Annotated in this window: 31 protein-coding genes and 3 pseudogenes (2 of these 34 only partly in view); 17 read left to right on the top strand and 17 right to left on the bottom strand. The window is 72.6% G+C overall.

Annotated features, from left to right (window positions below; translation table 11 throughout):
• A protein-coding gene (locus tag F9278_RS17975) for an HAD family phosphatase (protein WP_152169278.1) crosses the window boundary here: on the top strand, positions 1 to 60 show its 3' end. 663 nt of this gene lie to the left of the window's left edge; only the last 60 of its 723 coding nucleotides appear in the window; its start codon lies beyond the left edge, outside the window; the stop codon is at positions 58 to 60.
• Between the two features lie 309 nt (positions 61 to 369).
• Positions 370 to 1,017, top strand: a complete 648-nt coding sequence (locus F9278_RS17970; protein WP_152169277.1) for a ScbR family autoregulator-binding transcription factor — start codon at positions 370 to 372, stop codon at positions 1,015 to 1,017.
• A gap of 330 nt (positions 1,018 to 1,347) precedes the next feature.
• On the opposite strand, the gene F9278_RS17965 is transcribed toward F9278_RS17970, so the two are convergent.
• The 3 genes from F9278_RS17965 to F9278_RS17955 all read right to left on the bottom strand — a co-directional run bounded on the left by F9278_RS17965 (position 1,348) and on the right by F9278_RS17955 (position 4,509).
• On the bottom strand, positions 1,348 to 2,340 hold the full coding sequence (locus F9278_RS17965; RefSeq protein ID WP_152169276.1) for a ScbA/BarX family gamma-butyrolactone biosynthesis protein: 993 nt from the start codon (positions 2,338 to 2,340) through the stop codon (positions 1,348 to 1,350).
• Between the two features lie 949 nt (positions 2,341 to 3,289).
• Complete coding sequence (locus tag F9278_RS17960; protein WP_152169275.1) at positions 3,290 to 4,069, bottom strand: thioesterase II family protein; 780 nt, start codon at positions 4,067 to 4,069, stop codon at positions 3,290 to 3,292.
• A complete protein-coding gene (locus F9278_RS17955) occupies positions 4,066 to 4,509 on the bottom strand; it encodes a type II 3-dehydroquinate dehydratase (protein WP_152169274.1) in 444 nt (147 codons plus the stop codon). The genes F9278_RS17960 and F9278_RS17955 overlap by 4 nt, the downstream gene beginning before the upstream one ends.
• 181 nt (positions 4,510 to 4,690) lie before the next feature.
• On the opposite strand from F9278_RS17955, the gene F9278_RS17950 reads away from it, so the two are divergent.
• From F9278_RS17950 to F9278_RS17940, 3 genes are all read left to right on the top strand, one after another.
• Entirely contained in the window at positions 4,691 to 5,857 is a 1,167-nt protein-coding gene (locus F9278_RS17950; RefSeq protein ID WP_152169273.1) for a DegT/DnrJ/EryC1/StrS family aminotransferase, read from the top strand.
• On the top strand, positions 5,854 to 6,951 hold the full coding sequence (locus F9278_RS17945) for a Gfo/Idh/MocA family protein (protein WP_226966792.1): 1,098 nt from the start codon (positions 5,854 to 5,856) through the stop codon (positions 6,949 to 6,951). The genes F9278_RS17950 and F9278_RS17945 overlap by 4 nt, the downstream gene beginning before the upstream one ends.
• Before the next feature lie 100 nt (positions 6,952 to 7,051).
• Positions 7,052 to 7,768 (top strand): HAD-IA family hydrolase, encoded by a 717-nt coding sequence (locus tag F9278_RS17940; protein WP_152169272.1) that lies wholly within the window; start codon positions 7,052 to 7,054, stop codon positions 7,766 to 7,768.
• Between the two features lie 143 nt (positions 7,769 to 7,911).
• Here F9278_RS17940 and F9278_RS17935 read toward each other — a convergent pair whose 3' ends face one another.
• From F9278_RS17935 to F9278_RS17925, 3 genes are all read right to left on the bottom strand, one after another.
• On the bottom strand, positions 7,912 to 8,685 hold the full coding sequence (locus F9278_RS17935; RefSeq protein ID WP_152169271.1) for an arylamine N-acetyltransferase family protein: 774 nt from the start codon (positions 8,683 to 8,685) through the stop codon (positions 7,912 to 7,914).
• Positions 8,686 to 8,769: 84 nt separating this feature from the next.
• Entirely contained in the window at positions 8,770 to 11,469 is a 2,700-nt protein-coding gene (locus F9278_RS17930) for a helix-turn-helix transcriptional regulator (RefSeq protein ID WP_152169270.1), read from the bottom strand.
• A 225-nt stretch (positions 11,470 to 11,694) separates the two neighbouring features.
• On the bottom strand, positions 11,695 to 13,179 hold the full coding sequence (locus tag F9278_RS17925) for an MFS transporter (protein ID WP_152169269.1): 1,485 nt from the start codon (positions 13,177 to 13,179) through the stop codon (positions 11,695 to 11,697).
• Positions 13,180 to 13,314: 135 nt separating this feature from the next.
• Between F9278_RS17925 and F9278_RS17920 the strand changes: the two genes are divergently transcribed.
• Positions 13,315 to 13,749 (top strand): winged helix-turn-helix transcriptional regulator, encoded by a 435-nt coding sequence (locus F9278_RS17920; protein ID WP_152169268.1) that lies wholly within the window; start codon positions 13,315 to 13,317, stop codon positions 13,747 to 13,749.
• A gap of 63 nt (positions 13,750 to 13,812) precedes the next feature.
• Here the strand turns inward: F9278_RS17920 and F9278_RS17915 are convergent, their stop codons facing one another.
• A complete protein-coding gene (locus F9278_RS17915) occupies positions 13,813 to 15,408 on the bottom strand; it encodes an FAD-dependent oxidoreductase (RefSeq protein WP_193241537.1) in 1,596 nt (531 codons plus the stop codon).
• Positions 15,409 to 15,517: 109 nt separating this feature from the next.
• Positions 15,518 to 15,631 (bottom strand): annotated as a pseudogene (locus F9278_RS48720) (BBE domain-containing protein); the annotation flags it as partial.
• Between F9278_RS48720 and F9278_RS47155 the strand changes: the two are divergent.
• Complete coding sequence (locus tag F9278_RS47155; RefSeq protein ID WP_226966791.1) at positions 15,579 to 15,875, top strand: hypothetical protein; 297 nt, start codon at positions 15,579 to 15,581, stop codon at positions 15,873 to 15,875. The pseudogene F9278_RS48720 and the gene F9278_RS47155 sit on opposite strands and share 53 nt — an antisense overlap.
• A gap of 548 nt (positions 15,876 to 16,423) precedes the next feature.
• Here the strand turns inward: F9278_RS47155 and F9278_RS17900 are convergent.
• Positions 16,424 to 17,359 (bottom strand): ROK family protein, encoded by a 936-nt coding sequence (locus tag F9278_RS17900; RefSeq protein ID WP_152169267.1) that lies wholly within the window; start codon positions 17,357 to 17,359, stop codon positions 16,424 to 16,426.
• Positions 17,360 to 17,553: 194 nt separating this feature from the next.
• On the opposite strand from F9278_RS17900, the gene F9278_RS17895 reads away from it, so the two are divergent.
• Together F9278_RS17895 and F9278_RS17890 are read left to right on the top strand one after the other, a co-directional pair.
• Entirely contained in the window at positions 17,554 to 18,387 is an 834-nt protein-coding gene (locus tag F9278_RS17895) for a lantibiotic dehydratase C-terminal domain-containing protein (RefSeq protein ID WP_152169266.1), read from the top strand.
• 14 nt (positions 18,388 to 18,401) lie between these two features.
• Complete coding sequence (locus tag F9278_RS17890; protein WP_152169265.1) at positions 18,402 to 19,442, top strand: 3-dehydroquinate synthase family protein; 1,041 nt, start codon at positions 18,402 to 18,404, stop codon at positions 19,440 to 19,442.
• A 207-nt stretch (positions 19,443 to 19,649) separates the two neighbouring features.
• Here the strand turns inward: F9278_RS17890 and mhpA are convergent, their stop codons facing one another.
• The 3 genes and pseudogenes from mhpA to F9278_RS47150 form a co-directional block, all read right to left on the bottom strand.
• The gene (mhpA, locus tag F9278_RS17885; RefSeq protein ID WP_152169264.1) at positions 19,650 to 21,257 is read right to left on the bottom strand and encodes a bifunctional 3-(3-hydroxy-phenyl)propionate/3-hydroxycinnamic acid hydroxylase MhpA; all 1,608 of its coding nucleotides are present in this window, start codon (positions 21,255 to 21,257) and stop codon (positions 19,650 to 19,652) included.
• A 22-nt stretch (positions 21,258 to 21,279) separates the two neighbouring features.
• Positions 21,280 to 29,640 (bottom strand): annotated as a pseudogene (locus tag F9278_RS49030) (SDR family NAD(P)-dependent oxidoreductase); the annotation flags it as partial.
• Between the two features lie 109 nt (positions 29,641 to 29,749).
• Positions 29,750 to 44,461 (bottom strand): type I polyketide synthase, encoded by a 14,712-nt coding sequence (locus tag F9278_RS47150; protein WP_226966789.1) that lies wholly within the window; start codon positions 44,459 to 44,461, stop codon positions 29,750 to 29,752.
• Positions 44,462 to 44,714: 253 nt separating this feature from the next.
• Here F9278_RS47150 and F9278_RS17840 point away from each other — a divergent pair, with 253 nt between their 5' ends.
• Together F9278_RS17840 and F9278_RS17835 are read left to right on the top strand one after the other, a co-directional pair.
• Positions 44,715 to 45,548: a shikimate dehydrogenase family protein gene (locus F9278_RS17840; RefSeq protein WP_152169261.1), complete on the top strand. Its 834-nt coding sequence runs from the start codon at positions 44,715 to 44,717 to the stop codon at positions 45,546 to 45,548.
• An 82-nt stretch (positions 45,549 to 45,630) separates the two neighbouring features.
• A complete protein-coding gene (locus F9278_RS17835; protein ID WP_152169260.1) occupies positions 45,631 to 47,025 on the top strand; it encodes a class II 3-deoxy-7-phosphoheptulonate synthase in 1,395 nt (464 codons plus the stop codon).
• A gap of 78 nt (positions 47,026 to 47,103) precedes the next feature.
• On the opposite strand, the gene F9278_RS17830 is transcribed toward F9278_RS17835, so the two are convergent.
• The 5 genes from F9278_RS17830 to F9278_RS17810 form a co-directional block, all read right to left on the bottom strand.
• Positions 47,104 to 47,805: a 4'-phosphopantetheinyl transferase family protein gene (locus F9278_RS17830; protein WP_152169259.1), complete on the bottom strand. Its 702-nt coding sequence runs from the start codon at positions 47,803 to 47,805 to the stop codon at positions 47,104 to 47,106.
• Positions 47,802 to 47,990 (bottom strand): hypothetical protein, encoded by a 189-nt coding sequence (locus tag F9278_RS17825; protein WP_152169258.1) that lies wholly within the window; start codon positions 47,988 to 47,990, stop codon positions 47,802 to 47,804. The genes F9278_RS17830 and F9278_RS17825 overlap by 4 nt, the downstream gene beginning before the upstream one ends.
• A 155-nt stretch (positions 47,991 to 48,145) precedes the next feature.
• Positions 48,146 to 48,925: an AfsR/SARP family transcriptional regulator gene (locus F9278_RS17820; protein ID WP_152169257.1), complete on the bottom strand. Its 780-nt coding sequence runs from the start codon at positions 48,923 to 48,925 to the stop codon at positions 48,146 to 48,148.
• A 181-nt stretch (positions 48,926 to 49,106) separates the two neighbouring features.
• Positions 49,107 to 49,742: a ScbR family autoregulator-binding transcription factor gene (locus tag F9278_RS17815; protein WP_152169256.1), complete on the bottom strand. Its 636-nt coding sequence runs from the start codon at positions 49,740 to 49,742 to the stop codon at positions 49,107 to 49,109.
• A gap of 40 nt (positions 49,743 to 49,782) precedes the next feature.
• Complete coding sequence (locus tag F9278_RS17810) at positions 49,783 to 50,421, bottom strand: hypothetical protein (protein WP_152169255.1); 639 nt, start codon at positions 50,419 to 50,421, stop codon at positions 49,783 to 49,785.
• Between the two features lie 170 nt (positions 50,422 to 50,591).
• On the opposite strand from F9278_RS17810, the gene F9278_RS17805 reads away from it, so the two are divergent.
• The 6 genes and pseudogenes from F9278_RS17805 to F9278_RS17780 all read left to right on the top strand — a co-directional run.
• The gene (locus tag F9278_RS17805) at positions 50,592 to 51,392 is read left to right on the top strand and encodes a TetR/AcrR family transcriptional regulator (protein ID WP_152169254.1); all 801 of its coding nucleotides are present in this window, start codon (positions 50,592 to 50,594) and stop codon (positions 51,390 to 51,392) included.
• Between the two features lie 168 nt (positions 51,393 to 51,560).
• Complete coding sequence (locus F9278_RS17800; protein WP_226966788.1) at positions 51,561 to 53,162, top strand: serine hydrolase domain-containing protein; 1,602 nt, start codon at positions 51,561 to 51,563, stop codon at positions 53,160 to 53,162.
• A 596-nt stretch (positions 53,163 to 53,758) separates the two neighbouring features.
• Positions 53,759 to 54,268: pseudogene (locus tag F9278_RS17795) on the top strand (MMPL family transporter); the annotation flags it as partial.
• A gap of 43 nt (positions 54,269 to 54,311) precedes the next feature.
• Positions 54,312 to 54,887 (top strand): acyl-CoA synthetase family protein, encoded by a 576-nt coding sequence (locus F9278_RS17790; RefSeq protein WP_264300171.1) that lies wholly within the window; start codon positions 54,312 to 54,314, stop codon positions 54,885 to 54,887.
• 244 nt (positions 54,888 to 55,131) lie between these two features.
• On the top strand, positions 55,132 to 56,514 hold the full coding sequence (locus F9278_RS17785) for a nitrate/nitrite transporter (RefSeq protein ID WP_152169252.1): 1,383 nt from the start codon (positions 55,132 to 55,134) through the stop codon (positions 56,512 to 56,514).
• 229 nt (positions 56,515 to 56,743) lie between these two features.
• A protein-coding gene (locus tag F9278_RS17780; protein WP_152169251.1) for a uroporphyrinogen-III synthase crosses the window boundary here: on the top strand, positions 56,744 to 57,671 show its 5' portion. It continues 227 nt past the right edge of the window; the window shows 928 of its 1,155 coding nt (coding positions 1-928); the start codon lies at positions 56,744 to 56,746; the stop codon falls past the right edge of the window.

Raw genomic sequence — 57,671 nt, 5'->3', positions numbered from 1 at the left:
GGCCGACCGCGGCTCGCGGACGCCGGGCGCGCCGACCGCAGTGTCTCTGCGATGGTGTGACACGGCGGGGAAGCGATCGCCGACCAGGTACGGAAACCAGCACTCCGGATGCTTTTGCACGCTTCTCGGTTTCCTCTGCCGCAGAGGGCGCGTGAGGCCCCGGAAGGTCCCGCCGCGGCCCACCTGACCAGCATGTTGCTGTTGTCGAGGGGAGGGCGTGGGCATCAGAGGCCGTGGAGCGGGACGGAGGGGGATTCGCCGGTAGCACTGGTGAAGGCATGGAGGAACGAGTACAGTACCTTCTGGACGGTTTTTTCTTCGTCGGTGCGTGTCACGCGGCGAAGTTCGCTTGAGGGAAGGGGAGATCCAGTGGCCCAGCAAGAGCGAGCGGTCAGGACCCGCCGTGCCGTGCTGGAGGCTGCCGCCACGGTTTTCGCGGATTACGGGTACACGGCGGCGACGGTCGCGGACATCCTCAAGACCGCGGGAGTGACCAAGGGCGCGCTCTACTTCCACTTCGACTCCAAGGAAGCGCTGGCCCGAGGGGTTCTGGAGGTCCAGGCCGACCAGCGACTGCCCGAACAGGAGATCAAGCTCCAGGAGATGGTGGACATCGCCATGTCGGTGGCCCACCGGCTGCGGCTCGATCCCGTTCTGCGGGCCGGGGCCCGGCTCTCGGCGGATCCCACCGGCCGCAAGCACTACGGGAGCGCCTGGCCGCTGTGGGTCGATGCGCTGACCGAGATCGTGACCCGAGCCCACGAACGCGGCGAGACCCTGTCGCACGTGGTGCCGCGCGAGGTCGCCGAACTGGTGGTCAGCGCGTTCAACGGGGTGCAGCTCTATGCCCAGTTGGAGACCGACCTGGAGGACGTCGAGTACCGCGTCTCGGTACTGCTGCAGCACCTGCTGCCCTCCATCGCCTCGCCCGCGGTGCTGATGCGTCTGGACGTCGCCGCAGACCGCGGGGAACGCCTCATCCGTGAGGCGGCGGCCCTCGTGCCCACCTCGGTCTGACGCGCCCGGCAGCGATCCGCCGCACCTCGGCTGCTGTCGGTCGCTGTGCTGAAACGCCAGGTCAGAACGGATGCCTGGGCCGTGTGGGGCCGTGGCGGCGACTGACGCGACTCGGGTTCGGACAGACATACGCGTCTCGCGATCTCGCATGACGACACGAAGCCGGTCCAGAGAGCGGCAAAGGCGTCCCCGCCCTCGTCCGGCCCCGTACCACGGGGCCGGACGAGGGCGGTCGGCCGCCGGACATCCGAGCGGTCGCGGGCCGCTGCTGCCGCGCCCCGGCGGACGGTGGTGCCGTGCGTCGCCCGAAGGCGGGGAACGGCCGACCGTTCAGGCCGAGGCCGGTGCCACGGTCACGGCGGAGGTGAAGACGATTCCGCCGTTCTGACGGCCGGTCACGAGCACGCGTTCCCCGCCGTCCGTGTGCCGCGGAAGGGAGCACACCTCGATCAGGCAGGGGGCGTCGAGCTCCGCATAGCGGATGAACTCGGTGGTGATGCCGACCGGCAGGCAGGCGCGTCCCAGGAACGCCGACGTGGCCTGGCGGACGGCTTCCAGCAGCGCCATGCCCGGCACGTGGTCGACGGGATGGTCGAAGAGCACCGGATGCCGGGTGTCCACTCTCAACTGCCAGCAGCCCGGCTCCGGCACCGGGGACAGGACGACATCCGTGGGCGACAGCCGGCCGACGGTCTGCGGTGCCGTCGGGCTCGTCAGCGCGAGAGGAGTGGGGCCACCGTCCTTGATCCTGGCGGCACGAAGGCGCCGGTAGACGGCCGGAGACGTGCAGGTGAAGGTGGCGGACCCGGTCGCCGCCACCTGCCCGTCACGGTGGATCACGGCCGTGAAGTGAAGCCCCGAGAGATTCGAGCCCCGGCGCTTGATGTCCGTGCAGGCGATCGCGATGTCGAGAGAGGCCGGCGTGGCCTCGACGAGCAGGTGCTCGGGTCTGACGTCGACTTCGAGGTCCCACATCAGGAAGTGGTGGTCGAGCGGGACGTCGAACTCCGCGTGCGCCAGCAGGATCCCGGTCTGACGGACCGTTTCCGCTATGAGAAGCGGGTCGTGGCAGCCGTCGATGGTGTCGAAGAAGCCGTGCCGACGGGGCCACTGTGCGGCCACGGTGAAATGAGTGTCGTCCTTGCGTTCCCAGTCGGTGAGCATCACCTCGGCGACGCTGGCACGGTGCACCAGTTCCTTGGGAACGGTGCTGGTCAGGGACGGAAAACGGGGCAGGACGACACGTCCCGTCGTTGCGTTGCCCTTCTCGGCGGGACGAGCGCCGGTGATGGGATGTTCGACGCGGAAGGTGCTCGCAGACATGTCTCTCCCCCTGAGTCAAGAAGCGTGTAGTTGATGTGCAGGTCCCTCAGGCCTGTGAAGATACATACCACCCGGTTTAATTTCTAGCGGTATCAGTCATTCCGGCTGGGCGGCCCGGCGACCGGCTGGTTCCCGTCGGCGGCACTCCGGCCCCTCTGGTCGCGGGTGGGCGGGCTGACCTCGGGGTCTTCCCTGGGATGTGGGTCGTCCCGGGGGGTGCCTGTGGTGCCGTGAAGCGTACGTTCTCGGCCGTGCGGCGGGTCGAGGGTGCGCGCGGGTGGGTCCCGCCTCCGGTGAGTCCACAGCCGTTCTTGAGTGCCCCCGGTCGACGTCTGGAGGGAGGCCCGCCGGATGGAGCGTGCGGAGGGCCTGCTCCGTGTGGAACGCGGTCGTGCGAGCGAAGGGGCCTGCCCACTCTTGTGGCGGGTGTTGTCGACGCCGCGGGGGAGTGCCCGACGGGAAGGGCGGCTGGCGCTGATGTGCCCGCCGGGTGAGCGCCCTCATCCTCTATAAACCGCACATGTGGTTTGTTGGGATCCCGGGGTGGGGCGGGCCCGCTTCGGCTTGTCCCCCGGGAGGGGCCATGTACGGCGACGACGGCTGCCCCGCGCCGACCGGGACGGAGCCCCGCCGGCCCGTGCATGCGGGACGGAACCACGGGCGGTCGCACGGCTCGTGCGGGCGCCGAGCGGCTTTTCGACCCTTTTCGACCCAGGTTCGTGCCCGCGAGGCGGAGCAGCCGCGTAGGCCCCTGCGTCCCCGGTCTCCGCCGGGTGTTCCTGGCGATGTTCCGTACCGGACGCGCCGGACTGTCCGTCCGCGCGCACGGCAACCTCTCGACGCGCGAACCGACGATCCACCGGACACCGCACACACCCGAAACGGCGGCCGTGGCCGCGGTGTCACGACCACTGCGAGCCACGGCATGACGCTCGGGCCCGACGGCACTTCACATCAGGATGCCTCGTAGCACCTCCCGCACCTCGGGCATGTGCTCGTTGAGGTAGAAGTGGCCGCCGGTGAAGGTGCGCAGGGTGAAGGTGCCCGTGGTGTGGCGGGCCCAGGCCCTCGCCTCGTCCGGGGTGACCTGGGGATCCATGTCGCCGGTGAGGACCGTGAGGGGGGTGCTCAGGGGTGGGCGGGGTGGGTGACGGTAGGTCTCTATCGCTTCGTAGTCGGTGCGGACCGACGGGAGGATCATCGCGCGGAGTTCGGGGTCGTCGAGGAAGGTGGGGTCCACGCCGCCCAGTCGTCTGAGTTCGGCCACGACCCCCTCGTCGGTGCGCAGGTGGACCGACTCCGCGCGGTGGCGGGAGGGGGCCCGGCGGCCCGAGGCGATCAGGGCCCGGGGCGGGGTGCCCGCCGATTCGAGGCGGGCCGTCACTTCGTAGCCGAGGAGGGCGCCCATGCTGTGCCCGAAGACGACCAGGGGGCGGTCCGCCCAGGGGGCCAGCGCGTCGGCCACCAGGTCGGCCAGGTGGTCGAGGCGGGTGATGCCCGGCTCGACGCGGCGGTCCTGGCGGCCGGGGTACTGGATCGCCAGCACGTCCGCCAGGGGGGACAGGGCGCGGGCGAAGGGGACGTAGAGCGCGGCCGAACCGCCCGCGTGCGGCAGGCAGACCAGCCGTACGGGGGCGTCGGGGGCCGCCTGGAAGCGCCGTATCCACGGATCGGTGGCCGCACGGCCGCCCGGTGTCGGGCGGCCGTGCACCGGTGTGGCCGTGCTCATCGGACCTCGGCCGGGATCAGGTCGAGCAGGGCCCGGGCCGCGAGCCTGTAGCCCGTGGAGCCGAGGCCTGCGATCAGGCCGTCGGCGATCGGGGCGATCACCGAGGCGTGCCGGAAGGACTCCCGCGCCCAGATATTGGAAATGTGCACCTCTATCCAGGGGCGCGGGTAACTGGCCAGTGCGTCCCGCAGGCTCCAGCCCGCAATCATAAGCGCCCCGGGATTGACGATGGCTCCCACCGTGTCATAGCCGTCCTGAATGGCGCGGATAAGTTCCGCCTCCGAGTCGTGCTGAATATTCTTCACCTTCCAGCCGCGGTCGGCGATCTCTTCCGCCACCGCTTCTGCTATGTCGTTCAAGGTTTCCGTGCCGTAGATCTCGGGCTCACGACGCCCGAGAATGCCGAGGTTCGGCCCGTTCAGGAGTAGCAGCTCGCTCATGTCGCCTCCAGGTGACTGCACTGCTGAAAAAGCTAGAGCAATGCCGTGCGGAGAGGAATTGTGATTCGGCAGCGCGACCCTTGGCAAGGGGGATATAGGGGTCCCCTAGGGGGATGACCCGCTCACTTCCGGCCCGGTAGATTCGGGGCACAGTTTTTGTCTGCGAAGGAGTGAAAGAGAAATGACTCAGAATTCTCGGCCGAAGCCTGAATTCCCGGCGTGGCCGCAGTTCGGGGACGAGGAGCGCACCGGTCTCATTCGCGCTCTCGACCAGGGCCAGTGGTGGCGGATGGGCGGCAGCGAGGTCGACACCTTCGAGGAGGAGTTCGGCGCCTACCACGGCACCCCGCACGCCCTGGCGGTCACCAACGGCACGCATGCCCTCGAACTCGCCTTGCAGGTCCTGGGCGTGGGCCCCGGCACCGAGGTGATCGTGCCGGCGTTCACCTTCATCTCCTCGTCGCAGGCGGCCCAGCGGCTCGGTGCTGTCGCCGTGCCGGTGGACATCGACCCGGACACCTACAACATCGACCCGGTGGCCGCCGCGAACGCGATCACCCCGCGCACCGCGGCGATCATGCCGGTCCACATGGCCGGCCAGATGTGCGACATGGACGCCCTGGGCAAACTGTCCGCGGACAGCGGGGTGCCGCTGATCCAGGACGCCGCGCACGCGCACGGCGCGGAGTGGGCGGGCCGGAAGGTCGGCGAGCTGGGCGCGGTCGCCGCGTTCAGCTTCCAGAACGGCAAGCTGATGACGGCCGGCGAGGGCGGTCTCGTCACCTTCGTGGACGCCGAGCAGCGCGAGCAGGCGTTCCTGCGGCACAGCTGTGGCCGTCCGAGCACCGACCGGTACTACTACCACAAGACCTCGGGCTCCAACTTCCGGTTGAACGAGTTCTCCGCGAGCGTGCTGCGCGCCCAACTGGCCCGGCTCAACAGGCAGATCGACACCCGGGAGCGTAACTGGCCGGTGCTGTCGGGTCTGTTGGCCCAGATCGACGGCGTACAGCCGCAGACCGTCGACGAGCGGGCCACCCGCAACCCGCACTACATGGCGATGTTCCGCATTCCCGGTATGACCGCCGAGCGCCGTAACCAGCTGGTCGACGCGCTGATCGAGCACGGGCTGCCGGCCTTCGCCGCGTTCCGCGCGATCTACCGCTCGGACGGCTTCTGGGAGGCCGGCGCACCCGAGGAGAGTGTCGAGGCGATCGCCGCCCGCTGCCCGAACACCGAGGCGGTGTACGCCGACGCCATCTGGCTGCACCACCGCACGCTGCTCGCCGGGGAGCGGGAGATGCACCAGATCGCCGACATCGTCTCCGACACTCTGGCGACGCTGTGACCGCGCGCCTGCGCGTGGCCGTCGTGGGGCTCGGCTGGGCGGGGCGGGAGATCTGGCTGTCGCGGCTGGTCGCGCACCCGGCGTACGAGGTGGTGGCGGTGGCCGACCCGTCACCGGCGGCCCGCGAGGCCGCCGCGGCGGCCTGGCCGGACATCCGCGTGCTGGCCGACGTCGCGGACGTGACCACCGATCTGGCGGACCTCGCCGTGGTCGCTGTACCGAATCATCTGCACACTCCGGTGGCCACCGGTCTGCTGCGGCGAGGAGTGCCGGTCTTCCTGGAGAAGCCCGTCTGTCTCTCCTCCGCCGAGGCGGTCCAGTTGGCCGCGGCCGAGCGCGAGGCCGGCGCTGTGCTGCTCGCGGGAAGCGCCGCCCGCTACCGCGCGGACGTCGCCGCACTGGGCGCCGCTGTGGCGTGCAAGGCCGGCGAGATCCGGCACATCGACGTGTCCTGGGTGCGGGCCAAGGGGGTGCCGGACGCGGGCGGCTGGTTCACCCGCGGCGACCTGTCCGGCGGCGGTGCCCTGGTCGACCTCGGCTGGCATCTGCTGGACACGGTCACCCCGCTGCTCGGCGCCGTCGACTACGACCAGGTCCTCGGCTCGGTCTCGGGTGACTTCCTCGACACCGCCGCGCACCGGACCTCCTGGCGGCACGGGGAGGGTCCGGCCCTGGCCGGCGGCGGGGACGTCGAGGACACCGCGCGAGGTTTCCTGGTCACCTCCACCGGAGTGTCGGTGGCCCTGCGGGCCAGCTGGGCCTCGCACGAGGTGCTGGACACCACCATGATCCGCGTCGAGGGCAGCGCGGCGGCGATCTCGCTGCGGTGCACGTTCGGGTTCAGCCCCAACCGTGCGGGCGGCTCCGAACTGCTGCTGGCGAGCGCCGGTGAGACCGTGCCGGTCCCGTTCGAGGAGGAGCCGGTCGGCGCGGAGTACGACCGTCAGCTCGGCGCCCTGCCCCGGCTGCTCACCGACCCCGGCTACCAGGGCCGGGCCGTCGCCGAGGCCCGCCGGACCATCGGCGTCATCGAACGGCTCTACGCCTCGGCGCGCCGGTACCGGCCCGTGCCGGCGGTGCCCGCCGCCGTGTGAACCCGACCGGCATCACGAGCTCCGTGCGGCGGGCCGTGGAGTGCCCCGCGGCGCTCCCAGCCCCGCCGTGCACCGATATACCGACGTCAGGGAGATCCCCATGCACTCTGGTATCGCCTTCGCCCCCGAAACGACCGGCGCCGTCGGCACGGCCGACGGTCCGTTCAGCCACCCCAAGAGCGTGGTCGTCTTCGATCTCGACGGTGTGATCGTGGACAGTTTTCCGGTCATGCGGGAGGCGTTCACGATCGCCTATGCCGAGGTCATCGGCGACGGAAAGGCTCCCTTCGAGGAGTACGAGCGCCATCTCGGCCGATATTTTCCCGACATCATGAAACTCATGGGGCTGCCGCTGGAGATGGAGGAGCCCTTTGTCCGGGAGAGCTACCGGCTCGCCGGCCGGGTTCCGCTGTTCGCCGGCGTCACCCCGGTGCTGGAGGAGCTGCGCGAGCGTGGCTTCCGTACCGCCATCGCCACCGGCAAGGCCGGTGTCCGGGCCCGGCACCTGCTGGAAACCCTCGGTGTCCTGCACCACTTCGACCATGTGCTCGGCTCCGACGAGGTGGCCCGGGCCAAGCCCGCGCCCGACATCGTGCTGCGTGCGCTGGAACTGCTCGGTGCCCGTCCCGAGGAGGCCATGATGGTCGGCGACGCCGTCACCGACATCTCGGCGGCCCGCGCGGCCGGTGTCGCCACGGTGGCCGCGCTGTGGGGCGAGTGCGACGCGGCCGAACTCCTCGCCGCCGCCCCGGACGTGGCCCTGCACCGGCCGGACGAGCTGCTGGCCCTGTGCCCGACGGTGGCCGAAGTCGCCTGATCCAGCAGCCTCTTCGCCATCCGCCCCTCCCGCGGCCCGGCCGGTGTCTCCCCTCCACCGGCCGGGCCGCCACGCGTCCGAGGGCGCCCTCCCCCCAGGAGTGCGCCCTCGGCGTCGTCGCTGTTCCGCTGCAGCCCGGCCCGTCAGATCTCTGTGACCAGGATGGACTCCACGGCGTTCTCGTAGTCCGCCGGCTTCACCAGGACACGGATCTGCTGGCGGCCCTGTGCCACCGTGATCAGGCGCTTGCCGATCAGGGTCAGCTGTCCGGTCTCGAAGGCGCGGCCGCGGATCAACGTCACTGCGGAGCTGAGCTCGCGCGCGTACTCCCGCAGGGTCGGGTCGCCGCGCCAGTCCGACAGCTCGCGTACGACGTCGGGGAGGCGGTAGACGACTTCCCACGCGCCGTCCAGCGGACGCCGGTTGAGGGTCCAGTGCCCGTCCTCGGCGTCCAGCCTGTACGTGCAGCCGTACTGCTCCTGCTCCTTCCCCGCGGCCAGGCGCAGCGGCTCCAGGAAGGAGGGGCCGGCGAAGCCGACGTCGACGAGCCACCGCTCCTCGCCGAACCGGACGACGTGGAGCATGTGCTCCATCTCGGGCCCGAACTCGCCGTTCGCCATCCGGACCCCGGCGGCCATGACGGCCACGTCGAAGCCCAGCCGGGTGAGCAGGTTGCGGAAGAGACCGCTGAGTTCGTGGCAGACGCCGCCACGGCCCCCGGTGATCACCGCGTCGAAGGTCTCGTCGACGTCGATGTCGACGTACTCCCAGATGTCCAGCCCCCGCCCGGCGTTGAGCGAGTTGTCGAACGGCACCTTCATCAGGTGCAGCTTGTGGAGCGTCCGCAGCAGCTCCGGGGTCGGCTCCGTAGGACCGGAGTACCCCAGCTTCTTCAGATAGGAATCTGTGTCGAACACCTGGAAAACCTCCATGCAGGGAACGGGAATCGAGGGAAAGGGAACTCAGGGATCGGGAATGGCTCGGGAAGGCGGAACGCGGCCTCAGCCAGCCTTGGAGGCGTTCGGCCACAGGAACGACGGCAGGTCCTGGCGGCGCTGTATCTTCAGCTTCCGGTAGACCCGGGTGAGGTGCTGTTCCACCGTGCTCGGCGTGACGTACAGGCGGGCCGCGATCTCGCGGTTGGTGTAGCCCATGACGGCGAGCGAGGCGACCCGCATCTCGGAGCCGGTGAGTTCGCGCACCGACCCCTCGTGCGAAGGCAGGACCGGCTGCCGCTCCGCGTTCGCGTCGGTGGAGCCCGCGAGCAGCTCCTGCGTCAGCGGCTGCGCCCCGCAGGCCTTGGCGACGTGCAGGCTCTGCCGGAACAGCATCCGGGCGCGGCGCTGCTCGCCGACCTCGCTGTACAGCCGGCTCATGTCGCCGAGGACCCGCGCCTGTTCGAAGCGGTCTCCGGCCGACTCCAGCAACTCCAGTGCCTCGTTGAGCAGTTGCAGCCCGCGGCCCGGTGCGCAGGTGGCCGCGTACAGCCGCAGCACGAGACCGCGGGCCCGGCCGCCGCTCACGCCGGACCGGGAGAGCTGTTCGTGCACGAGCTGCTTGGCCCGGTCCGTGTTGCCGAGCCGTATGCAGGCCTCGGCGGCACCGGCCCGCCAGGGCAGCGGTCCCAGGCCCCGCACGCCCCACTGGCGTTGCAGCTCCCCGCAGGACAGGAAGTCGCCGAGGGCCGCCCGGTGGTGATGGGTGGCCAGGTGGTGGATGCCGCGGGCCTGCAGGAAGGGCAGCCCGTACCAGCTCTCGTACATCGCCGTCGGCACGGCCTGGGACAGATGCCGCAGAGCGTCGTCGTACCGGCCCAGCCTGGTCGTGGCGACGACCAGGCTGGACAGCGGCAGCCCGATGGCCACCCCCCACGACTTGGCCGGCAGCAGGTCCAGCGCGGAGTGCCCCCGCTCGACGGCCGCGGCGAAGTCGCCCTGGCATACCGCGATCGTGGCGCGGACCGCCTGGAAGACGGCCTGCCAGGTGGGCGTGGCGCGTTCGGCGGCGTCCAGGGTGAGGCGTTCGCACCACTCGGCCGCGCTGTCGGTGCGGTCGCCGTGGACCAGGGCGAGCAGGGCGAGCAGGGCCGCTTCCTCGGACCAGTAGGCCGAGCGGCTCAGCCGCAGGTCCCACAGCACCTGCTCGGCGCGATCCACCTCGACCTGCCGGTCCCGGGCCAGGTCGCCGGCGAGCGCGGCGACCCGCTCCAGCCAGGGTTCGCTGCGCAGCGCCACGACGGTGGCGCCGCCCGGGCGGCGCGGTCCGGGGACCGGGGTGCGGGCCGGGCGGGCGAGCGGCGGATGTGCCCAGCTCAGCCACTGCTCCAGGTCGGTCTCCTCTCCCGGGGCCGTCGCTCGCGCCGGGGCATCGGTACGCAGCCGGGCGATCGCTTCGGCCGCGTCCGCTGTCCGACCGTGCCACAGCAAGTGCCGTATCAGCAGCGCCGATTCGGCGAACCGCAGCCGACCGGCCCGGTCCGCCGTGACGAGCTGCGGCAGGCTGCGGGCCGCGGTGGCCGGGTCGGACTGGAACTCGGTGTGGGCGAGGCGGGCGAGGATCTCGGCCCGTTCGGTCAGATCGCCACTGGAGCGCTGGGCGAGCTCCAGGCAGACCCCGGCCGCGTCGGGCCGGTCGGCGAGCAGTTCCTGGTCGGCGGCCTCCAGCAGCACCCGTACCGCCCAGGGTTCGTCGGCACGCCCGGCGGCCAGCAGATGCCTGGCGATCCGGCCGACCGGTGCCCCGCCGTCGTACAGCAGTCCGGCGGCCCGCCGGTGCAGGGCGGACAGTTCGCGCGGCGGGAGGTCCTCCAGGAACGCCTGCCGGACCTCTGGGTGGCGGAACGATCCGTCGGGCAGCAGGAGTCCGCTGGCGGTCATCGCTCGTACGGACGGTTCGAGGGGTACGTCGGCCAGGGCGGCCACCGTGTCGTCGTCGGCGTCGGGGCCGAGCACCGCCAGGGCGCGGGCCAGGGCGAGGGCGGCCTCGTCCCCGCGGTGCAGGCAGCTGAGCACGGCCAGGCAGTAGGCGGGGCCGATGCTCTCGTCGTCGCCGGCCTCCCAGTCGTCAACGAGGGCCGCGAGCAGCAGCGGGATGCCGCCGGTGGTCCGGTGGAAGTGCGGGGTGAGGCGGCGCGCGGTCTCGGGGCCGAGGCGCGGGGTGAGGAACGCGGTGACGGCGGCCTCGCCGAGCGGTCCGACCCTGAGCCGGGTGAGTCCGGGCCGGCGCAGCAGCTCCGCGCGCAGCTGGAGGCCGGCCGGGGCCACGTCGGTGTTGTCGGTGAACACCATGGCCGTCCGGGCTGAGCGCAGCCTGTGGGAGAGCTGCAGCAGCATGCGCAGCGAGGGCTCGTCGGCGTGCTGGACGTCATCGACGGCGATGAGCACCGGACCCTCGGCGGAACGTTCCAGCAGTGCCGCCCACAGCTCGTCGGCGGAGCGTGCCGTGGTGCTGTGGCCGGCCGGACCGGCGTAGCGCAGCAGCTGGTTCACCACCCCGTGGGCGCGGGTGCGCTCGGGCCGGGAGCAGACGGCGTGCAGCAGCCGGAAGCCGGCCTCCTCGGCGCGGTCGGCGAAGGCGTGCAGCAGTTCTGTCCTGCCGGTCGCGGACGGGCCCTCGACCAGCGCCAGCTGGCTCCTCCCGGCGAGCGCGGCCTCCTGGACGCGGCGCAGCCGATCCAGATGTTCCTCGCGTTCGACAAGCATGGCTGATCCCCCAGACGTGGTGGCCGTTCGCGGCCCGCAACCACTATCGGGAGGGCGGGGCCATCGGCGGGGAACCGGCGGGCCAACGGGCGGGGAACCGGTCGGCCAACCCGCGGGGAATCGGCCGACCACCGTGCGGGCCGGCGTCCGCGCACGCCATCGCCCGCCAGCGCACGGGCACTGGCGGGCGAGCCGGTCGGGGACTGGAGACGAGCGGATCCTCCGTCAGTTGACCGTCTGGGGCTGGGGCGTCTCGGCCGACGCCTCCGCCGCGGTGGAGGCGTCGGCCTCCTGGGCCGCCGCCTTCCGGGACTTGACGCGGAAGGCCAGGAACGCGCCGGCGATGGCCGCGACGCCACCGACCAGGGCCGACAGCTGGAGGCCGTTGACCACGTCGGAGACCGGGTTGTCCGCGCCCTCGCTGAGGTCGAGTCCGGAGTTCGCGACCGCGATCAGGGCCGCCATACCCATCGCGCCGCCGATCTGGGCGGAGGTCTGGGCGAGGGCGGAGGCGACGCCCTGCTCGTGGGGGGCGGCGTCCGAGCCGGCGGCCATGAACATCGCCGGGTAGATCATGCCGGCGAACAGGCCCCACAGCAGGACCGCCGGGAGCAGCGGCCAGAAGCTGTGACTGGTGGACATGGTGGCCGCGAGCACGACCATCGACGTACCGACACCGATCATGCCGGCGAAGAGCGCGGTGCGCAGACCCCAGCGCTTGACCACCAGCGGCAGGAGCTTGTTGGAGCCGAGCATGGCGACCGCGCTCATCGGCAGGAAGGCGAGACCGGCCTGGAGCGGGCTGTAGCCCATGACGTCCTGGAGCTGGATGAAGAACAGGTAGTGCAGGGTGTTGATGGCGCCCTGGAAGACGAAGATGATCAGGATCGCCGTCAGCAGGCCGCGGTAGCCGAACAGTCGGGACGGGGCGAGCGGGTCGGCCGTACGGGACTCCAGGGCGAAGAAGCCGACACCCAGCGCCAGGCCGACAGCCAGCACGATGATCGTGCTCGCCGAGCCCCAGCCCGCCTCGGGGCCGCTGATCAGGCCGAAGACCAGCAGGGTCGAGGCACCGGTGGCGAGCAGCGCGCCCGGCAGGTCGAAGCCGCGGGTGTCGCCCTGCACCGCGTCGGCGTCGAAGTTCGACAGCAGGCCGACGACGCCGAGGAGGCAGAGCGGGACGTTCACGAAGAACACCCACTCCCAGCCCAGGTAGTTGGTGAGCAGACCGCCGACCATCGAGCCGATGATCGCGCCGGAGGCACCGGCGGTGCCCCACCAGGCGTAGGCCTTGTTGCGCTCGGCGTCCTCCGTGAAGCTGGTGTTGATCAGCGACAGAGTGGCCGGGAAGAGCAGCGCGCCGCCCAGGCCTTGGACCACACGCGCGCCGATCAGCAGCCCCGGGGAGCCGGCCAGGCCGCCGGCGATCGAGGCGACGCCGTACAGGCCGAGCGCGAGCACCAGCATCCGGCGGGCGCCGAGGCGGTCCACCGCGCGGCCGCCGATGAGCAGCGCGCCGCCGAGACCGACCGAGTAGGCGCTGACCACCCACTGCAGGGACTGCGCCGAGAAGCCGACGTCACGGCCGATCTCCGGCAGCGCCACGTACACGATGTTGTAGTCGATGGAGAAGATGAGCATGCAGAACGCCAGCAGCGCCATCTTCGTACCCGACCGCCCGGCGGACCGGGCAGGCGATGAGGCAGACATATGCCTTTTTCCTTTCTGAGGGGATTGCGGGTTGATGTGGGTGTTCAGTCAGGTATCAGTTGGTGCGCTGACGTTACGCCTTGTTACTGACTCCATCATCTGTAACGATGGCCTGACAGGGAAGGAGGCACTTTCATGTCCCAACGGAACACCGGTGTTACCGACCAGGTCGCGGAGGTCGGGGATGGAGAAGACGCCTGTCCGGTGCGGGAGGTGCTGGACCGGATCAGCGGCAAGTGGAGCATCCAGATCGTCCTGGCGGCAGCCGAGAAACCGGTCCGCTTCACCGAGCTGGAGCGCACCATCCCCGGCATCAGCCGGCGCATGCTCACCCTGACCCTGCGCAGCCTGGAGCGGGACGGGCTGTTGGTGCGCACCGTCTACCCCACCGTCCCGGCGAAGGTCGTCTACAGCGTCACGGACAGCGCGCGCGAACTGCACGACGCCTTCGTCACGCTGATGGACTGGGCGGAGCGCAACCGCAGCTCCGTCACCGCGGCCCGGGCGGCCTACGACAGCGCCGCCCTCGCCGTCGCCCAGGAGGAGGAGCCTGTGCGTGTCCCGCGCTGAGACGCGGGTCTCCCACGAGCGGTTCATGGCCGTCAACTCCTCTCCTCCCGCACGTCGTTGCCCCTACGCCGTCACGCGCAGGGTCGTCGGGTCGGCGGGGTCGGCGGCCACGGTGAAACCGGCCCCGGCGATGGCCTCGACGTAGTCGTTCCGGTCGCCCCCGTCGAGGCGGGCGACCAGGATCGGCGCGCCGCCCTCGACCGCGAAGCCGGGGGCCCGGTCGGAGAACTCCGGCAGTCCCGCAGCGCGCAGCGCGGCCCGGATCCGCTCGGCGTCCCGGTCCTCGGCCGTCCACAGCGGACGCCCGTGGCCGCCGTACCCGAACTCCGGCTGTGCGCCCTCGGGTGCGTGCCGGGCGGCGCGGACGATCTCGGCGGTGAGCGAGGGCTCCCACAGGGCCATGGGCGGCGCCAGCAGGTGCTGCACCGAGAGGATCACCTTGCGGACCTCGCCGGAGACCTGCGCGGCCAGCTGCGCCTGGGTGGAGTAGCGGCCGAACAGCTCGGCGGCGTACGGGCGCCTGCCGACCGTCTCGGCGTAGTCGAAGTCACCGCCTATCGCGGCCTGCCACGGCACGAACAGCACCCCGGCGGCCTCCTGGTAGAAGGCGCGGGCAAGGTCGGCCGTGACGCCCTCGTGCTCGGCGAGGAGCCGGCCCAGGGCGAGCGCCTCCTGCGCGGCGCAGGTCATGCCCTGCCCGTAGAGCGGGTTGAAGCTGCAGATGGCGTCGCCGAGGGCCAGATAGCCGGCCGGCACCTCCGCCAGCTCCTCGAAGTGCCGCCGCCGGTTGGCGGGGTACTGGAAGGCGACCGGCTCGGTGAGCGGCTCCGCCTGGCGGACCAGCTTGGCGATGACCGGGTCCGGCAGGCTCTCCGCGTGCGCCAGGAAGCCCTCCTCGGTGGCGGCCGGGTAGTCGCGGTGCCAGCCGCCGACCGAGACCAGCCACTGGTCGTCCTCGATCAGCAGCGCGGCGCCGATGCGCTTCTCGGCGGGCGGGGTGGGCTGCACGAACGCGGCCTTCACCGCCAGGTCGCCGGGCGTGTGCCGGTAGAGGCGGCTGACGTAGCCGACGTTGACCTTGACCTCCTCCACCTCCGGGGCGGGGAAGCCGAGGGCGGCGAGCCAGCGGTCGGAGCGGCTGCCGCGGCCGGTGGTGTCCACGACCAGGTCGGCGGCGAGCCGCTCGCCGTCCAGGAGCACCTCGGTGACGCGGCCGTCCGTGCCGCCGAGCCCGGACACCGAAGTGCCGGGGCGGACCGTGACGTTGGGCAGTGCCTCGACCCGGCGGCGGATCGTGTACTCCAGCAGCGGTCGGCTCATGGAGACGAACGGCTGCCCGCTGTGCACCGGGTTCCAGGCCGCGCCGAGCCGGTAGAGGTGGAGGTCCGCGCCCGAGTCGAAGACCTGCGCGCCGGCGGCGACGAGCTCCTCGCCGAGGCCAGGGAAGAGCTCCTCCAGGGCGCGCTGCCCTGCCACGAGCAGGACGTGCGAGTGCTGCCCCTGTGGCACGCCGCGGCGCGGTCGGCCGCCGACCGGCAGCTCGTCGCGGTCGACGACCACGACGGTGTCGAACGCCTCGGACAGCGACTTGGCGGCGGTCAGACCCGCGATGCCGGCGCCGATGACCACGGCGGCACCACGGCCGGTCGGGTTGCTCATGATCAGTTCTCCTCGGTCTGGGTGTGTGGTGCCACTGCGTGGTGCTGCCGATGGAGCGGGGGTGCCGGAAGAAGTTCTGGGGGTCGACGCGGCGCTTGACGGACAGCAGCCGCTGGTAGTTGTCGCCGTAGTACTGGGTCGCCCAGTCGGGCAGATCGGAGCCGGGAAAGTTGACGTACGCGCCGTCTCCCAGCGGATTCAGCAGCGCTGCGCCGGTCTCCACGAACGCGGTCGCGGCCTGCTCGTCCTCGGGGTGCGTCGGCTGGTCGAGCTGGGTGGTGAAGCCGACGATGAAGTTGGCGGAGCGGTGTGGGAAGGCGGTGGCGGCCGGGGCGACGGTGTTGGCGGCGCCGCCGACGGACATGCGGTGCGGGAAGCGGCGCTGGCCGGGCCGGCGGTCGGCGTCCCACGCCGTGACGATCCGGTTCAGCTCGGTCGGCGAGAACGGCTTGTCGAAGAACCGGTAGGCCTCGCGGGTGCACGGCGTCGAACTCGGCGAGCTGGTTCTGCTTGGCGAGTTCGTAGTCGGCGTCGGCGGGCAGCACGAGGTCGCCCCGGAGCCGTGCGCCGAGACCCGTCCAGTCGGCGTCGGGCACGGCCGCACCGGGCGCGCCCAGAGCGACGGCACCGGCCCCCGCGGTCGACGCGGCCAGCGCCAGCCCGGCTCCTGCTCCGGCCCGGAGAACGTTTCGACGTGTGTACACAGCACTCCTCGAAGAGAGTCACGGATAGGAAGGGGGGCGTCGAGGCCGGGCCGGGGGGTGGGGGTTGCGTGGCCTGCGCGGCTTCACTGTGGGGGCGGTCGGACCATTGGCGGGGAATCGGGCGCCCACTGGTGCGGGTGGCCGGGGCGGATGTGAGGGGCGGCTTCGGTGGGGGAACGGGGGACGGCGGTGGAGGCGGCCGGTCGGGGGCGTCTTCGGTGGGGTCGGCCGGCGGGGGTCTCGCGGTTGTGCGGCCGAGGCGGCGTGGCCGGCGGCGTGGGCCAGGGAGCCGGGCCCATGCCCCCGGCGGGTCAGCCCCTCACCACCGCTTCCAGCGCTTCCGCGCTCGTACATGTCGCGTGCGCCAGCAGCAGCGCACCGTCCAGCGAGGAGAGGGGCCCCAGGCGGGCGTCCTGGTGGGGCGGGGCGGGGTGGCCCGGGCGGGAGAGCCGGGTCGCGTGGCGGGAGACGAGAGAGGTGAGGCCCGGGAGGCCGGAGGGGAAGCCGCCGCCCACGATGACCGCCTCGGGGTGGAGAAGTTCCGCGGCCGAGACGATCGCCGTGGCCAGCGCCGCGCACGCCTCGTCCACCGCCACCACCGCCCAGGAAAGCCGCCGCTGCCACGCCTCGCAGAGTTCCGCGTACGTCACCGGCGCGTCCCGCAGTTCGGCCGCGCGGCGCAGGATCGCCGGACCGGAGGCGCGGGACTGGACGCAGCCGCGCCGCCCGCAGTCGCAACGGGCGCCGGCGCGGTCGACGACGACATGGCCGAGTTCGAAGGAGCCGCGGGCGGGGCCGGGGCACAGCTCGCCCCCGAGGACGCTGCCGCCGCCGATGCCGGTGCCCACGCCGACGTAGAGCACGTCGGTCAGGCCCGCCGCCCGCGCCTCGGCGAGCGCGGCGAGGTCGCCGTCGTCGGCCACGGCCACGGCCGTGCCGGGCAGCATGCCGCGCAGTTCCGCCGCGAGTCCGAGGCCCGCCCAGGCGGGACGGTTGGGCCACGCCGTCACCCGGCCCTCCGGGTCCAGTGTGGCGGGCATGGCCACGCCCGCCGCACGCAACGGACCCGGCCAGTGCCGCCGTACCACCGCCAGGCAGTCGGCCAGCGCGGTGATGTCCGCACCCACGTCCGCGCCGGGCGTCCAGCGGAAGCCGGCCGAGTACGGCTCGGCCCCCGCCCCCTCCACCCGGACGGCGACCTTGGTGCCGCCGATGTCGATACCGAGGAGTCCCGAGATACCACTCATTCCCGAGAGTCTCGGCAGCCCCGCCCATCCGCCGGCAACCGCGCACCCACCGAACCCCGGCCCACCCCCCTATCTCCGCCCTGTTCTCGGGCCCCGAACGGCCGCTGCGCGCCCACCGGAGATTTCGGGCCCCGCGGACCCTAGCCTCACGGCATCCGTCCACTGCCCCGCCATCCCACGAGGAGATTTCCGCGATGAACCGTCAATGGCTCTTCGTCCGACTGCCCAACCCGATGCGGAGCAGGCCGGAGGCCCACGTCGTCCGGGTCGTGACCACGATGGTCGGTGACCTGGTGGGCCATCTGCACGCCCAGGACCCGGACGCGCTGTGGGAGTTCCGCCGGCCGGACGCCGCGGGCCAGGGGGATCTCGGGCTGTGGTTCCACTCCTTTGATCCAGTGCTGAAGGAACTGGAGCGGAGGCTGCTCGCCCACACCGCGGCCTACAACTGGCCGCTGATCAGCGGGACTTACGCCCCGGAGACGGCCAAGTACCAGACCCCGGGCACCCTGCGGATGGCGCACCGGCTGGCCACCCGCTCCAGCTCGTTCGCGCTGGAACTGCTCCTGGACGGCGGCCTGGACCCGGCGCAGCGCCAGTCGCTGGCCGTCGCGCACCTGTGGCTGGTCAGCAAGCTGGTGCCCGAGCGCGAACGGGGCGCCTTCCTCTTCCACTTCTGGCAGTTCGGCGCGGCCGGCCTGGACCCGGCGGACCGGGCGGAGGAGGCGGCCGAGGCGGACGCCCGCGCCGCCGCGCCGGCCGGGGACGCGAGCGTCCCCGGCGACCCGGCGCTGTGGGAGCGCTACCTGTCCGCGGTCCGCGACGCCGTCGCCACGGGCCGCGAGGACGGCGTACCTGTCAACTTCCTGCTGTACGACCACGTCCTGCTCACCCACGAACGGCTGGGCGTCCCCACCCGCACCGGCGCCCGGGCGGCCCGCACGATCCGCTCGGCCCTGGCCGCCAACACCCCTGTGCCGACGCCTTTCACGGGTTTCCCGGGCGTCACGCCCCTCCAGTCGGCCTGACGAAAGGACTCTCCTTGACTGCTACGACTGCTACGACCGGCGCCTCGCGCATCGACGTCGACCTGGGTGAGCGCTCGTACCCGGTCCACATAGGCGCGGGCGTACGACATCGGCTCACCGGCATCCTCGCCGGGCTCGGCGCCCGCAAGGCCGTGGTGGTCTCCGCCCGGCCGCGGTCGCTGCTTCCCGACACGGGGCTGCCCACACTGCACCTGTCGGCGCGGGACGGCGAGGAGGACAAGTCGCTCGCCACCGTGGAACGGATGTGCCGGGCCTTCGCCGAGTGGGGGCTCAGCCGCGCGGACGCCGTCGTCTCCGTCGGCGGCGGCACGACGACCGACTCGGTCGGGCTCGCCGCCTCGCTGTACCACCGCGGGCTCCCGGTGGTCCATCTGCCGACGACCCTGCTCGCGCAGGTGGACGCCAGCGTCGGCGGCAAGACCGCGGTGAACCTGCCGCAGGGCAAGAACCTGGTCGGCCAGTACTGGCAGCCGTCCGCGGTGCTGTGCGACACCGACTTCCTCGGCACGCTCCCCGAGCGCGAGTGGCGCAACGGGTACGGGGAGATCGCCCGCGCGCACTTCATCGGGACCGGCGACCTGCGGGGACGGCCGCTCGTCGAGCAGATCTCGGCGAGCGTGGCGTGCAAGGCGCGTATCGTCGCCGCGGACGAGCGGGACGCCTCGCTGCGGCACATCCTCAACTACGGCCACACACTGGGCCACGCCCTGGAGCGGGCCACCGGTTTCGCGCTGCGGCACGGCGAGGCCGTCGCGATCGGCACGGTCTTCGCCGGCCGGCTGGCGGAAGCGCTGGGCCGTGTCGACGAAGCACAAGCCACCGAACACGAGGAAGTGGTACGGGACTACGGGCTCCCGCACCGGCTGCCGGCCGGTGTGCGGGACGCCGAACTGGTCGCGCTGATGCGGCTGGACAAGAAGGCGGTGACGGACCTCTCTTTCGTACTGAGCGGCCCGCGGGGCCCCGAACTGGTTTCCTCCGTACCGGAGGAGGTGGTGATGGGCGTCCTCGCGCGGATGCCGCGCGAGGACTGAGTCCGGTACGGCGAAGGGCCCGCTCCCGGCGGCAGAGGGCGGGCCCTTCGCCGTACGCCCCCGGTCACGGCTCCGCGGCCGGCGCACATCCACCCGCCGTCGCCGGGCCGTCCCCGCCCCGACGACCGCACATTCACTGCCCGTTCGACGCGTGTACGACCAGAGGCCGCACCCCCGGATCACGGGGGTGCGGCCTCTGGGCTGCGGTCAGGCGGCCACCGTGGCCCGCAGTGCCGTCCGGGCCCCGTCGAGCAGGGACCGTACGGCCTCGGGTCCCGCGGCCGTTCCGTAGACGTAGAAGTCCGGCCGGATCAGGGCCGTGGTAGCGGCCGCGGCGGTCAGGAACGGGAGGTAGACGTCGTCGAGGTCGACCACCTCGCCGGGGACCGTCAGGGCCGGGTCCGTGCCGGAGGGAAGCACGCGTACGACGCGGGTGCCGAGACCCGCGAGGAAGGCGAAGTCCGGTTCGGTGAGCAGGAGTTCGGGGTCCTCCGTGGTGAGCAGGACGAAGCCGAGGCCGACGATGTCGTCGAACAGGCCGCCGCGGTTGCCCTGGGCGACCCGGGCCTGCGGGGCGAGGGTGCCGGCGGGTTCGGCGGGCCGGCCGTTCGGGGCGCGGTGCAGAAAGCCCTTGGTCAGCGGTTGGAGCGGGGAGCGCTGCGGGGGCGCGGTGCCCGCCGCCGCGGCCCGTTCCGCCGCCGCCTTCATCACCAGGTCGCGGTCGGCCGCCGCCTTGGGGTCGGTCTGGCAGATGATCCGGCCGAGGTTGACCGACATGGTGATGGCGTGTTTGACGTGGGTGCGGCGCTCCTGCCCGTAGTGGTCGAGGACCTCGGGCCCGGCCTGCCCGGCGAGCAGCGCGTCCAGCCGCCAGGCCAGCGCGCCCGCGTCCCGGAATCCAGAGGACATGCCCTGGCCGGCGAAGGGCGGCATGACGTGGGCGGCGTCGCCCGCGATCACCAGCCGGCCGCGGTGCCAGTGCTCGGCCGAACCGGCCCGGAAGCTGTAGACGTGGTGGCGGCGCAGGGTGGAGTCGGCCGGGGAGACGTCGAAGAGCTTCAGCAACTCCCAGCAGGCTTCCGGGGTGTTGAGTCCCTCCACCGTCTCCCCCGCCAACCGCATGAACTCGTAGCGGCGGTTGCCGGGACCCGCGGACACCGAGGTGCGCGGGCGGGCCGGGTCGCAGATCTGCAGGTTGTTGGGGTCGAAGGTGCGGCCGTCGTCATGGACGACGTCGCAGACCAGCCAGTCGTGGGAGAACCCGAGGTCGGCCACCTCGGTGCCGATCGCGCGACGTACGAAGCTGTTGGCGCCGTCGCAGCCGACGACCCAGGAAGCGGTCAGGACCAGTTCGTCGCCGTCGGGGGTGGTCGCGGTGACGCGGACCGTGCCGTCCGGCGCGCTGTCCTCGTCGATGCGGACGACCTCGTGGCCGCGGTGCACGGTGATGTTGCCGTGCCCGGCGCCGCGCGCCTCCATCTCGGCCTCCAGGGCCGGCTGGTACATCGAGGTGGACTCCGGCCAGCCGGCCAGTCTCCGCTCGGCGCCGTCGATGTGCAGCAGGACCTGGCCGTCGGCGTTCTGCCACAGGTACTCGCCGGAGGGCTCCCCGATCCGGCCGACGAGCCCGCCGATGCCCGCCGCGGACAGCGTCCGCGCGCCCTCGCCGTCGAAGGCCACGGCCCGCGGCATGGGGTACGCCTGCGGCCAGCGTTCGACAACGGTGACGGTGCGGCCTCGGTCGGCGAGGAGCAGCGCGAGCAGCTGGCCGACGGGGCCGTAGCCGACGATCAGTACGTCGGAGTGCGCGGGCATCTCAGGCACCTCCCTCGGCGGCGAGCTGCTCCTGGAGGAACTCGGCGACGTAGGCCGGGGTCGGGTAGTCGAAGAGCAGCATCGGGCTGAGGGTGAGGCCGGTGGCCTCGACCAGCCGATTGCGCAGTTCGACGGCGCTCAGGGAGTTGAAGCCGACCTCGAAGAAGGGGCTGTCGCCGTCCAGTTCGTCGTCGAAGACATCGTCGGGGTTCTGCTCGGTGCGGGCGGTCTCGGCCTGGGCCGCGACCAGGTCGACGAGGTGGGCGACCTGCTCCTCCGCGGACAGTCCGGCGAGCCGGGCCACGAGGGCCTGCCGGGTCGCTTCCAGCGCCTCGGCGCCGGGGTCGGTGGCGGTCTCCGTCTCGGGGGTGCTGATCGTCTCGGTGGTCACTGTGCCGGCCTCCAGCCAGTAGTCGCGGCGCTGGAAGGCGTACGTCGGGAGGGCCACCCGCCGTGCTCCCGTGAAGAGCGCCGTCCAGTCGATGGGTACGCCCCGGGTGTGCAGCCCGCCCAGCGCGGTGAGCGCGGTCTGCGCGTCGGGGGCGTCGACGCGCAGGGCGGGAAGGAAGACGGCGCCGTCGTCGCCGTCGTCCAGGCAGCCGGGGCCGAGCGCGGACAGCACCGCGGCGGGACCGGCCTCCAGGAAGGTGGCCACGCCCTGGGCACGCAGGGTGCGCACGGCGTCGGCGAAACGGACGACGCCGCGGGCGTGCCGCACCCAGTAGTCGGGAGAGGCGAGCTCCCGCGAAGTCGCGGGCGCCCCGGTCAGGGTGGAGATGACGGGGATGCGCGGTTCGTCGTAGGACAGCTCGGCGGCGACCTGCCGGAACTCCTCCAGCATCGGGTCCATCAGAGGCGAGTGGAAGGCATGACTGACCGTCAGCTCCTTTGTCCTGCGGCCGAGTCCGGTGAAGTGCGCGCCGATCGCCGCCGCCTCGGACGCGACGCCCGAGACCACCACGGACCGCGGCCCGTTGACGGCCGCGACGCCGACCCCGCCGGTCAGCAGCGGCAGCACCTCGTCCTCGGTCGCCTGCACGGCGATCATCGCGCCACCCGAGGGCAGCGCCTGCATCAGCCGGCCCCGCGCGGCCACCAGCCGCGCCGCGTCGGCCGGCGACCACACCCCGGCGACGTACGCGGCCGCCAGCTCGCCGATGGAGTGCCCGGCCAGGGCGCGCGGACGCACGCCCCAGGACTCGTAGAGGCGGTACAGCGCCACCTCGATCGCGAACAGCGCGGGCTGGGTGAACTCCGTACGGTCCAGATCGCCCACGCCCTCGAAGACGACGTCCTTGAGCGGGACGGGCAGACGCCGGTCGAGTTCCGCGGCGATGGCGTCGAAGGCCGCCGCGAAGGCGGGATACGTCTCGTACAACTCCCTTCCCATGCCGATGCGTTGGGCTCCCTGCCCGGTGAACAGCACCGCGAGGTGGCCTTTGGCGCGGCTGCCGCGGGCCACGCCCGGGAGCGAGCCCGCGCCGCCCTCGGCGAGGGCCCGGACCTTGGCGCGCAGGGTGCCGGTGTCCTCGCCGACGAGCACGGCCCGCTCGTCGAAGGCGGTACGGGTCAGCGCGAGGGCGTGCCCGAGGTCGTACGGGTCGCCGGGGGCGTCCGCCGTGTCCAGGAAGGCGTCGAGCCGCGCGGCCTGGGCGCGCAGGGCGTCGGCGGTCTTCGCGGACAGGGCCCAGGCGACGGGTCCGGCGGCCCGCGGGAAGGCGGCCTCGGCGACGGGTTCCGGTGCGGCCTCCTCCAGCAGCACGTGGGCGTTGGTGCCGCTGATACCGAACGAGGACACGCCCGCCCGGCGCGGGCGTCCTTCCTCCCGGGGCCAGGGACGGGCCTCGGTGAGCAGTTCGACGGCGCCCTCGGACCAGTCCACCTTCGGCGTCGGCTCATCCACGTGCAGCGTCTTCGGGAGCCGTTCGTTGCGCAGCGCCAGCACGGTCTTGATGACCCCGGCGACCCCGGCGGCGGCCTGCGCGTGCCCGATGTTCGACTTCAGGGAACCGAGCCACAACGGGCGCCCCTCCGGGCGGTTCCGGCCGTACGTCGCGAGCAGCGCCTGCGCCTCGATCGGGTCGCCCAGGACGGTGCCCGTGCCGTGCCCCTCCACCGTGTCCACATCGGCGGGCGTCAGGCCCGAGTTGGCGAGGGCGGCCCGGATGACCCGTTCCTGGGAGGGGCCGTTGGGGGCGGTCAGACCGTTGGAGGCGCCGTCCTGGTTGACGGCCGAGCCGCGGATCACGGCGAGCACAGGGTGCCCGTTGCGGCGCGCGTCCGACAGCCGCTCGACGAGCAGCACCCCGGCGCCCTCGGCCCAGTTGGTGCCGTCCGCGGAGGAGGAGAAGGCCTTGATCCGTCCGTCGGGCGCGAGCGCCCGCTGCGCCGCGAAGCCGACGTACGCGTCCGGCGTGGCCATCACGGCGAGCCCGCCGGCCAGCGCCAGGGAGCACTCTCCGCCGCGCAGCGCCTGGACGGCCATGTGGAGGGTGACCAGCGAGGAGGAGCAGGCGGTGTCGACGGTGACGGACGGGCCGGTCAGGTCGTACAGGTAGGAGACCCGGCCGGACAGCACGCTGCCGGACCGGCCGAGGCCGAGGAACGCGTCGACGCCGTCGGGGAGTCTGCGCACCCCGTTCGCGTAGTCGTGGTACATCAGGCCCGCGAAGACGCCGGTGTCGCTGCCGCGGACGGTGTGCGGGTCGATGCCGGCCCGCTCCAGCGTCTCCCAGACCAGCTCCAGCAGGATGCGCTGCTGCGGGTCGGTGCCGAGAGCCTCGCGTTCGGAGAGTCCGAAGAAGCCGGCGTCGAAGGCGCCCGCGCCGTGCAGGACCCCCGCCTCCTTCACGTACGTGGTGCCGGGGTGGCCGGGCTCCGGGTGGTAGAGGCCGTCCAGGTCCCAGCCCCGGTCGGTCGGGAAGCCGGTGACGGCGTCGTGGCCGCCGGAGACCAGGTCCCACAGCTGCTCGGGCGAGCTGATCCCGCCCGGTAGCCGACAGGCCATGCCCACGATGGCCACCGGCTCCCGGGCCGCGGCGGTGATCCGTTCGTTCTCCCGTCGCAGCCGCTCGTTCTCGGTGACGGACGCGCGCAGCGCCTCGACGAGTCGTTCGTCGGAAACAGTCATGATCTTCTCTCCCGGTCCGAGACCGAATCAGTTGGCCGTGCCGCTCAGGGCACGCGCCACGAGGCTCTCCACGTCCATGTCGGCGATCAGCTCGTCCGCCGTCCCGGCCGGCGAGCCGGACGCCGTCGTCCCCTCGCCGGTCTCCCGCGGTTCCCGCGGCACCAGCGCCTCGTCCAGCCGCCGGGCGAGCGCGGTCGGCGTGGGGTGGTCGAAGACGAGGGTGGCGGGCAGTCGTACGCCCGTGCGGGCGGCGAGCTGGTTGCGCAGCTCGACCGCGGTCAGCGAGTCGAAGCCCAGGTCCTTGAACGCCTGGTCCTCGGCCACCTGGTCGGCCCCCGCCAGGCCCAGCACCGCGGCGGCCTGCTCGGCGACCAGGTCGAGCACGGCCTGGTGCCGCTCCTGGGGCGGCAGACCGCCCAGCCGCTCGGCGAGGGACTCCACGGCCATCGCCCCGGCCGCCGCCCGCGCGGACCTGCGGACCGGCGGGACCAGCGCCCGCAGCAGGGCGGGTACGGCGTCCGGTCCGGTACGGTCGCGCAGGGCCGCGAAGTCGAAGCGGGCCGCGACCAGCGCCGCGTCGGGGACGTGCAGCGCGGCGTCGAAGAGGGCCAGCCCCTCGTCACCGGCCAGCGCCCGCATACCGCTGCGGCTCATCCGCTCGCGGTCGCTGTGCGCGAGGGAGTCCTGCATACCGCCGTTCTGCTCCCACATGCCCCAGGCCAGCGAGGTGGCGGGCAGCCCCAGCGAGCGACGGTGCTCGGCGAGGGCGTCCAAGTAGGCGTTGGCAGCAGCGTAGTTGGCCTGGCCCGCGCTGCCGACGGTGCCGGCGACGGACGAGTAGAGCACGAAGGCCGCGAGGTCCAGGTCCTTGGTCAGCTCGTGCAGATGCCAGGCGGCGTCCGCCTTCGGCCGGAACACCTTCGCCAGCCGCTCCGGACTCTGGGCCGCGATCACGCCGTCGTCCAGCACACCGGCCGTGTGCACGACCGCGGTCAACGGCCGCTCCACCGAGGCGATCAGCGCCCGCAAGGACTCGCGGTCCGAGACGTCGCACGCCTCGACCCGCACCACGGCACCCAAGTCACCCAGCTCATGCACGAGTTCGGCCGAACCCTCGGCGGCGATACCCCGCCGCCCCACCAACAGCAGGTGTTTCACCCCGTACGAGGTGACCAGGTGCCGGGCGAGGAGGGCGCCCAGGGTGCCCGTGCCGCCGACGATCAGGACGGCGCCCTCGGGGTCGAGGGTCCGGCCGGCCGGCGTACCGGTGCCGGCCGCGCGGGCGAGGCGGAGGGCGGCGACCGTCGCGTCACGGATCACCAGTTGGGGCTCGCCCACGACGGCCGCGGCGGCGATCCGCCCCGGTGCGACACCGTCGTCGGCGTCGACGAGGACGTACTGTCCGGGGTTCTCCGTCTGGGCGGAACGGACCAGTCCCCATACTGCGGCGGCCGCGGGGTCGGCGGCGTCGGCGCCCTTGGTACGCAGCACGAGGGTCGACCCGGGGCCGGCGGACCAGGCCTGCACCAACTTCAGTGCCCGGCCGGCGAGTTCGAGGGCCCGGGAGGGCCCGTCCGCCGCCTCTGCCTCGGTGAGGTCGGCGATGACGACGGCGGGCAGGTCGGCCCCGAGCCCGCTCAGGTCCGCGCCGGTCACGACGAACGGCACGTCCTCGGCACCGACGGCCACGGGCGTCCGCTCGACCCGGAACAGGGCGTCGGGCGCACGGGAGGCACCGAAGGTCTCGGGCGACAGCGGGCGGGTGACGAGGGTGCCGATCGACGCGACGGGGGCGCCGGTGTCGTCGGCGATCTCCAGCGCGACGCCGTCGGCACCGGCCGGGGTCACACGGACGCGCAACGCGGTGGCGCCGGAAGCGTGCAGGGCCACGTCGTACCAGGCGAACGGGAGCCGGGGCTCCCCGGTGCCCGTGCCACGGAAGACACCGGCCTGGAGGGCCGCGTCGAGCAGGGCGGGGTGGATGCCGAAGGCCCCGGGTTCCTGTCCGTCCGGCAGGGCGACCTCGGCGTACACCTCCTCGCCTTCGGTCCATACGGCGGTCAGGCCCTGGAAGGCGGGTCCGTACTCCAGACCGGCCGCACGGCGGTCCTCGTAGAACCCGGCGAGGTCCAGCTTCTCGGCACCCGCCGGGGGCCAGGCGGAGAAGTCGAACTCCCTTGTGTCATTGGCCTGTTCGACGAGCGAGCCGGTCACATGCCTCGTCCAGGGCGACTGCGGCCCGGCGTCGTGAGCGGCCGAGTACAGGCTGACCCCACGCCGCCCGTCCTCCAGTCCGCCCACGACCACCTGGACCCGTACTCCGCCCGCGGCGGGAAGCGCCAGCGGGGCCTCGATCACCAGTTCCTCGACGGTGCTCGTGCCCGCCTCGTCGCCGGCCCGCACGACCAACTCCACCAGTGCGGCGCCCGGGACGACGACCGTCCCGGCCACCGCGTGGTCCGCCAGCCATGGATGGCTGCGCAGCGACAGCAGACCCGTCGCCAACACCCCACCCGACTCCGGCAGTTGCGTGACCGCACCGAGAGCAGGGTGGCCGGCGGAGGCGAGACCCAGCGAGACGGCGTCGGAACGGGTCTCAAGGGGGCGCAGCCAGTACCGCTCGCGCTGGAAGGCGTACGTCGGCAGATCGACCCGGCGCCCGCCCGGCGCGAGCGCGGCCAGGTCGGTGGTGACTCCGTACTCGAAGAGCCGTCCGACGGCAGTCACCGCGGCCCGCGCCTCGGGGATGTCCGCGCGCTGGAAGGAAACGAACAGCGCGTCTTCTGGGCCGCATTCCTGCCCGAGCGCGGTGAGCACACCGGTGGGCCCGAGTTCGAGGAACGCGGTGACGCCCTGCTCGTGCAGCGAGGTGATGCCGTCGGCGAAGCGGACGGCTTCGCGGACATGGCGGGCCCAGTAGTCGGGGGAGGTCAGCTCGTCCGAGGTCGCGGGCCTTCCGGTGACGTTGGAGACGACACCGATCCGAGGCTCGTGGTAGGTGAGGGTGGCGGCGATCTGCCGGAACTCCTCCAGCATCGGGTCCATCAGCACCGAGTGGAAGGCATGACTGACCGTCAGCCGCTTGGTCCTACGACCCAGTGCGGCGAAGTGCGCACCGATCGCCTCTGCCTCCACCTCGACGCCCGAAACAACCACGGAGGTGGGTCCGTTGACGGCTGCGATGCCCACCCCGTCGGTCAGCAGCGGCAGCACCTCGTCCTCGCTCGCCTGCACGGCGATCATCGCGCCACCCGCAGGCAGCGCCTGCATCAGCCGGCCCCGGGCGGCCACCAGCCGCGCCGCGTCCGCGAGCGACCACACCCCGGCCACATGCGCCGCCGCCAGCTCGCCGATCGAATGCCCGGCCACGAAGTCCGGCCTGACACCCCACGACTCCACCAGCCGGAACAGAGCCACCTCGACCGCGAACAGCGCGGGCTGCGTGAACTCCGTACGGTCCACATCGCCCGCACCCTCGAAGACAATGTCCTTGAGCGGGACGGGCAGGTGCCGGTCCAGTTCCGCCACGACCTCGTCGAAGGCAGCGGCGAACACCGGATACGTCGCGTACAACTCCCGGCCCATCCCCACCCGTTGAGCACCCTGCCCGGTGAACAGCACCGCCAGACGACCACCCGCGACCGCAGGCACCTCGCCGGACAGCGACCGCAGTCCGGCCACGGCCTGCGCACGGTCCGCGGCGACGACCACGGCCCGGTGCTCCAGGGCGGCGCGGCTGGTCGCGAGCGAGTACGCGACGTCCGCCGGGGCGGACTCCCCGCTCTCCAGGTGGTCGGCGACTCGCTCGGCCTGCGCCTTCAGGGCGGCAGCGGACCGGGCCGAGACCACGAACGGCAGCGGACCAGTGAACCCCCGTTCCTCCAGGGCGGGTTCCTCGGCCGGCGCCTCCTCGATCACCACATGCGCGTTGGTGCCGCTCACCCCGAAGGACGAGACGCCCGCCCGCCGCACACGCCCCTCCTCCCGAGGCCACGCACGCGCCTCGGTGAGCAGTTCCACCGCACCCGCCGACCAGTCCACCTTCGGCGTCGGCTCATCCACATGCAACGTCTTCGGCAGCACCTCGTGCTCCAACGCCAACACCATCTTGATGACCCCGGCGACCCCGGCGGCCGACTGCGCGTGCCCGATGTTCGACTTGAGGGAGCCGAGCCACAGGGGGCGGTTCTCCGGCCGGTTCTGGCCGTACGCGGCGATGACCGCCTGGGCCTCGATCGGGTCGCCGAGGGCGGTGCCGGTGCCGTGCGCCTCGACCGCGTCCACGTCGGCCGGGGTCAGCCGGCCGTCGGCCAGGGCGGCCCGGATGACGCGCTGCTGGGAGGGTCCGTTGGGGGCGGTCAGGCCGTTGGACGCGCCGTCCTGGTTGACCGCCGTACCGCGAATGACGGCGAGCACGGGGTGGCCGTCGCGGCGCGCGTCGGAGAGGCGTTGCAGGAGCAGCAGGCCGGCTCCCTCGGACCAGTTGGTGCCGTCGGCAGCGGCCGAGAACGCCTTCGCGCGGCCGTCCCTGGCCAGTCCGCGCTGGCGGGAGAACTCGATGAAGCCGTCGGGCGTGGCCATCACCGCGACGCCGCCCGCGAGGGCCATCGAGCACTCGCCGCCGCGCAGGGACTGCGCGGCCAGGTGGATGGCGACCAGGGAGGAGGAGCAGGCGGTCTCGACGGTGACCGCGGGTCCCTCCAGACCGAGGGTGTAGGAGACACGGCCCGAGGTGGCGCTGCCGGAGTTGCCGATGCCGAGCATGCCCTCGACGGCCGGCGGGATGCGCTGCCCGGTGGGGGCGTAGTCGTGGTGCATGACGCCGGTGAAGATGCCGATGTTCTGCCCGGCGAGGCCGGACGGGTCGATGCCGGCGCGTTCGAAGGTCTCCCAGGAGGTCTCCAGGAGCAGCCGTTGCTGCGGGTTCATGGCGAGGGCCTCGCGCGGGGAGATCCCGAAGAAGCCCGCGTCGAACTCGCCCGCATCGTGCAGGAATCCGCCGTGCCGGGCGTAGGAGGTGCCGGCGTGGTCGGGGTCGTCGTCGAACAGGGTGTCCAGGTCCCAGCCGCGGTTGGCGGGGAACGCGGTGATGGCGTCGGCGCCGTCGGCGACCAGCCGCCACAGGTCCGCCGGGCCGGTGACCCCGCCCGGGAGCCGGCATGCCATGCCGACGATCGCGATCGGCTCATGTCTGGCGTCCTCGGCCTCGCGCAGCCGACCGTTGGCCCTGCGCAGGTCGGTGAGCGCCTTCTTGAGGTACTCGCGGAGCTTGTCCTCACTGCTTTGGGCGTCGTGTGCGGTGTCTGTGCTCATGTCTGTCCCTGTGTCCCTTCGCTCTCCGTGTGGTCCGCTTGCCGTCCGTTCAGGACAGACCGAGCTCGTTGTCGACGAGGGCGAACATCTCGTCGTCGGAGACCGTCTCCAGGTCCACGTCCTCAAGGCGGTCGGGGTGGAGGTTCTGCCACTTGGCGGTGAGCGCCTTGAGCCGCTCGGTGACCAGCCGTGCCCGTTCGGCGGGGTCGGTGCCGTCGTCGCCGGGGCCGGCCGTCATCGCCCGCTCCAGGCGGTCCAGTTCGTTCAGGACCGACAGCGACTCGGCGCTCTCGGGCTCCGTGGGCCGCAGTTGCTCCTGGAGGAGTTCGACCAGGGCGGCCGGCGTCGGGTGGTCGAAGACCAGCGTCGCGGGCAGCCGCACGCCGGTGGCCTCGGTGAGCCTGTTGCGGAACTCGACGGCCGTGAGCGAGTCGAAGCCCGCGTCCTTGAACGCCCGGGAGGCGTCGACGGTGGCCGGGTTGGCCACCCCCAGCACCGCGGCGACGTGCACCCGCACCACCTCGAGCAGCAGCTGCGCGCGCTCCTGCGGGGTCCTGCCGGCGAGGTGCTGGAGGAGGGTCTCTCCCGCCGGTGCGACGGCGGCCTTGGCGGTACGGCGGGCGGACGGCCGTACGAGACTCTGGAGCATCGGCGGGACCGCGGTGCCGTCCGAGGAGCGGGAGCGCAGGTCGGCCAGGTCGAGCCGGGCCGGTACGAGAAGCGCCTCGGTCGAGCCGAGCGCGGCGTCGAGCAGCGCCAGACCCTCGGCGGTGGGCAGGCCCAGCATGCCGCCGCGCCTGCCGCGGTCGTGGTCGGTGCCGTCGAGGTGAGCGGTCATGCCGGTCGCCTCGGCCCACATGCCCCAGGCGAGGGCGGTGGCGGGCAGGCCCTGCGAGCGGCGCTGTTCGGCGAGGGCGTCCAGGTAGGCGTTGGCAGCCGCGTAGTTGGCCTGGCCGGGGTTGCCGAGGACGCCTGCGGCAGAGGAGTACAGGACGAAGGCGCCGAGATCCGTCCCCCGGGTCAGCTCGTGCAGATGGCGGGCGGCGTCCGCCTTCGGGCGGAACACCTTCTCCAGCCGCTCGGGGCTCTGGGCCGCGATGACACCGTCGTCGAGTACGCCCGCCGTGTGCACGATCGCCGTCAACGGCCGTTCCACGGAGGCCAGGAGGGCCTGGAGCGCGGTACGGTCGGAGGCGTCGCACGCCTCGATCCGCACCTGGGTTGCGCCCAACTCGCCTAGTTCCGCCGCTAGTTCGGACGCCCCCTCGCTTTCCGGGCCGCGTCGGCCCACCAGCAGCAGATGCCGGGCGCCGTGCTTCGCCACCACGTGCCGGGCCACCAGCCGGCCCAGCGTCCCGAGACCGCCCGTGATCAGGACGGTCCCCTCCGGGTCGAGGCCGCCGAAGGTGTCCTCGGTGGCCCTGGGTTCGCGGGTGAGCCGGGGTGCGGTGGCCTCGCCGTCACGCAGGGCGAGTTGGGGTTCGCCTGAAGCGAGGGCGGCCGGCAGACGGTCGGCGGATGCTTCGTCCAGGTCGACCAGGGCGATCCGGCCGGGGTTCTCGGACTGCGCGGTGCGCACGAGCCCCCAGACCGCGCCGCCCGCCGGGTCGGTCACGTCGCGGACCGCGCCGCAGGTGACGACGGCAAGCCGGGAGCCGTCGAACCGCGGTTCGGCCAGCCAGGCCTGGAGTACGTCGAGCGTCCGGGCCGTCGCCTCGAAGGCGCCCTCCCCGTCCGGTAGTTCCAGCAGCAGCCACTCGGGCGCGGACGCGGCGAGTGCGCGGACGGCGGGTCCGTCGGCGACGGCGACCGGGGCCGGCCGGCCCGCCGCGGCGGGCTCGGGCAGCGCGACCGGGTTCCAGGACACGCGGTACAGGTGCTCATGGGCCGGGACACCGGCCGCTCCGAGTTGCCCGGCGGACACCTCGCGCATGGTGAGGGTGCCGATGCCGGCGACGGGGGCGCCGGTGTGGTCGGCGATGTCCAGGGTGAGTCCGTCGGCGCCACTGCGGGCCGCGCGGACGCGCAGCGCGGTGGCGCCGGACGCGTAGAGGGACACCTCGTTCCAGGCGAACGGCAGCCGGGTCGTCCCCGGGGCCGGGTCGCCGGTCGCCGGGAGCAGTCCGGTCGTCTGGAGGGCGGCGTCGAGGAGCGCGGGGTGGATGCCGAAGCCTTCGGCGGACTGTCCCTCGGGCAGCACGACCTCCGCGTACACCTCCTCGCCCTTGGTCCACACGGCCCGGACGCCCTGGAAAGCGGGCCCGTAGGCGTAACCGGTGTCGAGCTGGCGGTCGTAGAACCCGTCGACGGCGACCTGCTCCGCCTGGGCGGGCGGCCACTGGCCCAGGTCGAAACCGGCGTCCGGGGCCTGCTCGGTGAGGAACCCGGTGACGTGCCGCGTCCACGGTGTCTCCGGTCCGGCGTCCTGCGGGGCCGAGTGGACGGTGACCGGGCGCCGGCCGAGTTCGTCGAGGGCCGCCACCGACACCTGAAGGCGTACGCCACCGGTCTCGGGCAGCACCAGCGGCGCCTCGACGACCAGCTCGTCGACCGTGCTCGTGCCCGCCTCGTCGCCGGCCCGCACGACCAACTCCACCAGTGCGGCGCCCGGGACGACGACCGTCCCGGCCACCGCGTGGTCCGCCAGCCACGGGTGGCTGCGCAGCGACAGCAGACCCGTCGCCAACACTCCGCCGAAGTCCGGTAGCTGGGCGAACGCCCCGAGGAGCGGATGGTCCGCGCCGCTCAGCCCCAGCGACGAGGCGTCACCGGCCCCGCCCCGGTCCCGCGGCCAGTACCACTCGCGCTGGAAGGCGTACGTCGGCAGCTCCACCCGGCGCGCCCCGCTGCCCGCGAAGAGCGCGGTCCAGTCGACCGCGCGCCCCGCGGAGTGCAGCGCACCGAGCGCGGCCAGCACGGACTCGGCCTCACCGCGCCCCCGCCGCAGCAGGGTCGCGAGCCGGGCGTCGGCGCCGTCGAGGATCTCCTGCGCGAGGGCGGTGAGGATCCCGTCGGGCCCGGCCTCCAGGAAGACGGTGACGCCCTGCTCGTGGAGCGCGGCCACACCGTCGGCGAAGCGGACGGCCTCGCGGACGTGCCGGGCCCAGTAGTCGGGGGAGGTCAGTTCGTCCGAGGTCGCGGGCTTTCCGGTGACGTTGGAGACGACACCGATTCGCGGCTCGTGGTAGGTGAGGGTGGCGGCGATCTGCCGGAACTCCTCCAGCATCGGGTCCATCAGCACCGAGTGGAACGCGTGACTGACCGTCAGCCGCTTGGTCTTGCGCCCCATTCCGGCGATGACCCGGGCGACGGACTCCGCGGGTCCCTCCTCACCCGAAATCACCAGGGAGGTGGGTCCGTTGACGGCTGCGATGCCCACCCCGTCGGTCAGCAGCGGCAGCACCTCGTCCTCGGTCGCCTGCACGGCGATCATCGCGCCGCCCGCAGGCAGCGCCTGCATCAGCCGGCCCCGGGCGGCCACCAGCCGCGCCGCGTCCGCGAGCGACCACACCCCGGCCACATGCGCCGCCGCCAGCTCGCCGATGGAGTGCCCGGCCACGAAGTCCGGCCTGACACCCCACGACTCCACCAGCCGGAACAGAGCCACCTCGACCGCGAACAGCGCGGGCTGCGTGAACTCCGTACGGTCCACATCGCCCGCACCCTCGAAGACGATGTCCTTGAGCGGGACGGGCAGGTGCCGGTCCAGTTCCGCCACGACCTCGTCGAAGGCGGCGGCGAACACCGGATACGTCGCGTACAACTCCCGGCCCATCCCCACCCGTTGAGCACCCTGCCCGGTGAACAGCACCGCCAGACGACCGCCCGCGACCGCAGGCACCTCGCCGGACAGCGACCGCAGTCCGGCCACGGCCTCCGCACGATCCGCGGCCACGACCACGGCACGGTGCTCCAGAGCCGCACGAGAGACCACCAGCGCACGGGCCACGTCCGCCGGGGCGGACTCCCCGCTCTCCAGGTGGTCGGCGACTCGCTCGGCCTGCGCCTTCAGGGCGGCAGCGGACCGGGCCGAGACCACGAACGGCAGCGGACCAGTGAACCCCCGTTCCTCCAGGGCGGGTTTCTCGGCCGGCGCCTCCTCGATCACCACATGCGCGTTGGTGCCGCTCACCCCGAAGGACGAGACGCCCGCCCGCCGCACACGCCCCTCCTCCCGAGGCCACGCACGCGCCTCGGTGAGCAGTTCCACCGCACCCGCCGACCAGTCCACCTTCGGCGTCGGCTCATCCACATGCAGCGTCTTCGGCAGCACCTCGTGCTCCAACGCCATCACCATCTTGATCAGGCTCGCCACGCCGGCGGCGCCCTGCGAGTGACCGATGTTCGACTTCACGGAGCCGAGCCACAGGGGATCGCGGTCGCCGCGGTCCCGTCCGTAGGTGGCGAGGAGCGCCTGGGCCTCGATCGGGTCGCCGAGGGCGGTGCCGGTGCCGTGTGCCTCGACCGCGTCCACGTCGGCCGGGGTCAGCCGGCCGTTGGCCAGGGCCGCCTGGATGACGCGCTGCTGGGAGGGGCCGTTGGGGGCGGTCAGGCCGTTGGACGCGCCGTCCTGGTTGACGGCCGTACCGCGCACCAGGGCGAGCACGGGGTGGCCGTTGCGGCGCGCGTCGGACAGCTTCTCCACCAGCAGGACGCCGACGCCCTCGGACCAGGCCGTGCCGTCGGCCCCGGCCGCGAACGCCTTGACGTGGCCGTCCCTGGCCAGTCCGCGCTGACGGGAGAACTCGATGAAGGTGTCCGGCGTCGCCATGACCATCGCGCCGCCCGCGAGGGCCATCGAGCACTCGCCGCCGCGCAGGGACTGTACGGCCATGTGCAGGGCGACCAGCGAGGACGAGCACGCGGTGTCGACGCTGATGGCAGGGCCCTCCAGGCCCAGCGCGTAGGAGACGCGGCCGGAGGCGACGCTGCCCGCGGTGCCGGTCAGCCTGAGGCCCTGGAGTTCCGCGGGCGCGTGCTGGAGGCGGACGGTGTAGTCGTGGCTGATGAGGCCGGTGAAGACGCCGGTGTCCGAGCCGCGCAGGGTCGTCGGGTCGATGCCCGCCCGTTCCAGGGTCTCCCAGCTGACTTCGAGGAGCAGCCGCTGCTGCGGGTCCATGGCGAGGGCCTCGCGCGGGGAGATCCCGAAGAAGCCCGCGTCGAACTCGCCGACGTCGTGCAGGAACGCGCCACGGTCGACGTACGACCGGTCGATGGCGTCCGGGTCCGGGTCGAAGAGGGCGTCCAGGTCCCAGCCGCGGTTGTCGGGGAAGCCGCCCATGACGTCGAGCCCGTCGGCGACCAGCCGCCACAGCTCCTCGGGGCCGGTGGCTCCGCCGGGGAAGCGGCAGCCCATGGCGACGATCGCGATCGGCTCGTCGGGGGCCTCGGGCGTCGCGGTGGCGGGCCGCGCGGGTGTCGTGCCGGCGGCGGCCCGGGCCCCCTCGTCGAGGCCGAGTTCGTCGTGCAGGTGGCCGGCCAGGGCGGTCGGCGTCGGGTAGTCGAAGACCACGGTCGCCGAGAGCTTGACCCCGCTCGCGGCCGTGAGCCGGTTGCGGAGTTCGACGGAGGTCAGCGAGTCGAAGCCGGCGTCCTTGAAGGCGCGTTCGCCGTCGATGGTGTGGGCGGCCGAGTGGCCGAGGACGGTCGCCGCCTGGGCGCGGACCAGGTCGAGCAGACGCAGCTCCCGCTCGTCCCGGGACAGCGGCGCCAGCTCCTGCCGCAGCGAACCCTCCGCCGCGGCACCCGCCTTCGCGGTCTGCCGGCCCTGCCGTACGAGACCGCGCAGCAGCTGCGGTACGGCCTGACTCGCGGCCCTGGACCGCAGGCCCTCAAGGTCCAGCCGGGCCGGGACGAGCGCGGCCTCGGGCGAACGCAGACCGGCGTCGAAGAGGGCGTTGCCGGTCTCGGCGGTGAGGCCGCGCATGCCGTCGCGCTTGTTCCGTTGCAGGGCCGCCGTGTCGAGCGACCCGGCCATGCCCTCGGACCACATGCCCCAGGCGAGCGAAGTGGCAGGCAGCCCCAGCGAGCGACGGTGCCCGGCGAGGCCGTCCAGGTACCCGTTGGCGGCCGCGTAGTTGGCCTGGCCCGGGTTGCCGAGGACACCGGCTGCCGAGGAGTACACGACGTAGGCCGCGAGGTCCAGGCCCTTCGTCAGCTCGTGCAGTTGCCATGCCGCTTCCGCCTTCGGCTGGAAAACCCGTTCCAGCCGCTCGCGCGACTGGGCCGCGATCACACCGTCGTCCAGCACACCGGCCGTATGCACGACCGCGGTCAACGGCCGCTCCACCGAGGCGATGAGCGCCCGAAGGGCCTCCGGGTCCGAGACGTCACATGCCTCGACCCGCACCTCGGCACCCGACTCGCCGAGTTCCGCGACGAGTTCGGCCGCGCCTTCGGTGGCGATGCCCCGCCGCCCCACGAGCAGCAGATGCCGTATCCCGTACGAGGTGACCAGGTGCCGGGCGACCAGTCGGCCCAGCGTCCCCAGACCGCCCGTGACCAGCACCGTCCCCTCGGGGTCGAGGGCGCGCGGCACGGTGAGGACGACCTTCCCGATGTGGCGGGCCCGGCTGACGTACCGGAATGCCTCGGGGGCCTTGCGGACGTCCCAGGCCCGGACCGGCAGCGGGGTCAGCTCGCCCCGTTCGAAGAGGGTGACGAGTTCGGTGAGGATCTCCTGGACCCGGTCCGGTCCGGCCTCCACGAGGTCGAAGGCCTGGTAGGCGACGCCGGGGTGGGCGGCGGCCACCTCGTCGGCGTCACGGATGTCCGTCTTGCCCATCTCCAGGAAGCGTCCGCCGCGCGGCAGCAGGTCGAGGGAGGCGTCCACGAACTCGTGGGCCAGCGCGTCGAGTACGACGTCCACGCCCCGCCCGTCGGTGGCCGCGAGGAAGCGCTCCCGGAAGTCGAGGGTGCGGGAGTTGCCGATGTGCGGCTCGTCCAGGCCGTTCGCGCGCAGAGCGTCCCACTTGCCGGGGCTCGCGGTGCCGAACACCTCGGCGCCGGCCTGCCGGCACAGCTGGACGGCGGCCATGCCGACCCCGCCCGCGGCGGCGTGCACCAGCACGGACTCGCCGGCCCGCAGCCCGGCCCGGTCGAACAGGCCGTAGTACGCCGTGCTGAAGACGATCGGCACACTGGCCGCCTGCTCGTACGTCCACCCGGCGGGCATCCGTACGAGGTGGCGGTGGTCGGCGAGGGCCTCGGGCCCGAAGCCGTCACGCAGCAGGCCCATCACCCGGTCGCCGGGGGCGAGCGAGGTGACGCCGGGGCCGGTCTCCAGGACGACACCGGCGCCCTCGCCGCCGAAGTGGGCCTTGCCCGGGTACATGCCGAGGGCGATCAGCACGTCACGGAAGTTCAGGCCGGCCGCCCGTACGGCGATCCGGACCTGCCCCTCGGCGAGCGGCTCGCGGACCTCGGGGCTGGGCAGCAGCGCCAGGTTCTCCAGGGTGCCGGTCGCGGTGACGTCGAGGTGCCAGGCGTCGGTGCCGGCCGGGACCGCCAGGGCCTCGGAGGCGGCGGCCCGGGCCAGCCGGGGGGTGCTCGCTCGGCCCGCGCGGACGGCCAGCTGCGGCTCGCCGGTGGCGAGGGCGGCGGGCAGCGCGTCGCGGGAGGCGGGGTCGTCGTCGATCGCGGCCAGGACGATCCGGTCGGGGTTCTCGGACTGGGCGGACCGCACCAGACCCCAGACCGCCGAGGCGGCCGGATCGGCGAGCGGGTCACGGGTCAGCACGACCAGGCGGCCGTCCGAGCCACCGAGGTGGGCCTGCACGACGGCGAGCACCCGGCCGGCCAGTTCGAGGGCGCCGGCGGAGCCGTCGGCGACGGGAGCGGTGACGTCGACGACGGCGTCGTCGACGTCCGCCGTCACGGTCTCGTCGGCGGGCGCGGTCAGCGGCACCCAGTCGACCAGGAACAGCGAGTCGTGCACCGGTGTGCGCGCGGCGCCCAGCTGTTCGCCGGAGACGGGCCGCAGCACCATCGCCCCGATGTCGGCCACGGGCGCGCCGCTCCGATCGGCGAGGCTCAGCGAGACGCCGTCGGCGCCGGACGCGACCGCCCGAACGCGCAGCGCGGTGGCGCCGGAGGCGTGCAGGGACACCTGGTTCCAGGCGAACGGCAGCAGGGTCCGCCCGGTGTCGGTCTCCTGCCCGGCCAGGAACATCCCGCTGTGCAGGGCCGCGTCGAGCAGCGCGGGGTGAATGCCGAAGCCGTCGCCGGTCCGCCCCTCGGCGAGCTCGACGTCGGCGAAAACCTCGGCACCGCGCCGCCAGACCTGCTTCAGGCCCTGGAAGGCGGGTCCGTACTCCAGACCGGCCGCACGGCGGTCCTCGTAGAACCCGGCGAGGTCCAGCTTCTCGGCACCCGCCGGGGGCCAGGCGGAGAAGTCGAACTCCCTTGTGTCATTGGCCTGTTCGACGAGCGAGCCGGTCACATGCCTCGTCCAGGGCGACTGCGGCCCGGCGTCGTGAGCGGCCGAGTACAGGCTGACCCCACGCCGCCCGTCCTCCAGTCCGCCCACGACCACCTGGACCCGTACTCCGCCCGCGGCGGGAAGCGCCAGCGGGGCCTCGATCACCAGTTCCTCGACGGTGCTCGTGCCCGCCTCGTCGCCGGCCCGCACGACCAACTCCACCAGTGCGGCGCCCGGGACGACGACCGTCCCGGCCACCGCGTGGTCCGCCAGCCATGGATGGCTGCGCAGCGACAGCAGACCCGTCGCCAACACCCCACCCGACTCCGGCAGTTGCGTGACCGCACCGAGAAGGGGGTGTTCCGCCCCGGCGAGCCCGGCGCCGGAGACGTCCGCGCTCCGGCCCACGTCCTCCAGCCAGTACCGCTCGCGCTGGAAGGCGTACGTCGGCAGATCGACCCGGCGCGCACCGGCGCCGGCGAAGACCGCCTCGGGGTCCAGCGCGACGCCGTACTCGAAGAGCCGCCCCAACGCGGTGACGACGGAACGCGGTTCGGCGGCACCGCCCCGCAGCAGGGTGACGAACCCGGTGCCTGCCGAGTCCGTGACGACGCCCTGCGCGAGGGCGGTGAGGATCCCGTCGGGCCCGGCCTCCAGGAAGACGGTGACGCCCTGCTCGTGCAGCGAGGTGATGCCGTCGGCGAAGCGGACGGCTTCGCGGACATGGCGGGCCCAGTAGTCGGGGGAGGTCAGTTCGTCCGAGGTCGCGGGCTTTCCGGTGACGTTGGAGACGACACCGATTCGCGGCTCGTGGTAGGTGAGGGTGGCGGCGATCTGCCGGAACTCCTCCAGCATCGGGTCCATCAGCACCGAGTGGAACGCGTGACTGACCGTCAGCCGCTTGGTCTTGCGCCCCATTCCGGCGATGACCCGGGCGACGGACTCCGCGGGTCCCTCCTCACCCGAAATCACCAGGGAGGTGGGTCCGTTGACGGCTGCGATGCCCACCCCGTCGGTCAGCAGCGGCAGCACCTCGTCCTCGGTCGCCTGCACGGCGATCATCGCGCCGCCCGCAGGCAGCGCCTGCATCAGCCGGCCCCGGGCGGCCACCAGCCGCGCCGCGTCCGCGAGCGACCACACCCCGGCCACATGCGCCGCCGCCAGCTCGCCGATGGAGTGCCCGGCCACGAAGTCCGGCCTGACACCCCACGACTCCACCAGCCGGAACAGAGCCACCTCGACCGCGAACAGCGCGGGCTGCGTGAACTCCGTACGGTCCACATCGCCCGCACCCTCGAAGACGATGTCCTTGAGCGGGACGGGCAGGTGCCGGTCCAGTTCCGCCACGACCTCGTCGAAGGCGGCGGCGAACACCGGATACGTCGCGTACAACTCCCGGCCCATCCCCACCCGTTGAGCACCCTGCCCGGTGAACAGCACCGCCAGACGACCACCCGCGACCATCCCGCCGTCGTCCGCGGCGAGCGACCGCAGGGCGGCCACCGCCTCGGGCAGGTCGTCCGCGACGACGGAGGCGCGGTGGTCGAGCGCCGCGCGGGAGGTGAGCAGGGAGTACGCGACGTCCGCCGGGGCGGACTCCTCGTTCTCCAGGTGGTCGGCGACTCGCTCGGCCTGCGCCTTCAGGGCGGCAGCGGACCGGGCCGAGACCACGAACGGCAGCGGACCAGTGAACCCCCGTTCCTCCAGGGCGGGTTCCTCGGCCGGCGCCTCCTCGATCACCACATGCGCGTTGGTGCCGCTCACCCCGAAGGACGAGACGCCCGCCCGCCGCACACGCCCCTCCTCGCGGGGCCAAGGGCGTGCCTCCGTGAGGAGTTCGACCGAACCCTCGGACCAGTCGACGTGCGGGGTGGGCTCGTCGATATGGAGGGTCTTGGGCATCTCCTCGTTGCGCAGGGCCATGACCATCTTGATGACCCCGGCGACCCCGGCGGCCGACTGCGCGTGCCCGATGTTCGACTTGAGGGAGCCGAGCCACAGGGGGCGGTTCTCCGGCCGGTTCTGGCCGTACGCGGCGATGACCGCCTGGGCCTCGATCGGGTCGCCGAGCGTGGTGCCGGTGCCGTGCGCCTCGACGACGTCGACGTCCGTGGACGCCAGTCGGCCGTTGGCGAGGGCCTGGCGGATGACGCGCTGCTGGGAGGGGCCGTTGGGTGCGGTCAGGCCGTTGGACGCGCCGTCCTGGTTGACGGCCGAGCCGCGGACCACGGCGAGCACGGGGTGGCCGTTGCGGCGCGCGTCGGACAGCTTCTCCAGGAGGACCACGGCGACGCCCTCGGACCAGGCGGTGCCGTCGGCGGCGGCCGAGAAGGCCTTCGCGCGGCCGTCGGCGGCGAGGCCGCGCTGACGGGAGAACTCGATGAAGACGCCGGGGGTCGGCATCAGAGCGGCGCCGCCCGCGAGGGCCATGGAGCACTCGCCGCTCTGCAGGGAGCGGACGGCGAGATGCAGGGCGACCAGGGAGGAGGAGCAGGCGGTGTCGACGGTGACCGCGGGGCCCTCCAGGCCGAGGGTGTAGGAGACACGGCCCGAGGCGACGCTGCCGGCGATGCCGATGCCGATGTAGCCCTCGGTGCCTTCGGGGACCTGCTGGACGTTGCTGCCGTAGTCGTGGTGCATGAGGCCGCTGAAGACGCCGATGTGCGCGCCGCCGAGGCCGGTCGGGTCGACGCCCGCGCGTTCGAAGGTCTCCCAGGAGGTCTCCAGGAGCAGCCGCTGCTGGGGGTCCATGGCGACGGCCTCGCGCGGGGAGATCCCGAAGAAGCCCGCGTCGAACTCGGCGATCTGCGGGAGGAATCCGCCGTGCCGGGTGTACGAGGTGCCGGGGTGGTCGGGGTCGGGATGGTGCAGGCGTTCCAGGTCCCAGCCGCGGTCGTCGGGGAACTCGCTGATGGCGTCGGTGCCGTCGGCGACCAGCCGCCACAGCTCCTCGGCGCTCGCCACGCCGCCGGGCAGTCGGCAGCCCGTGGCGACGATCGCGATCGGCTCGTCGGACGCGGCGGTCTCCGGCACCTCGACGACGGGCTCCTCTTCGAGCAGGCCGAACAGCAGGCGGCGCAGCTGGGCGGCGACGGCGGCGGGCCTGGGCCGGTCGAAGGCGAGGGTGACGGGCAGCCGCAGCCCGGTCCGCTCGGTGAGCCGGTTGCGCAGCTCGACGGCGGTCGCGGAGGTGAAGCCGAGTTCCTTGAAGCTGCGGCTGGTGTCGCGCGCGGCCGGTCCGGCGATGGCGCGGACCTGTTCGGCCACCAGCTCCAGCAGGTGGCGCTCCTGCTCGGTCCTGGTGAGACCGGAGAGCCGGGCGCGCAGGGCGTCCGTGGCGTGCTCGTCGGGGGCGGCGGCGGTGCGCGGGACGTCGATGAGGTCGGCGAGGAGCGCGGGCACCTCGCGGTCGCCGAGCGCGCCGGCGTCGGGCCGCAGGGCGGCCAGTTGGGGCTGCGCGACGGTGTGCGCGGCGTCGAACATGGTGAGTGCCTCGGGCACCGACAGGGAGCGGACGGGCCAGGGCAGGCCCTGCGCGGTGCCCTCGGTGCCCGGCCCGGCGGGCGCGGTCTCCGACACAGGTCCGAGGGCCAGCGAGAGCGCGGGCAGGCCGCGGGCGTGGCGGTGGCCGGCGAGGGCGTCGAGGGCCGCGGCGGCGGCAGCGGCGGGTCCGTGGCCCGGGATGCCGGCCAGGCCGTGGGCGGGGCTCACCACGATGAACGTGGCGAGCATGGAGTTCTTGGTCAACTCGTGCAGGGAGAGGGCGCCTTGGAGGGCGACGTGGCGGCCCTCGCGGGTGCCGAGGTCCTCACGGCCCGCGGTGTGCACGATCGCGGTGACGGGCGCCGCGGCCCGGGCGATCAGCTTGGCGAGCGCCTTGCGGTCGGCCGTGTCGCAGGTCTCGACGCGTATGTCGACACCGGCGCGGGCGAGTTCGTCGCGCAGATCGGCGTGGGCCCGGCCGTCCTTGCCGGCCAGCAGGATGCGGCGGGCGCCGTACACCGCGGCGAGGTGGCGGGTGAGGTGCTCGGCGGTGACCGGGTCGGTGCCGGTGACCAGGACGGTTCCGCTGGTGTCGGGCATGCCGGTGCGGCGCGCACCGGCTGCGGCGTGCGCGCTGCCGACGGCGGCGGCGCGCACCAGCCGGGGGCGCAGGACGACTCCGTCGCGGACGGCGCTCTGCGGTTCCTGGGAGGCGACGGCGAGGGACAGGGCGGCGGCGAGCCTGGGCGCCTCGTCCTCCTCGTCGGCGCCGAGGTCGACCAGTACGAACCGGTCGGGGAAGTCGGTCTGATAGGTGCGCACGAGCCCCCACACGGCAGCGTGGGTCAGGCCGTCGAGGGCGTCGTCGGGCCCGGTGGCGACGGCGTCCCGGGTGGCGACGACGAGCGGCAGTCCGGCGGTGCGCTGCTCGGCGAGCCAGCCGTCGAGCGCCTCGCCGAGCCGGGCGACGAGCGCCTCGATCCCCTCGGTGCGGCCGACCGGCCCGGTGCCGTGCACATCCCCGAGCAGGAGTACGGCGGTGTCCGGGGCCTCGGCTCCGGCGGCGAGGTCCTCCACCAGCGAGTCGAGGGCGTCGATCCCGGCCAACGCGTCGACTTCGGCGAGGTCTGCCAGGCCGCCCAGGGAGAGGTGGGTCTCGACGGTGTTGCCCGACTCGCGCAGGGCGCCGGTGAGTTCACTGCCGTGGATGTCACCGGCCAGCGCCCAGCGGCCGGGCACCGGCTGCGGGGCGGCGACCGAGGGCAGCGGCAGCCAGTCGGTGCGCAGGAGGGACTCGTAGCGGCCGTCGCCGGAGGCGCGCAGCCGGGCCGGGCGGCCGAGCAGGACGTGCCGCATGATCTTGCCGGAGGCGGTGCGGGGGATGCGGTCGATCTCGTACAGCTCCTCCGGGACCTTGTGATAAGCGAGGTGCTGCCGGCAGGTCTCGAAGAGGCGCTCCAGGTCGACGCCCCGCGGGCCGGGGACGAGGAAGGCGACCGGGACCTCGCCGAGCACTTCGTGGGGCCGGCCCGCGACCGCCACGTCGGCGACGCCGGGCACGGTGCGCAGGACGTCCTCCACCTCGCCGGGGTGGATGTTCTCGCCGCCGCGGATGATCAGTTCCTTGATGCGGCCGGTGACGGTGAAGTAGCCCTGCTCGTCGCGGCGGGCCAGGTCGCCGGTGCGGAACCAGCCGTCCCCCAGGGCGGCGGCGGTGGCCTCGGGCTGGTTGTGGTAGCCGACCATGACGCTGGCGCCCTTGACCCAGACCTCGCCCTCGGCGCCGACGGGGACGTCCTGGCCGCTCTCGTGGTCGACGAGCCGGACGTCGAGGCCGGGCACGGGCAGCCCGCAGGAGCCCTCGACCCGGGCGCCCGTGGGCCAGTTGATGGTGATGGAGCCGCAGGTCTCGGTGGAGCCGTAGGCGTCGAGCAGCGGGGCGCCGAAGACCTCCTCGAAGGAGCGGCGCAGCTCGGCGGTGGTGACGGCCCCGCCGACCAGGCACATCCGCAGATCGGGCGCGGTGAAGCCGCCGGCCTTCGCGGCCTGCACGAGGTAGTGGTACATCGTCGGCACGCCCGCCAGGAACGTCGCCCGCTCCTCGCGTACGGCGTCGAGGATCTCGTCCGCGGAGAAGCCGTCGACGATCCGGGTGGTGGCGCCGACGGCCGTCACGGTCAGCACGCAGACGATGTGGGAGAGGCTGTGGAACAGCGGCAGCGGCCAGACGACCCGGTCCTCGTGGGTGAGGCCGGGTATCGGGGCGTAGCACGCGGCCACCGAGGTCAGGCAGTTGCGCTGGGTGGACAGCACGCCCTTGGGGCGGCCGGTGGTGCCGGAGGTGTAGAGCATCCAGGCGACGTCGTCGAGGCCGAGGTCGTCGCGTGCGGGCTCGGCCGGTTCGGTCGTCGCGAGCTTCTCGAAGGAGACCGTGCCGGCGGGGGCGGGCCCGTCTCCGGTGACGACGACCCTGAGGTGCGGGCGGTCCTTCACCAGGCGGCCGACGACATCCAGCAGGGCGGGCTCGGTGATCAGGGCCCGGGCCCCGCTGTCGTCCAGGAGGTGGGCGAGTTCGGGCTCGGTCAGACGGGGGTTGAGGGGGACGCCGACGGCTGCCGCCCTCGTGATCGCCAGATAGCTCTCGACGAACTCCACGCTGTTGCCGTGCAGGATCGCGGCCCGGTCGCCGGGCTGCAGCCGCAGCGCCGCCAGATGACCGGCGAGCCTGCGGGTACGGGCCTCCAGTTCGGCGTGGGTCACCTCGCGGGTGGCGTCACGGTAGGCGGTCTTCGCTCCGAAGCGATCGGCGTTCGCCTTCAGCAGCTGGGGCACCGGCCGGATCAATTCGGTTCGCAGCATGGCGGAACACCTCTCAGGGAAAGGAGACTCGTGGACTACACGGGCAGACTCTTGACGGAGACTTCAGAGTCACATTCCGGCCGTGTCCGTGGACCACTATCAACCCCCCTATAAGGGCCCTGCATCGGTGGCCGTCCGGGTATGCGAGGGGTATGCGCCGGGCGAGTGTGGCGCAATGCAGAGGTAATTTCCGCTGCTCGCCCGGAGACTCAAGCGGTGCTCTCCCGGCGCGAATTGAATCGGAGGTCTTTCGATGTCGCATTCCCCTGGGGCGGTCCCGAGGATCACCGGCCGTACCCGGTTGTTCGCGGTGCTCGGCGACCCGGTACGGCAGGTGCGGGCGCCGGAGATGCTCAACCCGGTCTTCGCCGAACTCGGCCTGGACGCGGTCCTGGTGCCGGTGCATGCCCCCGCCGCCCACCTGGGCGAGGTGGTGCGGGGCCTGCAGCGGGCGGCCAACGTGGACGGCCTGCTGGTGACGGTCCCGCACAAGGCCGCGGCCCGGGCCTTCGCCGACGTGCTCAGTCCCGCGGTGCGGCTGGCGGGCGGCACCAACGTGCTGCGGCGCGGCGGGGACGGGCGCTGGTACGCGGAGAACTTCGACGGCGTCGGCTTCGTCGCCGGTCTGGTCGCCGCCGGTCACCCACCGGCCGGCCGGTCGGTGACGCTGGTCGGCGCGGGCGGGGCGGGCGGCGCGATCGCGGCCGCGCTGGTGCTGGCCGGGGTGGCCCGCCTAGACGTCGTGGACCTGGACCCGGCCCGGGTCCGCGCCCTCCTGGACCGCCTGTCCGACCATGCCCCGGGCGTCGTACGGCACAGCCCGCCCGCGACCGCCGGGAAGGCGGACATCGTGGTGAACGCGACCCCGCTGGGCCTGCGCGACGACGACCCGCTCCCCTTCGACCCGGCGCGGCTGGGCCCCGGCACCCTGGTCGCGGACGTCATCATGACCCCGCCCGAGACCCGCCTGCTGCGCACGGCCTCCGCCCTGGGCCTCCCGGTCCACCCGGGTGCCCACATGCTGTCCCGGCAGCTGGATCTGTACCGGGAGTTCTTCGACCTGCACCCCACCGAGCAGGCGGGCTGAGCGCGTCGGCGCTGCCCCGGGGTTCCCGGCGAGTGCCGCCGCGGTTCCCCCAGCGTGGCCGCCGTCTCCTTAGCCTGCCCACATGAATCCCACCATCGGCGACATCACGGACCCGCGGCCCCGGGCCCTCGCCCGGTTCCCCGACGACATCGAGGCCCGGCTGGCGGACGTGGCGGCGCGGCCGGCCGACCAGCAGCCCACCTGGCCGGACTCGGACCGCGCCGCCGCCGCCCGGGACGCGCTCGCGCAGGTGCCGCCCCTCGTCATGCCGGGCGAGGTCGATCGCCTCCAGGAACGGCTGTCGCAGGTGGCGCAGGGGCAGGCGTTCCTGTTGCAGGCCGGCGACTGCGCCGAGACCTTCGACGGCAACACCGAGTCCCACGTCACCGCCAACATCCGCACGCTGCTGCAGATGGCGGTCGTGCTGACGTACGCGGCCAGCCTCCCGGTCGTGAAGATCGGGCGGATCGCCGGGCAGTACGCCAAGCCCCGCTCCAACGCCATCGACGCGTTGGGCCTGCCGGTGTACCGCGGCGACATCGTCAACTCCCTCGATCCCGAACCGGGCGCCCGGGTCCCGGACCCGTCCCGGATGCTGCGCGCGTACGCGAACTCGGCCGTTTCCCTCAACCTGGTCCGCGCCATGGCCGCCTCGGGCCTCGCGGACCTCGGCCGGGTACACGACTGGAACCGCGACTTCGTGCGCGCTTCCCCCGCGGGCGAGCGCTACGAGGCGATGGCCGGCGAGATCGACCGCGGCCTGGCCTTCATGTCGGCCTCCGGCGCCGACCACGGCGCCCTGCACAGCACCGAGATCTACGCCAGCCACGAGGCGCTGCTGCTGGAGTACGAGCAGGGCCTGCTGCGCTGGGCGCCCGCCGTCTCGGGTGAGCCCCGGCTGTACGGGCTGTCCTCGCACATGCTGTGGATCGGCGAGCGCACCCGCCGCCCGGACGGTGCCCACATCGCGTTGGCCGGACTGCTGGCCAACCCGATCGGGCTGAAGCTCGGCCCCGGCACCTCGCCCGAGCAGGCCGTCGAGTACGTCGAGCGCCTCGACCCTGACAACGTGCCGGGCCGGCTCACGCTGATCAGCCGGATGGGCAGCAAGAAGGTCCGCGACGTGCTGCCGGCGATCGTGCAGAAGGTCGAGGCGACCGGCCACCGGGTGGTGTGGCAGTGCGACCCGATGCACGGCAACACCTATGAGGCGGCCAGTGGCTACAAGACCCGCAAGTTCGACGACATCCTCGACGAGGTCAAGGGCTTCTTCGAGGTGCACCGGGCGCTCGGCACCCACCCGGGCGGCCTGCACATCGAGCTCACCGGCGACGACGTCACCGAGTGCCTGGGCGGTGCCGAGCAGATCGACGAGCAGGCCCTGGCCCTGCGCTACGAGACCAGCTGCGACCCGCGCCTGAACCCGGATCAGTCGGTCGAACTGGCCTTCCTGGTGGCCGAGATGCTCCGTTCGTGACAGCGGTGGGTACGAGAAGGGGGCGCCCGGACTCCTGGAACCCCAGGAGTCCGGGCGCCCCCTTCTCGTACGCCCTCTTCAGGGCCGGTCGCCGGGCGGCGCGCGGCCGGCGGCGGGCAGGGCGATCGCGGTGAGCAGTAGTCCGCGGGCGGCGGTCCACCGTCCGGCGAGCACGACGCGGGGCTTCCCGTCGACCAGCAGGCCGGGGACCACAAGCCGGGCACGGAAGGATCCGTCGACGGGGTCGAACGTGATCGCCGCGTCCTCGAAACCGAGCCGCACACCGGTAGCCGGGAACGTCGACTTGTACACCGCCTCCTTGGCGCTGAACAGCAGCCGGTCCCAGGCGATCGAGGGCCGACTGCGCGACAGGCGCCGTACATGCGCCCGTTCGCCGGGCAGCGCGATGGCCTCCAGCAGGCCGCCGGCGAGCGGTTCGGCGGGCTCGGCGTCGATGCCGAGGGCCACGACGTCGCGCCGCCGGGCGATCGCGGCGGCCCGATAGCCGGGGCAATGCGTCATGCTTCCGACCACACCGGCCGGCCAGCGCGGCGCCCCGCCGGGCCCGGGCAGCAGGGGGAGCGCGGGGAGCCCGAGCTGCGCCAGGGCCCGGCGGGCGCACAGTCGTACGGTGGCGAACTCACGCCTGCGCTCCGGCACGGCCCCGGCCACCTGGGCGAACTCCTCGGCCGACAGGTCCGGGTACGGCGGGTCCCCAGGCTCCTCGGCGAAGACGACGGCCGGCGGCAGCAGCGGCGTGATGACGGCCCGCTCGGTCATTCCGGCAGGAGGGCGGGGTGGCGCCAGGCGAGCGTGGTGTACCGTTCGGCGCGCGCCGCGGTGCTCTCCTGCGCATCACCGGAGTACGAGTCGAGCCGGCCGGTGAAAATACCGATCGCGGCGTCGAGCGCGACGTTCAGGCTTATCGCGGAACTGGTGACGTTATCGAACGACTCGGTGGACATGACGACCCCTCCCTTTCCGGCCGCGGAACTCTCCCTTATGGAAAAGCCCTTGTGGAAAAGATAGGAGTTCCGGCCGCCGGGGAAATCCCCTAGCCCACCCCTGTATTTCTCGTGAGCCGACCCATTCCCGGTTTCGTTTCCGGCCCGGAACGCACTCAGACGAGCTGCGGGCGGCGGCCCAGGAGGCGCGGCTCCTGGTTGAGGATCGCGCGCTCCATCTCCTGGAGGTCGCGCGTCGGGTCGAGCCCGTGGATGTCGACGAGCGCCTGGCGGGTACGGCGGTAGGCGGCGAGCGCCTCCGTCTGCTGACCGCAGCGGTAGTGGGCAAGCATGAGCTGGTGGCACAGCCGCTCGCGGGTCGGCGTGGTGGCGGCGGCCTGCTCCAGGTCCACGACGAGCTCGCGGTGCCGGCCGAGTTCGAGCCCGGCGGCTGCCCAGTCCTCGTAGGCGGTGAGCCGCTCCCGCTCCAACTGGGCGAAGGCGGGCCAGCCGATGCCGCCCTCGGCGAGGTCGACCAGGACCGAGTCGCGCCACAGGCCGAGCGCCTGGGCCAGCGACTCGACGGCCTGTTCCGGGAAGCCGGCGCCGAGCTCGGCGCGCCCCGCGGCGGCGAGCCGACGGAAGCGAAAGGCGTCCACGCACTCGGTGTCGAGGTGCAGCTGGTAGCCGTGCGGGGCGGTGACGAGGCGGATGCCACGGCTGTCGGGGGCCGCCTGATCGAGGAGTCTGCGGATGCCGGAGATGGCGTTCTGCACCATCTTCCGCGAGGTCATCGGTGCGTCGCCGCCCCACAGGGCCTCGATGAGGCGGCTGGTGGCGACGACCTTGTTCGGGTTGAGCACGAGGTAGCCAAGGGTGGCCCGTTGGACGACGCCGCCCAGCGGCAGCGCCCGGTCGGCGACGACTTCGAGCGGGCCCAGCAGGTTGAACTGCATCTTTCCCCCACGCGTTTGACAGTCCGATTACTTACTCCCATGAAACAAACCGACCGTGATGTTTGTCAAGCGATTCTCGACCGTAGATCCTCTTGACAGCCACCACAGAAACGGACAAAATCCGCTCGACGCCAGGCTGGAGAGGTGTCGCCCCTTACAAAGAAACCGGTATGCCAGTTTTTTAGGGCCCTTGATCCTCGCCGCTCGCCGGCGCGAACCCGGCCGGGCTGAAGTCGTGCCGCGCGGCGCTGCCCACGATGCGGGGCAGTAGCAGCGCCCAGAACTGCGTCAGCACGCCCCGCTCCAGCCAGCGGGCGTCGCTCTCCGCCCGGGCCTGCAGGCCGGCCCCCACGGCCACCACGACGGCCGCCAGCTCCTCGGGCGAGGGGTCGGATACCAGGGCCCCCTCGCCGTCCGCCCGCGCGAGCGTGGCCTCGACCCATTGCTGCCAGTCGCCCCACAGGTCCGGCGCCGCCTCGGAGCGCTCGCCGCGGCCGCTGAGCCGGAAGCCGACCCGCAGCACCACGTTCCGCCCGAGCGCCCGCACGAGGTCGTGGGTGGCGTCGATGAGCGCCTGCACGGTGTGGAGGTCGCGCGGGCGGGTGATCTGGCGCAGCCGCGCCTCCGCCTCGACGACGACTGCGTCCAGGAGCGCCGCCTTGTTGGGGAAGTGGAAGTGCAACGCCCCGTTGCTGACACCGGCCTTGGCGCTGATGGTCGCCAGCGAGACTGGGGCCGGGCCTTCCTGGTCCAGCAGTTCGGCCGCAGCCTTGATGAGGGCGTTGCGCGTACGGATCGCGCGTTCCTGCGTGGCCATGGGCTCCGTCACTCTCCGGGTTCGGCGTCGAAAGTCCAGCCTAACAAACCGACGATGCGGTTTGCAGTGGCCTGTGCACGGTGATCGGCTGGAAATGGACACTTGGTCCGCCTGCGGGGAAAAAGCACCGACAGCCGCTGATCTGCGCCGACTTGGGCATATCCGTGACCTCCTGTGCACCCGGGGGTGGAGCGCGGACGACGCCGCACTCGTGGTCCATGCGTGAAGCGAGCCCGCGTACGAGCTGTACGAGCTGTTCGAGGCGGCGGAGGAGGCGGACCGCGCGCGTGTGGTGGGGATGTGGGATCTGGGCGGGGGCGGGGGCGGGGGTGAAGGGTCCGCTCCCGCCCCGTACCGCCCGCCGTGATGTCGTCGCCGACCACACGGTGACCGCCGGCGCCGCGCACGGCGCCAGGGTGGCCAGGGACGGGAGGGGCCGACGGGAGCCTTCCAGGGTGTCGGGGCGGTCCTCGTGGTCGGAGAGGGCCTTGTCCGTCTGATCGGCACGCTGGAGGAGGGTGTCGTCGACCGGCGCGGCGATCTCGTCCGCGTCGGCCTCCGCGTCCGCCGCGAGTCGCGACCGGCCGGTCTCCTTCCAGCTGTCCCGGTGGGCCGTGTCGTCCGCGCACGGGCACTCCTCGTCGGTGCGCCGGCACTCCGGGTCGACGAAGGGGCGCACCGGACTTTGCTCGTGCGTGCGCGCGGCGGCATGGTTCGCGTGCGCACGGCCTTTCGAGTGTGCGGTGCGCAACAGGTCGCACGCTGTATGGAGCGAGTACATCGTGCGCAATCCCGTACGATGTTTCGCCAGGCCGATAGGCTGATGCGAAGGGGCGAGGGGGAGGCCGCATGCCCGAGAAGCAGTCCGAGAAGCAGTCCGAGGGGCAGTCCAGGACGCGGTCCGAGGCGCGCTCCGATGCGAGGGTGATCCGGTCCGTGTGGACCCGCCCGAAGCGCCCGAAGCGCGAGCAACCCGTGCTGAGCAGGGACGTCATCGTGGCGGAGGCCGTGAAGCTGCTGGACGAGGAGGGCGCCGCCGCGCTGAGCATGCGCCGCCTCGGCACCCGGCTCGGCGCGGGCGCGACCTCGATGTACTCGTACGTGGCGAGCAAGGACGAGCTGATCGAGCTGGTCGTCGACCATGTCTACGGCGAGATGGAGGCGCCGGGCCCGGACGCCGCCGCGAACTGGCGGGCGGCGGCGGCCCGTTGTGCCCACGGTGTTCGCTCGACGATCTTGCGCCATGCCTGGATCGCCCCGATGCTGGGCGAGGTGGGTGTCTCCCTGGGGCCGAACTCGATGCGGCTCACGGAGGGCATGCTCGCCATGCTGGAGGAGGCGGGCTTCGACCTGGAGCAGGCCGACCATGTGGTGCGGATCCTCTTCGCGTACGTGCTGGGCATGACCACCAGCGAGGCCGCCTGGCTCACGATGCTCGCCCGCGGCGGGCAGAGTCAGGAGGACTGGACGCGCAAGGTGTGGCCGGCCGTCGAACAGGCCACCCGCGACTATCCGCACCTCCGCCGGCGCTACGCCGCGCAGGAGGGCGGCCGTTCGTCCGAGGTCCTGGTGGACAACTTCACCCATGGACTCGACTGGGTCCTCGACGGACTTCAGGCCCGCCTCGACCGGGGCCCCGCGCAGGCCTGACCCCGGTCCCGGCCCGCGCTCCCGGCCAACCGTCCACGGCGATCCGTACCGGCCGTGGACGGTTTTTCCTTGGCCGGTGATGAACGCCGTACGAACTTGCGCACACTGTGCGCACTTCGTACAGTGTTCATCACGACGCACACCCCACCCCCCCTCGAAGGACACGCCATGTCGAAGAAGACGCAGGGCTCGCAGTGGAACGACCTCCGCACCCGGATCGCGACCGGCGGCTGGGAGGCCAGTGACAGCTGGGGCCTGACCGGGACCTGGACGATGGACGGCGCCTCGGGCACCTGGGACACGTTCGGCAGGACGAACCCGGCTCCGGCCCCGCAGCCCACCCCAACCCCTGAAGCCGCCCCCACCGCCGACGTAGTCGAACTCGCCACCGGCCGCCGCATCGACCTCGGCCACTGGCAGCACCGCCTCGACGAACTGCGCGAGACACACGACGTGCCCGGCGCGACCCTCGCCTTCGTGATCGACGACGAGGTCCAGGAACTGGCCAGCGGTGTCCTCAACCGGCAGACCGAGGTGGAGGCCACCACCGACTCCGTCTTCCAGCTCGGCTCGATCGCCAAGGTCTACACGGCCGCCCTGATCATGCGGCTCGCCGAGTCCGGCGACCTCGACCTGGACGCCCCGGTGGTCAGCGTGCTGCCGGAGTTCGCGACCATCGACCCCGAGGCCACCAAGGTCATCACCAGCCGGATGCTGCTCTCCCACACCAGCGGCCTGACCTGCGACTTCCACCTCGACACCGGACGCGGCGACGACAGCCTGGCCAAGTACGTCGAGGCCGCCAAGGGCGTGGCGATGGACTGTCGGCCGGGTACGGCGGTGTCGTACAGCGGCATCGGGTACGTGGTGCTCGGCCGGGTCGTCGAGGTGCTGACCGGCACCACCTGGGACCAGGCCCTCAAGGACCGGCTGCTCACCCCGCTCGGCCTGACGCACACCATGACGCTCCCGGAGGAGGTGCTGCCGTTCCGCGCGGCGATGGGGCATCTCACCGGGCCGGACGGTGAGCAGGCGCTCGCCCCGGCCTGGGACCTGATGCCGCGCGCCGCGGGCCCGGCCGCCCGGGTCTGCGCCACCGCCGGCGACCTGGTCCGCTTCGCCAGGCTGCACCTCGCCGACGGCCGGGCGGCCGACGGCACCCATCTCCTCGGCCCCGACTCGGTCGCCGCGATGCGGCACCGCGAGACGGACGTCCCCGACAAGTGGACGGTGAGCGCGGACGGTTGGGGCCTCGGCTGGACCCTCTACGACGGGGACGGCGTCCCCGGCTTCGGCCACGACGGCGCCTCCATCGGCCAGTACGCCTACCTCCGGGTGGTGCCTGGCGCGGGCGTGGCCGTCGCGCTCCTGACCAACGGCGGCGGCTCCCGCCTCCTCTGCGCCGACCTCGTGCGCGAACTCCTCGCCGACCTGGCCGACGTCACCATGCCCGCCCCTTTCGCCCCCGCCGAACAGCCCCCCACCGTCGACATCACCCCCTGGACCGGCACCTACAAGCGCGAGGGCGTCCTCATCACCGTCTCCGAACGCGACGGAAAGCCCCACCTCGTCCATGCCTTCGTCGACGGCATGGCCGGCTACTCCCCGGACCTCGAAATGGACCTCGTCCCCCTCACCGACACGGTCTTCGCCGGCGCCGGCGGCGGCGCCTCCTTCACCGAGGACTGGATGCCGGTCGTCTTCACCACCACCCCCGACGGCACGAAGTACGCCTACATCGGCATGAGGGCGGCCCCGAAGACGGCGTGAGCGGTCTTCCTGGGGAAGCAGGGGGCGCAGCCCCCGCTTCCCCAGGGGCGCGGGGAACCGCGCGACCAGCCCCCACCGAGCCCGCACCCGCCGAACAACCGAACCTCCCGAGGTCATAGGCGAGGCACACGTGAACGCCGGCCCCCAAGGGACCGGCGTCCACGCACACCCAACGTGTAGGACAGCCACCCCGCCAGCACCGACAACGCCAGCACGAACGGCAGCAGAGCGAAGAACGCCCCCGTACCGAGTTGCCCGAAGTCACTGTCGAGCAGGTACCGGACGGTGACCCGCATGACGACCAGGTGCCACAGGAAGATCCCGCGGGAGTTCCGCCCGAGCCACACGATCGTCGGCCGCGCCGGCAACCGCTCGGGCCCACTGCCCTGCGCCAGCAGCAGCGGCGCCGCGAGCCCGACCGCGATCACCGGATGGCAGACGTACTTGAACGCGGCCTCCTCCTTGGTGAGCGAGATCGACGCGATGCTGCCCGCCCACTCGGTGCTGGCCAGCGCGTACGCCACCGCCGCCGCACCCCGGAACGCCCACGGGCGGCTGCGGACGGACTCCACGAAGGCGAGCCGCTGCCCGGAATCGGCGCGACCGTCCTGGTCACCGGCCAGACGGCCCTGCTCATCGACTTCTCGCAGACCCTCGACGACGCGATGGTCCCGTATCTGGGCCTGGTCGTCGGACTCGCCTTCGTCCTGCTCGTCCTCGTCTTCCGCTCGATCCTGGTCCCGCTCAAGGCGGCCCTCGGGTTCCTGCTGTCCGTCACCGCGGCACTCGGTGCCGTCGTGGCCGTCTTCCAGTGGGGCTGACTCAAGGACGTCTTCGGCATCGACCAGCCCGGCCCGATCATGAGCACGATGCCGATCTTCATGATCGGTGTGGTCTTCGGACTCGCCATGGACTACGAGGTCTTCCTCGTCACCCGCATGCGCGAGGCCTACGTCCACGGGGAGCGCCCCGACCAGGCGATCGTCACCGGCTTCCGGCACGGCGGCCGGGTGGTCTCCGCCGCCGCGATCATCATGGCGAGCGTCTTCTCCGGCTTCATCCTCGACGCCAACGACTTCGTCAAGATGATCGGCTTCGGCCTCGCCGCTGGTGGGCTCCGGCTTCCCGTCGTCCACGACCCGCGTCCGGGTGGTCGACCCGGCCACCGCCACGCCCTGCGAACCCGGTCGCGTCGGCGAGATCTGGATCGACGGACCGTGCGTCGCCCTCGGCTACCGGGAGCGCCCGCGCGCCACCGAGGAGACGTTCCGGGCCCGGATCGCGGGGGAGCGCGGGACGACGACGTATCTCCGCACGGGAGACCTCGGCTTCCTCCACGAGGGCGAACTGTTCGTCGCGGGCCGTGTGAAGGACGTCACCATCCGCAACGGCCGCAACTTCTACCCGCAGGACATCGAACTGTCCGCGGAGTCGTCGGTGCCGGGCCTGCGGCCCAACCGCGCCGCCGCGTTCTCCGTGGACGACGGCGAACGCGAGCGTCTGATCGTCGTAGTGGAGACGGACGGACGGGTGCTCCGCCGGGCCGGGGCCGAGGGGGTCCGCGAGGCGGTGCGTGCCGCCGTGCACGACGGGCAGCGGCTGCTCACGGACGAGGTCGTGGTGGTCCGCAGGGGCGCGCTGCCCCGTACGACCAGCGGAAAGGTACGACGGCAGACGTGCCGGAAGCTCTACGCGGAAGGCGAGCCGGGGGCTCTCGCCGACTGAGGGAAATCTCCTTCGCGGGCGGGGCCGGCCGGGCCCTCAGGTATTTTGAGGCCGACCCCGCGCCCCTCGCGAAGCGCGGCCAATGTGGCGTCTTCCTCACCGGCGGACCCTCGTCGTCGTGAGAGCAAAGTTCCTTACCGGTCACCCGGTGCCACAGGCAGGAAACGCGCTCTCCCTACCTTCGGGACTCATCACCCCTCATCACCGCATCGCAACATCTGAGCCCGGAGAACGTGGAGGCGTCATGACAGCCCCGAGCACTGCCCCCGCATCGAGCAGGGGAGGCCGCTGGATCGAGCACTGGGATCCGGAGAACGAGGCCTTCTGGAACGAGACCGGCGAGAAGGTCGCCCGCCGCAACCTCATCTTCTCGGTGCTCTCGGAGCACATCGGCTTCTCCATCTGGACCGTGTGGTCGGTGATGGTGCTGTTCATGGGCCCCGAGTACGGGCTCACCCCGGCCGACAAGTTCTTCATCGTCTCGATGGCCACCCTGGTCGGTGCCGTCGTCCGCATCCCGTACACCTTCGCGGTCGCGCTCTTCGGCGGACGCAACTGGACGGTCGTCTCCGCGAGCCTGCTGCTCGTCCCGACCGTCGCGGCGTTCGTCGTGATGGAGCCGGGGACCTCGTTCAACACGTTCCTCATCTGCGCGATGCTCGCCGGAATCGGCGGCGGCAACTTCGCCTCCTCCATGACCAACATCAACGCCTTCTTCCCGCTGCGGAAGAAGGGCTGGGCGCTCGGCCTCAACGCGGGCGGCGGCAACATCGGCGTCCCGGTCGTGCAGCTCATCGGCCTCGCCGTCATCGGCGCGAGCGGCGGTCCGCGCGTGCTGCTCGGGATCTACATCCCCCTCATCGTGATCGCCGCCGTCCTGGCCTGGCTCAAGATGGACAACATCACGTCGCTGAAGAACGACACCGGTGCCGCGAAGGACTCCATCAAGGAGGCCCACACCTGGATCATGTCCTTCCTCTACATCGGCACCTTCGGCTCCTTCATCGGCTACAGCTTCGCCTTCGGCCTCGTCCTGCAGACCCAGTTCGGCCGTACGCCCCTGCAGTCCGCGTACGTCACCTTCATCGGCCCCCTGCTCGGCTCGCTGATCCGCCCCGTCGGCGGCGCGCTCGCCGACAAGTACGGCGGCGCCAAGATCACCCTGTGGAACTACGTCGCCATGGCCGGCGCCACCGGCGTCATCGTCGTCGCCTCCATGCAGAAGTCGCTGCCCCTCTTCACCACCGCGTTCATCGCCCTCTTCGTCCTCAGCGGCCTGGGCAACGGCTCCACCTTCAAGATGATCCCGGGCATCTTCCAGGCCAAGGCGCTCGCGCAGGGCCTGGAGGGCGAGGAGGCCGCCGCCTACGGACGCCGGCTCTCCGGTGCCTCCATGGGCATCATCGGCGCGGTCGGCGCCCTCGGCGGCCTCGGCATCAACCTGGCCTTCCGCCAGTCCTTCCTCACGGTCGGCTCCGGCACCGGCGCCTTCGTCACCTTCCTCGCCTTCTACGGCATCTGCTTCGCGGTGACCTGGGCCGTATACCTTCGCCGCCCGGCCTCGAACACCTCCGCGACGACGGCCACGACGGATTCGAAGCCGCAGCTCAGCTATGCCGAGGTGTGACATCGCCCATGCCTTGACACGTGTGACGTAACACCAGCGACATCAAGCCGAACCGAGCCTGTCACGCGCCGTTGACAGGCTCGTTCGGCATGTGGGAGCACCAATCGGCGCCTCCACCGAGCGCATCGACTGAGTGCAACGACTCGACTGCGGGACGAGAGCCATGTACGACGAACAGCAGCGACCCGAGCGATCAGATCGAGCCGATCGACCAGACAGGACGGTTCTGATGGATCGGACGGATCAGACAGCGCAGCCGGAACACGGACCGCTCGCGGGGTTCACCGTGGGCGTCACGGCCGCCCGCCGGGCCGACGAACTCGGAGCGCTCCTCCAGCGTCGCGGAGCGGCGGTCCTGCACGCCCCCGCGCTGCGCATCGTGCCGCTCGCCGACGACAGCGAACTGCTGGCCGCGACCAAGGACCTCCTCGACCAGGCACCCGACATCGTGGTGGCGACCACCGCCATCGGTTTCCGCGGCTGGATCGAGGCGGCGGACGGCTGGGGCCTCGGCGAGGCGCTCCTCGACCGGCTGCGCGGCGTCGAGGTCCTGGCGCGCGGACCGAAGGTGAAGGGCGCGATCCGTGCCGCCGGCCTCACGGAGGAGTGGTCCCCGTCCTCCGAATCCATGGCCGAGGTACTCGACCGCCTGCTGGAGCAGGGCGTCGAGAACCTCCGCATCGCCATCCAGCTGCACGGCGAACCCCTCCCCGGCTTCGTGGAGTCCCTGCGGGCCGCCGGGGCGGAGGTCGTGGGCGTCCCCGTCTACCGCTGGATGCCGCCCGAGGACATCACCCCCGTGGACCGCCTCCTCGACGCAGCGGTCGGGCGCGGCCTCGACGCCCTCACCTTCACCAGCGCCCCGGCGGCGGCGTCCCTGCTCTCCCGTGCCGAGGACCGGGGCCTGCTCCCGGAGCTGCTGAACGCGCTGAACCACGACGTCCTGCCCGCCTGTGTGGGCCCCGTGACGGCCCTTCCCCTCCAGGCCCACGGCGTGGACACGGTCCAGCCCGAACGCTTCCGCCTCGGCCCCCTCGTCCAACTCCTCTGCCAGGAACTCCCCGGCCGCGCCCGCATCCTCCCCATCGCCGGCCACCGTGTGGAGATCCGCGGCCACGCGGTCCTGGTCGACGGCGCCCTGCGCCCCGTCCCCCCGG

This window comes from Streptomyces phaeolivaceus (assembly GCF_009184865.1).
GTDB lineage: Bacteria > Actinomycetota > Actinomycetes > Streptomycetales > Streptomycetaceae > Streptomyces > Streptomyces phaeolivaceus.
Note: the sequence above shows the minus strand (reverse complement) of the source record. Positions and strands in the feature narration are given on the sequence as shown.

Excerpts from the sequence above, each read along its gene's own strand:
- F9278_RS17950 (WP_152169273.1), top strand. The coding sequence starts at position 4,691 with ATGACTCAGAATTCTCGGCCGAAGCCTGAATTCCCGGCGTGGCCGCAG.
- F9278_RS17930 (WP_152169270.1), bottom strand. The coding sequence starts at position 11,469 with ATGCTTGTCGAACGCGAGGAACATCTGGATCGGCTGCGCCGCGTCCAG.
- F9278_RS17920 (WP_152169268.1), top strand. The coding sequence starts at position 13,315 with ATGTCCCAACGGAACACCGGTGTTACCGACCAGGTCGCGGAGGTCGGG.
- F9278_RS17840 (WP_152169261.1), top strand. The coding sequence starts at position 44,715 with ATGTCGCATTCCCCTGGGGCGGTCCCGAGGATCACCGGCCGTACCCGG.
- F9278_RS17915 (WP_193241537.1), bottom strand. The coding sequence starts at position 15,408 with ATGAGCAACCCGACCGGCCGTGGTGCCGCCGTGGTCATCGGCGCCGGC.
- F9278_RS17895 (WP_152169266.1), top strand. The coding sequence starts at position 17,554 with ATGAACCGTCAATGGCTCTTCGTCCGACTGCCCAACCCGATGCGGAGC.
- F9278_RS17825 (WP_152169258.1), bottom strand. The coding sequence starts at position 47,990 with ATGTCCACCGAGTCGTTCGATAACGTCACCAGTTCCGCGATAAGCCTG.
- mhpA (WP_152169264.1), bottom strand. The coding sequence starts at position 21,257 with ATGCCCGCGCACTCCGACGTACTGATCGTCGGCTACGGCCCCGTCGGC.
- F9278_RS17965 (WP_152169276.1), bottom strand. The coding sequence starts at position 2,340 with ATGTCTGCGAGCACCTTCCGCGTCGAACATCCCATCACCGGCGCTCGT.
- F9278_RS47150 (WP_226966789.1), bottom strand. The coding sequence starts at position 44,461 with ATGCTGCGAACCGAATTGATCCGGCCGGTGCCCCAGCTGCTGAAGGCG.
- F9278_RS17955 (WP_152169274.1), bottom strand. The coding sequence starts at position 4,509 with ATGAGCGAGCTGCTACTCCTGAACGGGCCGAACCTCGGCATTCTCGGG.
- F9278_RS17900 (WP_152169267.1), bottom strand. The coding sequence starts at position 17,359 with ATGAGTGGTATCTCGGGACTCCTCGGTATCGACATCGGCGGCACCAAG.
- F9278_RS17960 (WP_152169275.1), bottom strand. The coding sequence starts at position 4,069 with ATGAGCACGGCCACACCGGTGCACGGCCGCCCGACACCGGGCGGCCGT.
- F9278_RS17800 (WP_226966788.1), top strand. The coding sequence starts at position 51,561 with ATGTCGAAGAAGACGCAGGGCTCGCAGTGGAACGACCTCCGCACCCGG.
- F9278_RS17925 (WP_152169269.1), bottom strand. The coding sequence starts at position 13,179 with ATGTCTGCCTCATCGCCTGCCCGGTCCGCCGGGCGGTCGGGTACGAAG.
- F9278_RS17785 (WP_152169252.1), top strand. The coding sequence starts at position 55,132 with ATGACAGCCCCGAGCACTGCCCCCGCATCGAGCAGGGGAGGCCGCTGG.
- F9278_RS17805 (WP_152169254.1), top strand. The coding sequence starts at position 50,592 with ATGCCCGAGAAGCAGTCCGAGAAGCAGTCCGAGGGGCAGTCCAGGACG.
- F9278_RS17940 (WP_152169272.1), top strand. The coding sequence starts at position 7,052 with ATGCACTCTGGTATCGCCTTCGCCCCCGAAACGACCGGCGCCGTCGGC.
- F9278_RS17835 (WP_152169260.1), top strand. The coding sequence starts at position 45,631 with ATGAATCCCACCATCGGCGACATCACGGACCCGCGGCCCCGGGCCCTC.
- F9278_RS17820 (WP_152169257.1), bottom strand. The coding sequence starts at position 48,925 with ATGCAGTTCAACCTGCTGGGCCCGCTCGAAGTCGTCGCCGACCGGGCG.
- F9278_RS17815 (WP_152169256.1), bottom strand. The coding sequence starts at position 49,742 with ATGGCCACGCAGGAACGCGCGATCCGTACGCGCAACGCCCTCATCAAG.
- F9278_RS17830 (WP_152169259.1), bottom strand. The coding sequence starts at position 47,805 with ATGACCGAGCGGGCCGTCATCACGCCGCTGCTGCCGCCGGCCGTCGTC.